Annotated in this window: 52 protein-coding genes, 1 pseudogene and 1 riboswitch; of the genes and pseudogenes, 40 read left to right on the forward strand and 13 right to left on the reverse strand. The window is 59.7% G+C overall.

Translation table 11 applies throughout. The features are described 5' to 3' along the window. Positions 1–666: 666 nt before the first annotated feature. On the reverse strand, positions 667–1,956 hold the full coding sequence (gltA, locus tag AC4IHP_RS23725) for a citrate synthase (protein ID WP_003222994.1): 1,290 nt from the start codon (positions 1,954–1,956) through the stop codon (positions 667–669). 363 nt (positions 1,957–2,319) lie between these two features. On the opposite strand from gltA, the gene sdhC reads away from it, so the two are divergent. The 10 genes from sdhC (at position 2,320) to brnQ (ending at position 15,355) form a co-directional block, all read left to right on the forward strand. Next, the gene (gene sdhC, locus AC4IHP_RS23730; protein WP_016773673.1) at positions 2,320–2,694 is read left to right on the forward strand and encodes a succinate dehydrogenase, cytochrome b556 subunit; all 375 of its coding nucleotides are present in this window, start codon (positions 2,320–2,322) and stop codon (positions 2,692–2,694) included. Then, complete coding sequence (gene sdhD, locus AC4IHP_RS23735) at positions 2,688–3,056, forward strand: succinate dehydrogenase, hydrophobic membrane anchor protein (protein WP_008049683.1); 369 nt, start codon at positions 2,688–2,690, stop codon at positions 3,054–3,056. The genes sdhC and sdhD overlap by 7 nt, the downstream gene beginning before the upstream one ends. A 3-nt stretch (positions 3,057–3,059) precedes the next feature. Next, positions 3,060–4,832 carry a succinate dehydrogenase flavoprotein subunit gene (gene sdhA, locus AC4IHP_RS23740; RefSeq protein WP_024012149.1) on the forward strand — a complete coding sequence of 591 codons (1,773 nt, stop codon included), beginning with the start codon at positions 3,060–3,062 and terminating at the stop codon, positions 4,830–4,832. Positions 4,833–4,843: 11 nt separating this feature from the next. Further along, positions 4,844–5,548 (forward strand): succinate dehydrogenase iron-sulfur subunit, encoded by a 705-nt coding sequence (locus AC4IHP_RS23745; RefSeq protein ID WP_016773675.1) that lies wholly within the window; start codon positions 4,844–4,846, stop codon positions 5,546–5,548. Positions 5,549–5,799: 251 nt separating this feature from the next. Beyond that, positions 5,800–8,631 carry a 2-oxoglutarate dehydrogenase E1 component gene (locus AC4IHP_RS23750; RefSeq protein WP_039763653.1) on the forward strand — a complete coding sequence of 944 codons (2,832 nt, stop codon included), beginning with the start codon at positions 5,800–5,802 and terminating at the stop codon, positions 8,629–8,631. A 44-nt stretch (positions 8,632–8,675) separates the two neighbouring features. After that, complete coding sequence (gene odhB, locus AC4IHP_RS23755) at positions 8,676–9,902, forward strand: 2-oxoglutarate dehydrogenase complex dihydrolipoyllysine-residue succinyltransferase (protein ID WP_490832899.1); 1,227 nt, start codon at positions 8,676–8,678, stop codon at positions 9,900–9,902. A gap of 108 nt (positions 9,903–10,010) precedes the next feature. Beyond that, positions 10,011–11,447, forward strand: a complete 1,437-nt coding sequence (lpdA, locus tag AC4IHP_RS23760) for a dihydrolipoyl dehydrogenase (protein WP_042607587.1) — start codon at positions 10,011–10,013, stop codon at positions 11,445–11,447. 182 nt (positions 11,448–11,629) lie between these two features. Continuing rightward, positions 11,630–12,796, forward strand: coding sequence for an ADP-forming succinate--CoA ligase subunit beta (gene sucC, locus AC4IHP_RS23765; RefSeq protein WP_186551046.1), 1,167 nt, complete (start codon positions 11,630–11,632; stop codon positions 12,794–12,796). Further along, on the forward strand, positions 12,796–13,680 hold the full coding sequence (gene sucD, locus AC4IHP_RS23770) for a succinate--CoA ligase subunit alpha (RefSeq protein ID WP_133340648.1): 885 nt from the start codon (positions 12,796–12,798) through the stop codon (positions 13,678–13,680). Before sucC ends, sucD begins: the two co-directional genes overlap by 1 nt. 361 nt (positions 13,681–14,041) lie before the next feature. Further along, on the forward strand, positions 14,042–15,355 hold the full coding sequence (gene brnQ, locus AC4IHP_RS23775; RefSeq protein ID WP_016773681.1) for a branched-chain amino acid transport system II carrier protein: 1,314 nt from the start codon (positions 14,042–14,044) through the stop codon (positions 15,353–15,355). Between the two features lie 96 nt (positions 15,356–15,451). On the opposite strand, the gene AC4IHP_RS23780 is transcribed toward brnQ, so the two are convergent. Further along, positions 15,452–16,681, reverse strand: a complete 1,230-nt coding sequence (locus AC4IHP_RS23780) for a hypothetical protein (protein ID WP_490832900.1) — start codon at positions 16,679–16,681, stop codon at positions 15,452–15,454. A 232-nt stretch (positions 16,682–16,913) separates the two neighbouring features. Here AC4IHP_RS23780 and AC4IHP_RS23785 point away from each other — a divergent pair, with 232 nt between their 5' ends. Then, entirely contained in the window at positions 16,914–17,651 is a 738-nt protein-coding gene (locus AC4IHP_RS23785; protein ID WP_253500477.1) for a DUF599 domain-containing protein, read from the forward strand. Continuing rightward, a complete protein-coding gene (locus tag AC4IHP_RS23790; protein WP_460117560.1) occupies positions 17,651–18,052 on the forward strand; it encodes an MAPEG family protein in 402 nt (133 codons plus the stop codon). The genes AC4IHP_RS23785 and AC4IHP_RS23790 overlap by 1 nt, the downstream gene beginning before the upstream one ends. 62 nt (positions 18,053–18,114) lie before the next feature. Here AC4IHP_RS23790 and AC4IHP_RS23795 read toward each other — a convergent pair whose 3' ends face one another. Then, complete coding sequence (locus AC4IHP_RS23795) at positions 18,115–18,351, reverse strand: hypothetical protein (protein ID WP_007959016.1); 237 nt, start codon at positions 18,349–18,351, stop codon at positions 18,115–18,117. A gap of 158 nt (positions 18,352–18,509) precedes the next feature. Here AC4IHP_RS23795 and AC4IHP_RS23800 point away from each other — a divergent pair, with 158 nt between their 5' ends. The 4 genes from AC4IHP_RS23800 (at position 18,510) to AC4IHP_RS23815 (ending at position 22,220) form a co-directional block, all read left to right on the forward strand. Then, a complete protein-coding gene (locus AC4IHP_RS23800) occupies positions 18,510–18,986 on the forward strand; it encodes a PaaI family thioesterase (RefSeq protein WP_056783901.1) in 477 nt (158 codons plus the stop codon). After that, complete coding sequence (locus AC4IHP_RS23805) at positions 18,983–19,435, forward strand: PaaI family thioesterase (RefSeq protein ID WP_065615118.1); 453 nt, start codon at positions 18,983–18,985, stop codon at positions 19,433–19,435. The genes AC4IHP_RS23800 and AC4IHP_RS23805 overlap by 4 nt, the downstream gene beginning before the upstream one ends. Positions 19,436–19,517: 82 nt before the next feature. After that, positions 19,518–21,422: a molecular chaperone HtpG gene (gene htpG / locus AC4IHP_RS23810; RefSeq protein ID WP_042607640.1), complete on the forward strand. Its 1,905-nt coding sequence runs from the start codon at positions 19,518–19,520 to the stop codon at positions 21,420–21,422. A gap of 69 nt (positions 21,423–21,491) precedes the next feature. Beyond that, positions 21,492–22,220 carry a dienelactone hydrolase family protein gene (locus tag AC4IHP_RS23815; protein WP_490832901.1) on the forward strand — a complete coding sequence of 243 codons (729 nt, stop codon included), beginning with the start codon at positions 21,492–21,494 and terminating at the stop codon, positions 22,218–22,220. A 137-nt stretch (positions 22,221–22,357) separates the two neighbouring features. Here AC4IHP_RS23815 and AC4IHP_RS23820 read toward each other — a convergent pair whose 3' ends face one another. Both AC4IHP_RS23820 and AC4IHP_RS23825 read right to left on the reverse strand, forming a co-directional pair. Then, positions 22,358–23,221: a pirin family protein gene (locus tag AC4IHP_RS23820; RefSeq protein WP_490832902.1), complete on the reverse strand. Its 864-nt coding sequence runs from the start codon at positions 23,219–23,221 to the stop codon at positions 22,358–22,360. Positions 23,222–23,282: 61 nt separating this feature from the next. Then, positions 23,283–23,699: an OsmC family protein gene (locus tag AC4IHP_RS23825; RefSeq protein ID WP_490832903.1), complete on the reverse strand. Its 417-nt coding sequence runs from the start codon at positions 23,697–23,699 to the stop codon at positions 23,283–23,285. A 129-nt stretch (positions 23,700–23,828) separates the two neighbouring features. On the opposite strand from AC4IHP_RS23825, the gene AC4IHP_RS23830 reads away from it, so the two are divergent. The 3 genes and pseudogenes from AC4IHP_RS23830 (at position 23,829) to AC4IHP_RS23840 (ending at position 26,639) form a co-directional block, all read left to right on the forward strand. Next, complete coding sequence (locus tag AC4IHP_RS23830) at positions 23,829–24,875, forward strand: amidohydrolase family protein (protein ID WP_490832904.1); 1,047 nt, start codon at positions 23,829–23,831, stop codon at positions 24,873–24,875. 138 nt (positions 24,876–25,013) lie between these two features. Next, positions 25,014–25,784, forward strand: a pseudogene (locus AC4IHP_RS23835) (MCP four helix bundle domain-containing protein); the annotation flags it as partial. Further along, positions 25,776–26,639, forward strand: coding sequence for a methyl-accepting chemotaxis protein (locus AC4IHP_RS23840; protein WP_490832914.1), 864 nt, complete (start codon positions 25,776–25,778; stop codon positions 26,637–26,639). The pseudogene AC4IHP_RS23835 and the gene AC4IHP_RS23840, both read left to right, overlap by 9 nt. Positions 26,640–26,826: 187 nt before the next feature. Here the strand turns inward: AC4IHP_RS23840 and AC4IHP_RS23845 are convergent, their stop codons facing one another. Genes AC4IHP_RS23845 through purM form a run of 3 tightly spaced genes read right to left on the reverse strand, consistent with a single transcriptional unit; the run spans position 26,827 to position 29,257 of the window. After that, positions 26,827–27,540: a DUF3108 domain-containing protein gene (locus AC4IHP_RS23845; protein WP_016773693.1), complete on the reverse strand. Its 714-nt coding sequence runs from the start codon at positions 27,538–27,540 to the stop codon at positions 26,827–26,829. An 8-nt stretch (positions 27,541–27,548) separates the two neighbouring features. Further along, a complete protein-coding gene (purN, locus tag AC4IHP_RS23850) occupies positions 27,549–28,199 on the reverse strand; it encodes a phosphoribosylglycinamide formyltransferase (RefSeq protein ID WP_064365430.1) in 651 nt (216 codons plus the stop codon). Further along, complete coding sequence (gene purM / locus AC4IHP_RS23855) at positions 28,199–29,257, reverse strand: phosphoribosylformylglycinamidine cyclo-ligase (RefSeq protein WP_039763675.1); 1,059 nt, start codon at positions 29,255–29,257, stop codon at positions 28,199–28,201. The genes purN and purM overlap by 1 nt, the downstream gene beginning before the upstream one ends. Before the next feature lie 373 nt (positions 29,258–29,630). Between purM and AC4IHP_RS23860 the strand changes: the two genes are divergently transcribed. From AC4IHP_RS23860 to AC4IHP_RS23880, 5 genes are all read left to right on the forward strand, one after another. Continuing rightward, positions 29,631–30,689 (forward strand): DUF2066 domain-containing protein, encoded by a 1,059-nt coding sequence (locus AC4IHP_RS23860; protein ID WP_490832905.1) that lies wholly within the window; start codon positions 29,631–29,633, stop codon positions 30,687–30,689. A gap of 34 nt (positions 30,690–30,723) precedes the next feature. Beyond that, positions 30,724–31,797, forward strand: a complete 1,074-nt coding sequence (locus AC4IHP_RS23865) for an AI-2E family transporter (RefSeq protein WP_460117578.1) — start codon at positions 30,724–30,726, stop codon at positions 31,795–31,797. Between the two features lie 204 nt (positions 31,798–32,001). After that, positions 32,002–32,706: a DnaA regulatory inactivator Hda gene (gene hda, locus AC4IHP_RS23870; protein ID WP_007919828.1), complete on the forward strand. Its 705-nt coding sequence runs from the start codon at positions 32,002–32,004 to the stop codon at positions 32,704–32,706. 191 nt (positions 32,707–32,897) lie between these two features. Next, positions 32,898–33,515, forward strand: a complete 618-nt coding sequence (locus AC4IHP_RS23875; protein WP_016773699.1) for a C40 family peptidase — start codon at positions 32,898–32,900, stop codon at positions 33,513–33,515. A gap of 215 nt (positions 33,516–33,730) precedes the next feature. After that, positions 33,731–34,267, forward strand: coding sequence for a C40 family peptidase (locus AC4IHP_RS23880; protein WP_041479547.1), 537 nt, complete (start codon positions 33,731–33,733; stop codon positions 34,265–34,267). Between the two features lie 133 nt (positions 34,268–34,400). Here the strand turns inward: AC4IHP_RS23880 and AC4IHP_RS23885 are convergent, their stop codons facing one another. Together AC4IHP_RS23885 and AC4IHP_RS23890 are read right to left on the reverse strand one after the other, a co-directional pair. Next, entirely contained in the window at positions 34,401–35,714 is a 1,314-nt protein-coding gene (locus tag AC4IHP_RS23885) for a PQQ-dependent sugar dehydrogenase (RefSeq protein WP_490832906.1), read from the reverse strand. Between the two features lie 66 nt (positions 35,715–35,780). Beyond that, the gene (locus AC4IHP_RS23890; protein WP_490832907.1) at positions 35,781–36,365 is read right to left on the reverse strand and encodes a hypothetical protein; all 585 of its coding nucleotides are present in this window, start codon (positions 36,363–36,365) and stop codon (positions 35,781–35,783) included. A gap of 163 nt (positions 36,366–36,528) precedes the next feature. Further along, a riboswitch (cobalamin riboswitch) is annotated at positions 36,529–36,758 on the forward strand. A gap of 82 nt (positions 36,759–36,840) precedes the next feature. Between AC4IHP_RS23890 and cobO the strand changes: the two genes are divergently transcribed. From cobO to AC4IHP_RS23960, 14 genes are all read left to right on the forward strand, one after another. Further along, positions 36,841–37,452 (forward strand): cob(I)yrinic acid a,c-diamide adenosyltransferase, encoded by a 612-nt coding sequence (gene cobO, locus AC4IHP_RS23895; protein WP_016773703.1) that lies wholly within the window; start codon positions 36,841–36,843, stop codon positions 37,450–37,452. Next, positions 37,449–38,831, forward strand: coding sequence for a cobyrinic acid a,c-diamide synthase CobB (locus tag AC4IHP_RS23900; RefSeq protein WP_490832908.1), 1,383 nt, complete (start codon positions 37,449–37,451; stop codon positions 38,829–38,831). Before cobO ends, AC4IHP_RS23900 begins: the two co-directional genes overlap by 4 nt. Then, positions 38,828–39,478: a 5,6-dimethylbenzimidazole synthase gene (gene bluB, locus AC4IHP_RS23905; protein ID WP_460117587.1), complete on the forward strand. Its 651-nt coding sequence runs from the start codon at positions 38,828–38,830 to the stop codon at positions 39,476–39,478. Before AC4IHP_RS23900 ends, bluB begins: the two co-directional genes overlap by 4 nt. Then, the gene (gene cbiB / locus AC4IHP_RS23910) at positions 39,475–40,383 is read left to right on the forward strand and encodes an adenosylcobinamide-phosphate synthase CbiB (protein WP_490832909.1); all 909 of its coding nucleotides are present in this window, start codon (positions 39,475–39,477) and stop codon (positions 40,381–40,383) included. The genes bluB and cbiB overlap by 4 nt, the downstream gene beginning before the upstream one ends. Next, positions 40,376–41,368, forward strand: a complete 993-nt coding sequence (gene cobD / locus AC4IHP_RS23915) for a threonine-phosphate decarboxylase CobD (protein ID WP_041479542.1) — start codon at positions 40,376–40,378, stop codon at positions 41,366–41,368. Before cbiB ends, cobD begins: the two co-directional genes overlap by 8 nt. Then, on the forward strand, positions 41,365–42,816 hold the full coding sequence (locus AC4IHP_RS23920) for a cobyric acid synthase (RefSeq protein ID WP_490832910.1): 1,452 nt from the start codon (positions 41,365–41,367) through the stop codon (positions 42,814–42,816). The genes cobD and AC4IHP_RS23920 overlap by 4 nt, the downstream gene beginning before the upstream one ends. Positions 42,817–42,936: 120 nt before the next feature. Then, entirely contained in the window at positions 42,937–43,458 is a 522-nt protein-coding gene (gene cobU, locus AC4IHP_RS23925; protein WP_460117593.1) for a bifunctional adenosylcobinamide kinase/adenosylcobinamide-phosphate guanylyltransferase, read from the forward strand. Next, positions 43,455–44,510, forward strand: coding sequence for a nicotinate-nucleotide--dimethylbenzimidazole phosphoribosyltransferase (cobT, locus tag AC4IHP_RS23930; RefSeq protein WP_490832911.1), 1,056 nt, complete (start codon positions 43,455–43,457; stop codon positions 44,508–44,510). Before cobU ends, cobT begins: the two co-directional genes overlap by 4 nt. Continuing rightward, positions 44,507–45,082 carry an alpha-ribazole phosphatase family protein gene (cobC, locus tag AC4IHP_RS23935; RefSeq protein WP_490832912.1) on the forward strand — a complete coding sequence of 192 codons (576 nt, stop codon included), beginning with the start codon at positions 44,507–44,509 and terminating at the stop codon, positions 45,080–45,082. Before cobT ends, cobC begins: the two co-directional genes overlap by 4 nt. Position 45,083: 1 nt before the next feature. Further along, positions 45,084–45,806, forward strand: coding sequence for an adenosylcobinamide-GDP ribazoletransferase (locus AC4IHP_RS23940; protein WP_490832913.1), 723 nt, complete (start codon positions 45,084–45,086; stop codon positions 45,804–45,806). A 175-nt stretch (positions 45,807–45,981) separates the two neighbouring features. Then, positions 45,982–46,386, forward strand: a complete 405-nt coding sequence (locus AC4IHP_RS23945; protein ID WP_016773714.1) for a MarR family winged helix-turn-helix transcriptional regulator — start codon at positions 45,982–45,984, stop codon at positions 46,384–46,386. A gap of 52 nt (positions 46,387–46,438) precedes the next feature. Continuing rightward, positions 46,439–47,647 (forward strand): MFS transporter, encoded by a 1,209-nt coding sequence (locus AC4IHP_RS23950; RefSeq protein WP_460117601.1) that lies wholly within the window; start codon positions 46,439–46,441, stop codon positions 47,645–47,647. Beyond that, a complete protein-coding gene (locus AC4IHP_RS23955) occupies positions 47,644–47,766 on the forward strand; it encodes a hypothetical protein (RefSeq protein ID WP_268747873.1) in 123 nt (40 codons plus the stop codon). The genes AC4IHP_RS23950 and AC4IHP_RS23955 overlap by 4 nt, the downstream gene beginning before the upstream one ends. Before the next feature lie 54 nt (positions 47,767–47,820). Beyond that, a complete protein-coding gene (locus AC4IHP_RS23960) occupies positions 47,821–48,381 on the forward strand; it encodes a glutathione peroxidase (protein ID WP_071171497.1) in 561 nt (186 codons plus the stop codon). A 203-nt stretch (positions 48,382–48,584) separates the two neighbouring features. Here AC4IHP_RS23960 and AC4IHP_RS23965 read toward each other — a convergent pair whose 3' ends face one another. The 3 genes from AC4IHP_RS23965 to AC4IHP_RS23975 all read right to left on the reverse strand — a co-directional run bounded on the left by AC4IHP_RS23965 (position 48,585) and on the right by AC4IHP_RS23975 (position 50,981). Next, positions 48,585–49,856, reverse strand: coding sequence for an OmpP1/FadL family transporter (locus tag AC4IHP_RS23965; protein WP_460117604.1), 1,272 nt, complete (start codon positions 49,854–49,856; stop codon positions 48,585–48,587). Positions 49,857–50,002: 146 nt separating this feature from the next. Beyond that, positions 50,003–50,485: a hypothetical protein gene (locus tag AC4IHP_RS23970; protein ID WP_041479533.1), complete on the reverse strand. Its 483-nt coding sequence runs from the start codon at positions 50,483–50,485 to the stop codon at positions 50,003–50,005. 271 nt (positions 50,486–50,756) lie between these two features. Next, positions 50,757–50,981, reverse strand: a complete 225-nt coding sequence (locus AC4IHP_RS23975; protein ID WP_016773719.1) for a hypothetical protein — start codon at positions 50,979–50,981, stop codon at positions 50,757–50,759. 909 nt (positions 50,982–51,890) lie between these two features. On the opposite strand from AC4IHP_RS23975, the gene AC4IHP_RS23980 reads away from it, so the two are divergent. Next, complete coding sequence (locus tag AC4IHP_RS23980; protein ID WP_217850707.1) at positions 51,891–52,214, forward strand: SEL1-like repeat protein; 324 nt, start codon at positions 51,891–51,893, stop codon at positions 52,212–52,214. A 175-nt stretch (positions 52,215–52,389) separates the two neighbouring features. Next, the gene (locus AC4IHP_RS23985; RefSeq protein ID WP_460125270.1) at positions 52,390–53,754 is read left to right on the forward strand and encodes a DNA recombination protein RmuC; all 1,365 of its coding nucleotides are present in this window, start codon (positions 52,390–52,392) and stop codon (positions 53,752–53,754) included. Positions 53,755–53,926: the final 172 nt, after the last annotated feature.

Consider the following 53,926-nt stretch of genomic DNA (forward strand, 5'->3'; position numbering starts at 1 on the left):
AGCGGCTACGGTTTGCTTCGCTGCACCTCCTTCCGCTGTGTCTGGCTGCGCCAGACGGTCGCTGCGCTCCCACGCCCAGATCAATCCCTCCACTCAGCCTTCCGACGTCGCCGGTGGATCAAGATCAAGAGCACTCGAGCTAACGCTCATTGTGTAGGAGCTGCCGAAGGCTGCGATCTTTTGACTTTGCTTTTGCTTTTGCTTTTCTGTGGGAGCGAGCCTGCTCGCGAAGGCGATCTGCGAGGCAACCAATTCCTATCGAGTTCCGCGATCCAACTGTAGGAGCTGCCGAAGGCTGCGATCTTTTGATCTGGCTTTTGCTTTTGTTTTGGCTTTTGATCCGGCTCCTGATCTTTTGCCCCTTCGGCAGGCTTCGTTACGCGCCCGGATCGGTCCCGTAACGAAGGTACCCCGAGCCCCAGCGAGCGGGCCGTACGCCGGGGCAAAGCCTTTTGCTTACTTTTCGCTGGGCCGGCATTCCGGCGTTTGAAAAAGTGAGTCGCTGTAAGAGCGAAACCGCCAGCGGCAGCACCCGAAGTAACGGATAAGCCCCCCAAATCCAAGGACCAGTCGGCCCGAAGGCCGCTGAGACCACAAACAAAAACGGCCTCTATATAAGAGGCCGTTCCTGACACACCACTAAACCATCACAGAAAAGAAAAAACCTTATTTGCGATCTTCCAGCTTGGTGATGTCACGCGACTCGTAACCGGTGTACAGCTGGCGCGGACGGCCAATCTTGTAAGGGCTCGAGAGCATTTCCTTCCAGTGCGAAATCCAGCCCACAGTACGCGCCAGGGCGAAAATCACCGTGAACATGCTGGTTGGAATGCCGATCGCCTTGAGGATGATCCCCGAGTAGAAGTCGACGTTCGGGTACAGCGAGCGCTCGATGAAGTACGGGTCGGTCAGGGCGATCTCTTCCAGGCGCATGGCCAGTTCGAGTTGCGGATCGTTGTTGATCCCCAGTTCCTTCAACACTTCGTCGCAGGTCTGCTTCATCACAGTCGCGCGAGGGTCGCGGTTCTTGTAGACGCGGTGACCGAAGCCCATCAACTTGAACGGATCGTTCTTGTCCTTGGCCTTGGCGATGAACTTGTCGATGTTCGACACATCGCCAATCTCGTCGAGCATGGTCAGCACGGCTTCGTTCGCACCGCCGTGGGCAGGGCCCCACAGTGCGGCGATACCGGCGGCGATACAGGCGAACGGGTTGGCACCCGAAGAACCGGCCAGACGCACGGTGGAGGTCGAAGCGTTCTGCTCGTGGTCGGCGTGGAGGATGAAGATCCGGTCCATGGCCTTGGCGAGTACCGGGCTGATCGGTTTGATCTCGCACGGGGTGTTGAACATCATGTGCAGGAAGTTTTCCGCGTACGTCAGGTCGTTGCGCGGGTACATCATGGGTTGGCCCATGGAGTACTTGTAGACCATCGCTGCCAGGGTCGGCATCTTCGCAACCAGGCGGATCGCGGAGATTTCGCGATGCTGCGGGTTATTGATGTCCAGGGAGTCGTGGTAGAAGGCCGAGAGGGCGCCGACTACACCGCACATGACGGCCATCGGGTGGGCGTCGCGACGGAAGCCGTTGAAGAAGGTTTTCAGCTGCTCGTGAACCATGGTGTGGTTTTTCACGGTGCTGACGAACTGGGCCTTCTGTTCTGCGGTCGGCAGTTCGCCGTTGAGCAGCAGGTAGCAGGTTTCCAGGTAGTCCGACTTTTCAGCCAGCTGTTCGATCGGGTAGCCGCGGTGCAACAGAATGCCGTTGTCGCCGTCGATATAGGTGATTTTCGATTCGCACGAAGCGGTCGACATGAAACCCGGGTCGAAAGTGAAGCGGCCCGTGGCCGTCAGGCCCCGAACATCGATTACATCGGGACCAACGGTGCCGGTTAAAATGGGCAGCTCGACGGGGGCTGCGCCCTCGATGATCAACTGCGCTTTTTTGTCAGCCATGTGGCCTCCTATTTATGCTTGAACCATCAGACAGACCCCCCACGCAGGGCCCGCACCACTATAGTGAGATAAATTCGAATGTCAATTTGCCTAAAGTCTTGCTCCAGAAGGCTTTAAGCCGACTTTTTCCTCGAAATTGCCTGCCATTTACGCCTTTTATGCAACTTGTGCAATCCGCTATTGGGGGTAGGTGAACGCGTTGTCATTAGTAGCCTAACTGTCTATACTCGGCCACCGACCGCCAAGGGCTTTTGGGCTTGCTTTCATTGGGGGTCGCATCCCTGGGTGGTGGTTACCTGACCAGTGCACTCCCCAACAACTTTGCCCTGATTGTTAGGGGCTCTTCAGTGTGAAAAAAAAGCCGTGAAAAGCCAACGACCTGTAAACCTAGACCTAAGGACCATCAAACTCCCAGTCACTGCTTACACGTCCATTCTTCACCGTATCTCCGGTGTCATCCTCTTCGTGTGCCTTGCCATCATGCTTTACGCATTGGACAAGTCGCTGAGCTCTGAGGAAGGCTTCGGTCAGGTGAAAGCGTGTCTGACCAGTCCGCTAGCCAAGCTAGTGATTTGGGGCATCCTGTCCGCTCTGCTGTATCACCTGGTAGCCGGTGTGCGCCACTTGATCATGGACATGGGCATCGGTGAGACGCTGGAAGGCGGCAAACTGGGCTCGAAAATCGTTATCGCCGTTTCCGTGGTGGTAATCGTTCTGGCAGGAGTCTGGATATGGTAACTAACGTCACTAACCTGTCGCGTTCGGGCCTCTATGACTGGATGGCACAGCGTGTGTCTGCGGTCGTTCTCGCGGCTTATTTCATCTTTCTGATCGGATACATCGTCGCCAACCCTGGCCTCGAGTATGCCCAGTGGCATGAACTGTTCGCTCACAACGGAATGCGTATCTTCAGCCTGCTGGCCCTTGTTGCTCTGGGCGCTCACGCCTGGGTCGGCATGTGGACCATCGCGACCGACTACCTGACGCCAATGGCGTTCGGCAAGTCCGCAACGGCGATACGTTTCCTTTTCCAGGCAGTATGCGGCGTTGCGATGTTCGCTTACTTCGTCTGGGGTGTGCAGATTCTCTGGGGTATCTGATTCATGGCTAACATTCCAACGATTTCTTTCGACGCCATCATTATTGGTGGTGGCGGTGCCGGCATGCGCGCTGCACTGCAGCTGGCACAGGGCGGCCACAAGACTGCGGTGATCACCAAGGTTTTCCCGACCCGTTCGCACACTGTATCCGCACAGGGCGGCATCACTTGCGCCATCGCTTCCGCCGACCCGAACGATGACTGGCGCTGGCACATGTACGATACCGTCAAGGGTTCCGACTATATCGGTGACCAGGACGCTATCGAATACATGTGTCAGGAAGGCCCGGCTGCCGTGTTCGAGCTGGACCACATGGGTCTGCCGTTCTCGCGTACCGAGCAAGGTCGCATCTACCAGCGTCCGTTCGGTGGCCAGTCCAAGGACTACGGCAAGGGCGGTCAGGCTGCACGTACCTGCGCTGCATCCGACCGTACCGGTCACGCGCTGCTGCACACGCTTTATCAGGGCAACCTGAAAGCCGGCACCACGTTCCTCAACGAGTACTACGCTGTTGATCTGGTGAAAAACCAGGAAGGCGAATTCGTGGGTGTGATCGCGATCTGCATCGAAACCGGTGAAACCTCCTACATCCGTGCCAAGGCCACCGTTCTGGCCACCGGCGGTGCAGGCCGTATCTACGCGTCCACCACCAACGCCCTGATCAACACCGGTGACGGCGTCGGCATGGCTCTGCGTGCTGGCGTGCCGGTACAAGACATCGAAATGTGGCAGTTCCACCCGACCGGCATCGCCGGCGCCGGCGTACTGGTTACCGAAGGTTGCCGTGGTGAAGGTGGTTACCTGATCAACAAGCACGGTGAGCGTTTCATGGAGCGTTATGCTCCGAACGCGAAAGACCTGGCTGGTCGTGACGTGGTTGCCCGTTCGATGGTCAAGGAAATCATCGCTGGCAACGGTTGCGGTCCGAATGGCGACCACGTGATGCTCAAACTCGACCACCTGGGCGAGGAAGTGCTGCACAGCCGTCTGCCAGGCATCTGCGAACTGTCGAAGACTTTCGCTCACGTTGACCCGGTGGTTGCTCCGGTTCCGGTTGTTCCGACCTGCCACTACATGATGGGCGGCGTTGCCACCAACATTCATGGCCAGGCGATCACCCAGAACGCTGAAGGTCAGGACCAGATCATCCCTGGCCTGTTCGCGGTAGGCGAAGTGGCTTGCGTATCGGTCCACGGTGCCAACCGTCTGGGCGGCAACTCGCTGCTCGACCTGGTGGTATTCGGTCGCGCTGCCGGCCTGCACCTGGAAAAGGCGTTGACCGATGGCATCGAATACGACGACGCTACCGAGTCCGACATCGAAGCTGCACTGTCGCGTCTGAACGCGCTGAACAACCGTACCGACGGTGAAGACGTTGCCACCCTGCGTCGCGAGCTGCAAAGCTGCATGCAGAACTACTTCGGTGTATTCCGTACCGGCGAATACATGCAGAAGGGCATCGCTCAGCTGGCCGATCTGCGCAAGCGTATCGCCAACGTGAAGATCAACGATAAGTCGCAGGCGTTCAACACTGCACGTATCGAAGCGCTGGAACTGCAGAACCTGCTGGAAGTGGCTGAAGCTACCGCCATCGCGGCCGAAGTACGTAAAGAGTCCCGCGGCGCTCACGCCCGTGAAGACTTCGAAGACCGTGATGACGAAAACTGGCTGTGCCACACCCTGTACTTCCCGGGTGACAAGCGCGTCACCAAGCGTGCCGTGAACTTCTCGCCGAAGACTGTTCCGACTTTCGAACCAAAAGTCCGGACTTATTAAGGGTGACCGCCATGTTGCAAGTCAGTGTTTATCGCTACAACCCTGATCAGGACGCTGCGCCGTTCATGCAGGATTTCCAGGTCGATACCGGTGGTAAAGACCTGATGGTGCTGGACGTGCTGGCCCTCATCAAAGAGCAGGACGAGGGTTTCTCCTATCGTCGCTCCTGCCGTGAAGGCGTCTGCGGCTCCGACGGCATGAACATCAACGGCAAGAACGGTCTGGCCTGCATCACGCCGCTGTCTGCCGTTGTAAAAGGCAACAAGCTGATCGTTCGTCCGCTGCCAGGTTTGCCGGTTATCCGTGACCTGGTCGTCGATATGAGCATCTTCTACAAGCAATACGAGAAGGTGAAGCCTTACCTGCAGAACGACACGCCGGCTCCGGCCATCGAGCGTCTGCAGTCGCCAGAAGAGCGCGAAAAGCTCGACGGTCTGTACGAGTGCATCCTTTGCGCCTGCTGCTCGACCTCTTGCCCGTCCTTCTGGTGGAACCCGGACAAGTTCCTGGGTCCTGCTGCACTGCTGCAAGCCTACCGCTTCCTGGCAGACAGCCGTGACACCAAGACCAGCGAACGTCTGGCTTCACTTGACGACCCGTTCAGCGTTTTCCGCTGCCGGGGCATCATGAACTGCGTCAACGTATGTCCGAAAGGCCTGAACCCGACTAAGGCCATCGGTCACATCCGTAACATGCTGCTTTCGAGCGGCGTGTGATTCAGCTGCTGTAACCGTTGCACCGTAGAGGCTGTGGCGCGGGCTTCAACCCGCGTCATGGCTATAACCAGAGCAGTAGCCATAAGCTGCAGCTCTTCTTTTGAAGAAATGAGACAAGCAGGGGCATCCGGGCTGGTACCCGGACTATCAGTGTGATCCTAGGTGGCTTGTTTTAGTCGCTGCATTCGGACTTCTGCAAGTTTGCTCGGTGTCGACACCGATGGTGTTCCCCTAACCGAGGGTGACCAAGCATGCAAGAAAGCGTGATGCAGCGCATGTGGAACAGCGCCTACCTTTCAGGTGGAAACGCTGCCTATGTGGAAGAGCTTTATGAGCTCTACCTGCACGACCCTAACGCTGTGCCAGAAGAGTGGCGCACCTACTTTCAGAAGTTGCCAGCCGACGGCAACTCTGCCACTGATGTTTCGCACTCGACGATTCGCGATCATTTCGTGCTGCTGGCAAAGAACCAGCGCCGCGCTCAACCGGTTTCCGCCGGCAGCGTGAGCAGTGAGCACGAGAAGAAGCAAGTTGAAGTGCTGCGATTGATCCAGGCCTACCGTATGCGTGGCCACCAGGCAGCCCAGCTTGACCCGCTGGGGCTGTGGCAGCGTCCTGCACCTGCAGACCTGTCGATCAATCATTACGGCTTGACCAATGCCGATCTTGATACGACCTTCCGTGCCGGCGACCTGTTCATCGGCAAAGAGGAAGCGAGCCTACGCGAAATTCACGAAGCGTTGCAGCAGACATATTGCCGCACCATCGGCGCTGAATTCACGCACATCACCGATTCCGAGCAGCGCCAGTGGTTCCAGCAGCGTCTGGAAAGCGTGCGTGGTCGTCCGACGTACTCCGCCGACATCAAGAGCCACCTGCTTGAGCGCGTGACTGCCGGTGAAGGCCTGGAAAAATACCTGGGCACCAAATACCCAGGCACCAAGCGTTTCGGTCTGGAAGGCGGCGAAAGCCTGATTCCGATGCTCGACGAACTGATCCAGCGTTCCGGCTCGTACGGCACCAAGGAAGTCGTCATCGGCATGGCCCACCGTGGCCGTCTGAACGTACTGGTCAACACCTTCGGCAAGAACCCGCGCGAGCTGTTCGACGAATTCGAAGGCAAGAAGAAGGTCGAGCTCGGTTCCGGTGACGTCAAATATCACCAGGGCTTCTCGTCCAACGTGATGACCACCGGCGGTGAAGTTCACCTGGCCATGGCGTTCAACCCGTCCCACCTGGAAATCGTTTCCCCGGTGGTCGAAGGTTCGGTGCGCGCCCGTCAGGACCGTCGCAACGACCTGACCGGCGAGAAAGTTCTGCCGATCTCCATCCACGGCGACGCGGCATTTGCCGGTCAGGGCGTGGTCATGGAAACCTTCCAGATGTCGCAGACCCGCGGTTTCAAGACCGGCGGTACCGTGCACATCGTGATCAACAACCAGGTTGGTTTCACCATCAGCAACCCGCTGGACTCGCGTTCCACCGAGTACGCCACCGACGTTGCCAAGATGATCCAGGCGCCGATCCTCCATGTGAATGGTGATGATCCGGAAGCCGTGCTGTTCGTGACCCAGCTGGCCATTGACTACCGCATGCAGTTCAAGCGTGACGTGGTGATCGATCTGGTCTGCTACCGTCGTCGCGGCCACAACGAGGCCGACGAGCCAAGCGGCACCCAGCCTCTGATGTATCAGCAGATCACCAAGCAGCGCACCACCCGTGAGCTGTACGCTGAACGTCTGACCCAGGCCGGTGTGCTCGATGCTGAACGTGTTCAGGCCAAGGTCGACGAATACCGCAACGCGCTGGACAACGGTCTGCACGTGGTGAAATCGCTTGTCAAAGAGCCGAACAAAGAGCTGTTCGTCGACTGGCGTCCGTATCTGGGCCATGCCTGGACTGCGCGTCACGACACGCGTTTCGATCTCAAGACCCTGCAAGAGCTGTCCGCCAAGCTGCTGGAAATTCCGGAAGGCTTCGTGGTTCAGCGTCAGGTCGCGAAGATCTACGAAGACCGTCAGAAGATGCAAGCCGGCGGCCTGCCGATCAACTGGGGTTACGCTGAAACCATGGCGTACGCGACCCTGGCGTTCGAAGGTCACCCGATCCGCATGACCGGTCAGGACATCGGCCGCGGTACGTTCTCGCACCGTCACGCTGTGCTGCACAACCAGAAAGACGCGGGCACCTACATTCCGCTGCAGAACCTGTACGACGGTCAGCCACGCTTCGACCTGTACGACTCGTTCCTCTCGGAAGAAGCGGTACTGGCATTCGAATACGGTTACTCGACCACCACGCCAAACGCGCTGGTGATCTGGGAAGCCCAGTTCGGCGACTTCGCCAACGGTGCACAGGTCGTGATCGACCAGTTCATCACCAGCGGCGAGCACAAGTGGGGCCGTCTGTGCGGTCTGACCATGCTGCTGCCGCACGGTTACGAAGGTCAGGGCCCTGAGCACAGCTCGGCACGTCTTGAGCGTTACCTGCAGCTGTGCGCCGAGCACAACATTCAGGTGTGCATGCCGACCACGCCGGCACAGATCTACCACTTGCTGCGTCGTCAGGTGATTCGTCCGCTGCGCAAGCCGCTGGTCGTACTGACGCCGAAGTCGCTGCTGCGCCACAAGCTGGCCATCTCGACACTGGAAGATCTGGCCGAAGGCTCGTTCCAGACCGTGATCCCGGAAATCGACGCTCTGGACCCGACAAAGGTCGAGCGCGTGGTTCTGTGCAGCGGCAAGGTCTACTACGACCTGCTGGAAAAACGCCGTGCCGAAGGCCGCGAAGATATCGCCATCGTGCGTATCGAGCAGCTGTATCCGTTCCCTGAGGACGACTTGAAAGAAGTCCTGGCTCCGTACACCAACGTCAAACACGCCGTTTGGTGTCAGGAAGAGCCGATGAACCAGGGTGCCTGGTACTGCAGCCAGCATCACTTGCGTCGCAGCATCGCCAACCTCGACAAGACTCTCGTACTTGAGTACGCGGGCCGTGAGGCTTCGGCTGCGCCAGCTTGTGGTTACGCATCGATGCACGCCGAGCAGCAGGAAAAACTGCTGCAAGATGCTTTCACTGTTTAACGCCTTCGCGCTGACTGAAACCGAATTTTAAGGACCCACAGATAATGGCTATCGAAATCAAAGCCCCGTCATTCCCGGAATCGGTTGCCGATGGCACCGTCGCCACCTGGCACAAGAAACCAGGCGAGGCCGTCAAGCGTGACGACCTGATCGTCGACATCGAAACCGACAAAGTCGTGCTTGAAGTGTTGGCTGAAGCGGACGGCGTGCTGGGCGCAATCGTTGCCGAAGAGGGCGCTACCGTTCTGTCGAACCAGGTCCTGGGCTCGATCGAAGAGGGCGGCGCTGCTGCCGCTGCTCCAGCCGCCGCTGCTGCTCCGGCTGCTGCTGCCGCTGACGCTCCGGCTGCAGCCGACGGCGAAGATGATCCGATCGCAGCTCCGGCTGCGCGCAAACTGGCTGAAGAAAACGGCATCAACATCGCTTCCGTTGCCGGCACCGGCAAGGGTGGTCGTGTGACCAAGGAAGACGTGGTTGCAGCTGTTGCTGCGAAGAAAGCCGCTCCGGCTGCCGCGCCTGCCAAGGCTGCTGCTCCTTCGGCCGCCGCTCCGGTGTTCGCCGCTGGCGACCGCATCGAGAAGCGCGTACCGATGACCCGCGTTCGCGCCACCGTGGCCAAGCGTCTGGTTGAAGCTCAGTCGAACATGGCGATGCTGACCACCTTCAACGAAGTCGACATGACTGAAGTCATGGCCCTGCGTTCGAAGTACAAGGACCTCTTCGAGAAGTCGCACAACGGCGTACGTCTGGGCTTCATGTCGTTCTTCGTCAAGGCCGCTACCGAAGCGCTGAAACGCTTCCCGGCTGTCAACGCGTCGATCGACGGCGGCGACATCGTTTACCACGGTTACGCGGACATCGGCGTTGCCGTTTCCAGCGACCGTGGCCTGGTGGTACCGGTTCTGCGTAACGCCGAGCTGATGAGCCTGGCTGAAATCGAAGGCGGCATCGCGACTTTCGGCAAGAAAGCCCGTGACGGCAAATTGTCGATGGACGAGATGACCGGTGGTACCTTCACCATCACCAACGGTGGTACCTTCGGTTCGATGATGTCGACACCGATCGTCAACCCGCCGCAGGCTGCGATTCTGGGCATGCACAACATCATCCAGCGTCCGATGGCCATCAACGGTCAGGTCGTGATCCGTCCGATGATGTACCTGGCACTGTCCTACGATCACCGTCTGATCGATGGCAAAGAAGCTGTGACCTTCCTGGTGACCATCAAGAACCTGCTGGAAGATCCGGCTCGTCTGTTGCTGGATATCTAAAAAGCAGCTGCAAGCTTTCAGCTACAAGCCTCAAGCTCAAGGCGAGCGGGTGGGCTTGCAGCTCGAAGCTTGCGGCTTGTAGCTTTATTGCTAAAGAGGATTTTTTGAATGTCGCAGAAATTTGACGTAGTAGTGATCGGTGCCGGCCCTGGTGGCTATGTAGCTGCCATCAAGGCTGCCCAGTTGGGCCTGACCACTGCCTGCATCGAGAAGTACACCGACGCAGAGGGCAAGCAAGCCCTGGGCGGTACCTGCCTGAACGTAGGTTGCATTCCTTCCAAGGCGCTGCTCGACAGCTCGTGGAAATACAAGGAAGCCAAAGAGAGCTTCAACGTTCACGGTATCTCGACCGGCGAAGTCAAAATGGACGTCGCTGCGATGGTTGGCCGCAAGGCTGGCATCGTCAAGAACCTGACCGGCGGCGTTGCCACCCTGTTCAAGGCCAACGGCGTAACTTCGATTCAGGGCCACGGCAAGCTGCTGGCCGGCAAGAAAGTCGAAGTCACCAAGCCGGACGGCTCGGTTGAAGTGATCGAAGCGGAAAACGTCATCCTCGCGCCAGGTTCGCGTCCGATCGACATTCCACCAGCTCCGGTCGACCAGAAAGTCATCGTCGATTCGACTGGCGCGCTGGAATTCCAGTCCGTTCCTAAACGTCTGGGCGTGATCGGCGCTGGCGTGATCGGTCTGGAACTGGGTTCGGTATGGTCGCGTCTGGGTTCGGAAGTGGTTGTTCTGGAAGCTCTGGACACTTTCCTGATGGCAGCCGACACCGCCGTTTCCAAGGAAGCGCTGAAAACCCTGACCAAACAGGGCCTGGACATCAAGCTGGGCGCTCGCGTTACCGGTTCGAAAGTCAACGGCGAAGAAGTCGTCGTCAACTACACCGATGCCAACGGCGAACAGACCATCACTTTCGACAAGCTGATCGTAGCCGTTGGTCGCCGTCCGGTGACCACTGATCTGCTGTCTGCCGACTGCGGCGTGGAAATCGACGAGCGCGGTTTCATCGCGGTCGATGACCATTGCGTCACCGCCGTACCGGGCGTCTTCGCCATTGGCGACGTGGTTCGCGGCATGATGCTGGCCCACAAGGCTTCGGAAGAAGGCATCATGGTTGTCGAGCGCATCAAGGGCCACAAGGCTCAGATGAACTATGATTTGATCCCTTCGGTTATTTATACTCACCCGGAAATCGCGTGGGTTGGCAAAACCGAGCAGGCGCTGAAGGCCGAAGGCGTTGAAGTCAATGTCGGCACCTTCCCGTTCGCCGCTTCCGGCCGTGCCATGGCTGCCAACGATACCGGTGGTTTCGTCAAGGTCATCGCCGATGCCAAGACCGACCGCGTATTGGGCGTGCACGTGATTGGCCCGAGCGCTGCGGAACTGGTTCAGCAGGGCGCGATCGGTATGGAATTCGGCACCAGCGCTGAAGACCTGGGCATGATGGTTTTCTCCCATCCGACCCTGTCCGAAGCCTTGCACGAAGCCGCTCTGGCAGTGAATGGCGGCGCCATTCACATTGCCAACCGCAAGAAGCGTTAAGACATAATAAGAAACCACGGCGGTAACGGCCCGTCGTGAGCCTTGCGAGCAAGACTCACCGCGGAATGTCCGCCGGACGCAGTCTTGCGTAGCTCAGCTACGCAAGCAGCAGTCACAGGTGGCGCGGCACTCAAACGAGCGCAGCGCCGAATGCGCAGTACCTAACGAAGACGGTAAAAAGCATGAATCTTCACGAGTATCAGGGTAAGCAGCTGTTCGCTGAATACGGCCTGCCAGTTTCCACTGGTTACGCAGTAGACACCCCGGAAGCAGCAGCAGAAGCTTGCGACAAGATCGGCGGCAACGAGTGGGTCGTCAAAGCCCAGGTTCACGCCGGTGGTCGCGGTAAAGCGGGCGGCGTAAAGCTGGTTCGCAGCAAAGAAGACGCCAAAGCCTTCGCACAGCAGTGGCTGGGCAAGCGTCTGGTGACTTACCAGACTGACGCCAACGGCCAGCCAGTCACCAAGATCCTGGTTGAATCGTGCACTGATATCGCTAAAGAGCTGTACCTGGGCGCTGTCGTTGACCGTTCGAGCCGTCGCATCGTGTTCATGGCTTCCACCGAAGGTGGCGTGGACATCGAGAAAATCGCTCACGACACTCCAGAAAAAATTCTCAAGGCCACTATCGATCCACTGGTTGGCGCTCAGCCATCCCAGGGTCGCGAGCTGGCATTCCAGCTGGGTCTGGAAGGCAAGCAGGTCACTCAGTTCGCCAAGATCTTCGTAGGTCTGGCCAAGCTGTTCAAAGACCACGACCTGGCTCTGCTGGAAGTGAACCCGCTGGTGATCAAGGCTGACGGCGATCTGCACTGCCTCGACGCCAAGATCAACATCGACGCCAACGCCATGTACCGTCAGCCTAAGCTGAAGGCTTTCCACGATCCGTCGCAGGACGATCCGCGCGAAGCGCACGCTGCCAAGTTCGAACTGAACTACGTAGCCCTGGAAGGCAACATCGGCTGCATGGTCAACGGTGCCGGTCTGGCCATGGGTACCATGGACATCGTCAACCTGCACGGCGGCAAACCAGCCAACTTCCTCGACGTAGGTGGTGGCGCAACCAAGGAACGCGTAACTGAAGCGTTCAAGATCATTCTGTCCGACACCAACGTCGCTGCAGTACTGGTCAACATCTTCGGCGGCATCGTTCGCTGCGACATGATTGCCGAAGGCATCATCGGCGCCGTGAAAGAAGTCGGCGTGAAAATCCCGGTTGTTGTTCGCCTTGAAGGCAACAACGCTGAGCTGGGCGCTAAAGTACTGGCAGAAAGCGGTTTGAACATCATCGCTGCTACCAGCCTGACCGACGCTGCTCAACAAGTTGTCAAAGCTGCGGAGGGCAAATAATGAGCGTCCTGATCAATAAAGACACCAAAGTTATCTGCCAGGGTATTACCGGTTCGCAAGGTAGTTTCCACACCCAGCAAGCCATCGAATACGGCACCAAGATGGTTGGTGGCGTTACTCCTGGCAAAGGCGGCACCGAGCACCTGGGTCTGCCAGTGTTCAACACCGTAAAAGACGCGGTAGAAGCCACTGGCGCTACCGCCAGCGTGATCTACGTTCCGGCTCCGTTCTGCAAGGACTCGATCCTGGAAGCGGCATTCGGCGGCATCAAGCTGATCGTGTGCATCACCGAAGGCATTCCTACCCTGGACATGCTGGACGCCAAAGTTAAGTGCGACGAGCTGGGCGTAGTCCTGATCGGCCCTAACTGCCCAGGCGTGATCACCCCAGGCGAATGCAAGATCGGCATTATGCCAGGTCACATTCACTTGCCAGGCAAGGTCGGTATCGTTTCGCGTTCCGGCACCCTGACCTACGAAGCTGTGAAGCAGACCACTGACGCCGGTTTCGGTCAGTCGACTTGCGTCGGCATCGGTGGTGACCCGATCCCGGGTTCGAACTTCATCGACATCCTGAAGCTGTTCCAGGAAGACCCGAAGACCGAGGCGATCGTGATGATCGGCGAGATCGGCGGTTCGGCTGAAGAAGAAGCGGCTGCCTACATCAAGGCTAACGTGACCAAGCCGGTTGTTTCCTACATCGCTGGTGTGACTGCTCCTCCGGGCAAGCGCATGGGCCATGCTGGCGCAATCATCTCTGGCGGCAAAGGCACTGCAGACGAGAAATTCGCTGCGCTGCAAGACGCAGGCGTGAAAACCGTGCGTTCGCTGGCAGACATCGGCAAGGCCCTGGCCGAGCTGACTGGCTGGGAAGTGAAGAAGTAAGCTGCGGCTGACTTTTTTGCTCCAGCAACAAAGGCCACCTTCGGGTGGCCTTTGTCGTTTCACAGCAGCGGCAAGCTCCAAGCGGCTAGCTGCAAGATAGAAGCTTGCGGCTTGAAACTTGTAGCTTGCAGCTGCTTTTCTTATGTAAACGCGACACGGAAACGTCGCGTATCGGATAGTTCGCCCTCCAACAGTGCGTTTGTCAGGCAAATTCGTTAGGCTGGCAGCCATTTTTGCGTCCGCCGCCCACAAGGCAGCCACGCGCTTTAAGGGTCAGTCCCATACGGATCGACAGCATTTCCCTAATCCAACAGGGCAATCCCCCTCTAAATTCCGATTTCAGTAGTGTGGTATTACCTTAATGAAAGTTTTGAAAGGTCAGGACATCCTGGCACTTGGTTTTATGACGTTTGCCCTGTTTGTCGGGGCCGGTAACATCATTTTCCCGCCGATCGTCGGCTTGCAGGCCGGACCTCACGTCTGGATGGCCGCGCTGGGCTTTCTGATCACCGCCGTAGGTTTGCCGGTAGTCACCGTGGTGGCGCTGGCCAAGGTCGGCGGCGCGATGGATGCGTTGAGCAGCCCGATCGGCAAGATCGCTGGCGGTATCCTCGCGGCGGCGTGCTATCTGGCTGTGGGGCCGCTGTTCGCCACTCCGCGTACCGCGACCGTATCCTTTGAAGTGGGTCTGGCGCCATTGACCGGCGAAAGCCCGCTGGCGCTGTTCCTTTACAGCTCGGTGTACTTCCTGCTGGTGTTCTTCATTTCGCTCTATCCTGGGCGTTTGCTGGATACCGTGGGCCGCTTCCTCGCGCCGCTGAAAATCATCGCGCTGGCCGTGCTGGGTATCGCCGCGTTCGCGTTGCCGGCGGGTGACATCGGTCACGGCACTCCGGAGTATGTGGCGGCACCGTTCTCACAGGGTTTTATTAATGGTTACCTGACCATGGATACCCTCGGCGCACTGGTGTTCGGCATCGTCATCGTCAACGCGATCCGCTCGCGTGGCGTCGAGTCGCCGGCGCTGATCACCCGTTACGCGATCATCGCCGGGCTGATTGCCGGCGTGGGGCTGGCACTGGTCTACGTCAGCCTGTTCCGTCTCGGTTCCGGCAGCCATGAAGTCGCGGTCGGCGCCACCAACGGCGCGGCGGTATTGCATGCCTACGTGCAACACACTTTTGGTTCGCTGGGCAGCGGTTTCCTTGCGGTGCTGATCTCGCTGGCGTGTCTGGTCACGGCGGTCGGCCTGACCTGTGCCTGCGCTGAATACTTCAGCCGTGTGCTGCCACTGTCCTACAAGACTCTGGTGATTATCCTCGCAGCGTTCTCGCTGCTGGTCTCCAACCTTGGTCTGACCAAGCTCATTGCCTTCTCGATTCCGGTACTCACTGCGATCTACCCGCCTTGCATCGTTCTGGTCGCGCTGAGCTTCTGCAAGGATTTCTGGCATGAGCACGGGCGCATTCTTGGCCCGGTGATGCTGGTTTCCTTCGTTTTCGGCACCATTGACGCCCTGAAAGGCGCTGGTCTGGCTGACTGGATGCCAACTCAGCTGACCCATCTGCCGCTGAGCGAGCAAGGGCTGGCATGGCTGGTGCCATGCGTGATGACCCTGGTGGTCGCGGTGGTCTGCGATCGCCTGCTGGGCAAGCGCAGCGAAGTGACTGCCTGACGTGATGTGACCCGCCACAAGCGGGTCAGGCACGGTTAAACAGAAATGCCCCGTATCAATCGATACGGGGCATTTTTTTATCAGAGCTGATAATCCTCAGCCCAGATAACGTACGACCAGAGCTCCCACATTGACGTTGTCGCTGTCACGGCTCAGGAGTATTCGCTTGTCGGGCTGCACTGCCACCGAGATCCATTGCATACCGGGCCCCATAGAGTGAGTAACGTATCCCTTGCCATCCCCAAAGGTTGTGTCCAGTTCACCCGTTGCCAGATAGCGGCAGGCAAGCATTTGCTCCCTGGTTAGTTGCCCTGTACTCCCCACCACAACCAAACCATCCTCAGGCTCCCCACTTAGATCGAACAAAGTGCAACCGTCGGTTAATCCAAGATCAGTGACAACAGGCTTACCCTGATTAAATGCGAGATTTGGTCTACCGTTCGGGTTGTACGCGGCCATCATTGCCTTGCGTCCTTTACCCCAAACGTCGTCAGGAGATGTGTCGACTTGGCCAGCAACAAAGAAGCTGCCGTCAGCACGTACCATAAGGCTTCGTACGCTGGCCGGGTAATTCGATGGAACGTAGACGGTCCCGGTGCCATCATCGCCGAAGTCTTTATGGGGCGTTCCATCGACGTTCAGGCGCACAATCGTTCCTTCTCCAGCGCTCGAACCTGCAACTGTGATTACTCCATCCTCTGCCACTGAAATCGAAGCAATGCCCATTGCAAGATCCAGCCAGCCTTGGTTGTTGAAAGCGGTATCGAAATCTCCTTTCTGATCAAGTCTGAACAGGCGGTTGCTTTGACCGACGAGTATTTTTTCATCGGCAGTCAGTACTAACCTGGTTCTGGATTGCGACTTGATGGAAGCTTCCGGTTTTAGCAATTGCGATTCGTACTGTGGCAGGAAAGGGACGTAAACCGTCCCATCGGAACCGAAATCGCGATCTCTTTCACCATCAGCGAAGAATCTGGCAAGCGCAAATCGGGTCCCTTGGTCCTCATCATATTGATATCCAAAAAGCAGCGCCTTACCGTCTTTATAAAGACAGGCGCCAGTTCCGCTGGCTTGTCCCGAACCTGCAAACGTACCTACGATCCAACCGTTTTCGTTGAAGCCAGTATCGTTAGTACCGTCCGCCAGTAATTGCGCCAAATGAAAACTGACCTTGCCCTCTACAACAGTTTGTCCCACGAGAAGGATCTTTCCATCCGGGCGCAAGCCTGCGATGTTCAAAGCCTGGCTTCCCGCAGCAAATGACTCGGCGTACCCCCGGTTGCCAAACGTTGTGTCAATGGGCAGTGCAGCGTTCAAAGGTGTCATGCTCAAATCCTTGTCTGATAGGGGAGCGGTCAGTGTTCCCGTTTGAGAAAACGACCTTATGCCTCGCCATACCCTCGGCGCTACTGTCAGAGTTGACAGGTATAAGCCTTCGAAAACTGATAGCTGCGGTCTATTTTGAATAAATTTGACTCTTCAAAGAGCGTGTCTTTTTACGAGCCAACACGTCGAAACGAAGGGTTCCCTCTATCATGCTTCTTGCTCAGGACAACGAATGTCGTTCATCCAAGCCAATCTGATTCACCTGCTCGCTGCTGTCTGGTTTGTCATCTGCTGGGGCGGTTACACCCGTTATGCCACCTGGAAGGCCCGCGATACGGCGTGTCTGGCCAGCGTGCTGCACCTGTACCGCGAAGACTGGATGCGCCGCATGCTGCTGCGTGACAACCGCATTGCCGATGCCAGCGTGATCGGCAATCTGGAACGCAACGCGTCGTTCTTCGCTTCCAGCACGCTGATCATCCTCGCCGGTATCCTCACCGTGCTCGGCGCGTCGGAACGGGCGGTATCGCTGCTGGCGGATATTCCGATGGTGCAGCAGGCATCCCAAGGCATGTCAGAGATCAAGTTGCTGTGCCTGGCACTGGTGTTCGTCTATGCGTTCTTCACTTTCAGCTGGTGCATGCGCCAATACAACTTCGCGGCGATTCTGGTCGGTTCAGCGCCGATGATCGGCGAGCGGCAGGTGACCGAGCAGGAACGCAAGGCCTTCGCTTCGCGGGCGGCGCGGGTGATTTCGATGGCGGCCAACCAGTTCAACTTCGGCCTGCGCTCTTATTACTTTGGCATGAGCATGCTGGCGTGGTTCGTCAGCCCGTGGCTGTTCATGATCATGAGCGCCGGAGTTGTGGTGGTTTTGTACCGCCGCGAGTTTCATTCCGACGTTCTCGATGTCATGGTCTATACCCCTACAGAGGCGCCCGTCCCTGAGGCAAACAAAGAGGCTGTTTGATGAGTATTCCGTTCTGGTGTGTGTTTATCAGTGCTTTATTGATCTACGTGGCGCGCATGCCGGTGGCCAAGGCCATGAAAGAGCAGGGCGGTTATGACAATCACTTGCCGCGGCAGCAACAGGCGCAGTTGACCGGCTTCGGCGCCAGAGCGCTGGCGGCCCATCAGAACAGCATCGAAGCGTTCATCCTGTTCGCCGTCGGTGTGCTGATGGCGCACACCACGCAAACCGCAGGTTGGCTGATCGATGCGCTGGCGATCATCTTCGTGATCTCGCGGATCTTCTATCTGTGGTTCTATCTGGCCGACCTGGCGAAGTTGCGCAGCCTGATGTGGCTAGTTGGCTTTGTGTGTTCGTTGTTGCTGATGATTAGTCCGACTTTTAGAACCGTGTTGCTCTAAACGGTAAATCGCAGGCAAAAGAAAACCCGCACTTGGCGGGTTTTCTTTTCACACCAGAAAGCTTATTGCTTTTTGGCGGCTTCTTCTTGAGCAGCGGCGTTCGATTCAGCCTGAGCTTTGGCAGCTTCGGCGTTTTCTTTTGCTGCGTCGTTCACTTTATCCTGAGCTTTGTTCATGTCTTGCTGAGCTTGCTCAGCATGTTGGTTGGCATCTTGAGCTTTGTCCTCGGATTTTTTATCGCAGGCAGCGAGACCGAGGGAAGCGGTCAACATCAAGGCAATAGCTAAAGTCTTACGCATGGGGTGTTTCTCCTTATGGAAAATAACTACTGGCCTTAAGAACTCGGCGCTACAGGTTAAGTTCCTCAATTGTTTCAGATATATAAGTTTGTTTTATCACGGAACTTTTGCCGCTTTCCTCACTACTGGCACAAGGCCCAAACGCGAGTAATTATCACATGGCCGAAAACCCCGTTTTTGAGCGCGCGACGCGCTTTTTATCGGCATTGCGCCACTGTCAGGTCTTGGGTCTGCAAGTGCACAGTGCCTCCAGCGAAGGGCTGACGGTGATCCTGCCTTACAGCGAAAAAATCGTCGGCAATCCCGAAACCGGAGTCATCCATGGCGGCGCCATCACTTCGTTGATGGACACCGCTTGCGGCATGTCGACCCTGTGCGTGCTGCCAGAGTTCGAAGTCTGCCCGACCCTTGATCTGCGCATCGACTACATGCACGCCGCCGAACCGCACAAAGCGGTGTACGGCTTCGCTCAGTGCTACCGCGTCACCACCGACGTGATCTTTGCCCGGGGTTTTGCCTACCAGGACGATCCCGAGCAACCGATTGCCCACGTCGTCGGCACATTCATGCGCATGGGCATCGGTTTGAAGGGCAGCAAAGGCTTCGCAGGCGCTATCAAAGGGGCCAGCCAATGAGCGACGATCTCAGGGAGCAGCTGCAACAGGCCCACGCGCAAGGCGATTACGCGCCGCTGCTGGCATTGATTCCTTACGCCGGGTTGATCGGTATCGAGTGCTCGCGAGTCGGCGATGAGTTGCTGTTCAAGCTGCCGGCGAACAAGGACAACATTGGTAACCCTTTATTGCCGGCGATCCATGGCGGGGTGATTGCCGGCTTCATGGAGCTGGCCGCAGCCCTTCATTTGCTGATTTTTACCGGCACGCCGGGTGTGCCGAAGATCATCGATTTTTCCCTCGATTACCTGCGCGCCGGGCAGTTTCGCGACACCTGGGCCAGGTGTCAGGTCTGCCGTCAGGGCCGGCGCGTGGCCAACGTCGCGGTCACGGCGTGGCAGAGTACCGAGGGCGAACCGATCGCCACCGCCCGCGCGCACTTCAAAATCGATGAGCCCTTGAAATCCTGAACAGCGCCCCAAACTCACAAGACAACCCGCCGCAGACCATTTCGGGTCGCGGCCACTGCCATCTGATTGGAGTTTGATGACCATGAGTGTGGAAACTCAAAAGGAAACCCTGGGCTTCCAGACCGAGGTAAAGCAGCTGCTGCACCTCATGATCCATTCGCTGTACTCGAATAAGGAAATTTTCCTTCGCGAATTGATCTCGAACGCCTCTGACGCTGTCGACAAGCTGCGCTTCGAAGCCCTGGCCAAGCCTGAGTTGCTCGAAGGTGGCGCTGACCTGAAAATCCGTGTGAGCTTCGACAAGGACGCCAAGACCGTCACCCTCGAAGACAACGGTATCGGCATGAACCGTGACGATGTGATCACCCACCTGGGGACCATCGCCAAGTCCGGCACCGCCGATTTCATGAAAAACCTGTCCGGTGATCAGAAGAAAGATTCGCACCTGATCGGCCAGTTCGGTGTTGGCTTCTACTCGGCCTTCATCGTTGCCGACAAGGTTGATGTCTACAGCCGTCGCGCCGGCACCGACGCCAGCGAAGGCGTGCACTGGTCGTCGAAAGGCGAGGGCGAGTTCGAAGTCGCCACCATCGACAAGCCAGAGCGCGGTACCCGCATCGTCCTGCACCTGAAGTCCGGTGAAGACGAATTCGCTGATGGCTGGCGTCTGCGCAACATTATCAAGAAGTACTCCGACCACATCGCGTTGCCGATCGAGCTGCCGAAGGAAGTCACTCCGGCCGAAGGCGAAGAGGCTCCAGCCGTTGAATGGGAAACCGTCAACCGTGCCAGCGCCCTGTGGACCCGTCCGCGCACTGAAGTCAAAGACGAGGAATACCAGGAGTTCTACAAACACATCGCTCACGACTTCGAAAATCCGCTGTCGTGGAGCCACAACAAGGTTGAAGGCAAGCTCGAGTACAGCTCGCTGCTGTACGTGCCGGCCCGCGCGCCGTTCGACCTGTACCAGCGTGAAGCGCCGAAAGGCCTGAAGTTGTACGTGCAGCGTGTGTTTGTCATGGATCAGGCCGAGTCGTTCCTGCCGCTGTACCTGCGCTTCATCAAAGGCGTGGTCGATTCCAACGACCTGTCGCTGAACGTGTCGCGTGAGATCCTGCAGAAAGACCCGATCATCGACTCGATGAAAACCGCACTGACCAAGCGCGTTCTGGACATGCTGGAAAAACTGGCGAAGAACGAGCCTGAGCAATACAAGGGCTTCTGGAAGAACTTCGGTCAGGTGATGAAAGAAGGCCCGGCAGAAGACTTCGCCAACAAAGAGAAAATTGCCGGTCTGCTGCGTTTCGCATCGACCCAGGGCGACGACGGCGAGCAGGTTGTCGGTCTGGCTGACTACCTGGCCCGCGCCAAGGAAGGTCAGGACAAGATCTACTACCTCACCGGCGAAACGTACGCGCAGGTCAAGAACAGCCCGCACCTGGAAGTCTTCCGCAAGAAAGGCATCGAAGTGCTGCTGCTGACCGATCGTATCGACGAGTGGCTGATGAGCTACCTCAGCGAATTCGACGGCAAGACTTTTGTCGACGTGGCGCGCGGTGACCTCGATCTGGGCAACCTGGACTCGGAAGAGGACAAGAAAGCTGCGGAAGAAGTCGCCAAGTCCAAAGAAGGCCTGGTCGAGCGTCTGAAAACTGCGCTGGGCGATTCTGTCGCTGAAGTTCGCGTGTCGCATCGTCTGACCGATTCGCCGGCAATTCTGGCCATCGGCGAACAGGACCTGGGCCTGCAAATGCGCCAGATCCTCGAGGCCAGCGGGCAGAAAGTCCCGGATTCGAAACCGATCTTCGAATTCAACCCGAGCCACCCGCTGATCGAAAAACTCGATGGCGAGCAGAGCGAAGAGCGTTTTGGCGACCTGTCGCACATCCTCTTCGATCAGGCCGCTCTGGCGGCGGGCGACAGCTTGAAGGATCCGGCCGCTTATGTGCGCCGTCTGAACAAGCTGCTGGTTGAACTGTCGGTTTGATCACGTCGTAGGAAAAACCCGCTTCGGCGGGTTTTTTCGTTCTGGTGTTTACCCAATCAGGAGTCAGAAATGAGCCAAGTCACTGTACGTTCCGTGGTCTATCAGATTGACGGCCAGGCCTATGAAGGTCGCCTTGCCTTCGACGCCGAGCACAAAGCTGCGCGCCCGGGGTTGCTGATGGCGCCAAACTGGATGGGCGTCAGCGCCGGCGCTGAAGACATCGCCAAAGCGGTGGCGGCCGAGGGCTACGTGGTGCTGATCGCGGATGTCTACGGCCAGACCGTACGTCCGCAGAACGCAGACGAGGCGCTGGCGGCAATGATGCCGCTCAAGGACGACCGCGCGCTGCTGCGCAAACGTCTGCAAGTGGCTTTCGAGCAATTGCAGAGCCAGGGCGAAGCGGCGGTGGATACGTCGAAACTGGCGGTGTTCGGTTTCTGCTTCGGTGGTTGCTGTGCGCTGGATCTCGCCCGCACGGGCGCGCCGGTAAAAGCGGCGGTGTCGTTCCACGGCACGCTGGATTCGCCGAATCCGGCGGATGCGCAGAACATCAAGGGCTCGGTGATGGTGCTGCACGGCGCGTCCGATCCGTTGGTGCCGAAGGAGCAACTGCCGGCGTTCGAAGATGAAATGAACGCGGCGAAGGTCGACTGGCAACTGCTCAGCTACGGCGGCGCGGTGCATTCGTTTACCGATCCGCACGCCAACGTACCTGGCAAGATGATGTACGACGAAAAGACCGCCAAGCGCGCGTTCAAGTCGATGCATGATTTGCTGGATGAAGTGTTCAACGGCTGAGTCAGTTTTCAGGAGCTGACTTGATCGGTGTCTGATCTGGCCTCTTCGCGAGCAGGCTCGCTCCCACAGGGAATGCATCACTAACCACTGTGGGAGCGAGCCTGCTCGCGAAGACTGACTGAGGCCCTCTACAAATCTCAGGGTAGTTCTATCCGCTCGACTTCCCCCGGCACTGTCGGCCAATCCCTGGCCGCCCACTTGCGCCGTGCCTCATCAATCGCCGCCGGATCACTCGCAACGAAATTCCAATTGATCCGCCGAGGCCCGTCCAGCGGTGCGCCGCCGAATACCACCGCGTGCACATCACTTTCGGCAAACAGACTCATCTCTTCGCCGGCAGGCAATACCACCAGCGCATGCGGCTCGATCGCCTCGCCATTCAACTGCGCATCGCCGTTCAGCACATACACCGCGCGTTCTTCATGCTCGGCGGGAATCAGCAGTGTGGTCGCGGTCTGCATCTTCACTTCGGCGTACAACGTAGGAGAAAGCACCGGCACCGGCGATTCCAGGCAAAAGCCTGACCCGGCAATCATGCGAATCTGCACGCCGAGGCTATCGCTGACCGGCAACGTCGCTGCCGGGTGATGGCTGTAATGCCCTGGGCCCTGTTCGTGTTCTTTGGGAGAGGCCAGCCAGACTTGCAAGCCATGCAGGGTGAAGGTCTCGGCGAGCAGGGGCGCAGGCGTACGCTCGACGTGGGCGATGGCGCTGCCAGCGGTCATCCAGCTGACATCGCCGGCAGCGACGACCTGGTCGGAGCCCAGGCTGTCCTTGTGCTGCAATTGCCCTTCGAACAGATAGGTAAGCGTCGACAGACCGATATGCGGATGCTGTCGGATATCCATGCCTTTACCCGTCGGATAAATCGTCTCGAGCATGTGGTCGAAAAACACGAAAGGCCCGACGTTGCGGCATTTGGCTGACGGCAGCGGGCGCAGGATCGGCTGGCCTTCGACGTCTTCGGCGCGCGGGCGGATGATCAGGAGTGGCGTGTCCATGGTGCATTCCAGGCTGAGCGGGTGATGCCAGAAGCATAACCCGCCGCTGGCATCAGGAGGATTATTGGCTGTCGAAGCCTTGTGGCGCGTGGGTTTCGATGCTGACGTCGCTGGTGGTCATCAATTTGTGAATCGGGCAGCGATCGGCGACTCGCAGCAGCTCCTCACGCTGGGCGTCGGTCAGCACGCCTTTGAGCGTCAGGGTGACATGCAGGGCGTATTTGCCTTGCTGCTCTTCGCTGTTGTCGCGCTTCACTTCGACGCCCACGCCGGTCAGCGGGATGTCTTTCTTCTTCGCGTACATCTTCAGGGTCAGCGCTTTGCAGGCGCCGAGGGCGGCGTCGAAGTAGTCGTGTGGCTCTGGCGCGGTGCCTTCACCACCGGCGGTTTTCGGTACGTCGGCAAACAATTCATGGTCGTCGATCTGGACGGTGTGACGAAAACCTTCAGCAGAGACGGTATTGACGGTAACAGTCATGGAAACCTCACAGGCGGCAGGAGAAATCGTTCGATCAAAGCAGACCTTGCAGTTATAGAGCATTCCCGGCAGTGGGCGTTCCGCTTTTCGGCAGGGATGAACCCTTGTGGTTCGGGCGCGGTCTAGGCTATGCCCATCTGCCGGAGATTACTTGTGTCCTTGTCTCGTCTGAGTCTTGCCTGCCTGCTGCTGTTCGCCGGCAGCGCCGGCGCCCGCGAATACACCTACAGCGACGCGCACCTGCATTACGTGGATTTTTTCCAGGAAAGTGCCGGCATGCAGAAATTACTGATGGCCATGAAGGACAATTCCATTGAGCACGTGATGATTTCCGGCATTCCCGTGGCGAAGAAATGGCACGAAGACGAACCCAAGCGTCCGCGCTACTACGCCGGCGATGACGCCGATGCCTATTGGTACAGCGCCACTGACGTGATCGTTGCAGATGCGGTGCAAAAACTCGCGCCGGAGCAACGCCAGTACTTTCATCCATTCCTGTCCGGCTTCAACCCCAACGACAAGAACTCCGCCGCGCACATCCAGCGCATGCTCGACCTGTATCCGGGGTTGTGGCAGGGCATCGGCGAGGTGTTTACCCGACACGACGATCTGACCGCGCTGACCGCCGGCGACACGCCTCGGGCCAATAATGAGGCAATGACCAAGATCTATCACCTCGCCGCCGAAAATGATCTGCCGGTGATGCTGCACTCCAACATCACCTCCAAGCGTGAGAAAAATCCGCTGTATCTGAAGGAAGTCGAAGAGCCGCTGCGCAATCACCCGCACACACGCTTCATCTGGGCGCACGCTGGCACCAGTGCCGAGATCCATCGGCATCAGACCCAGTTGCCATTTCTCCTGCCGACCCTGACGCGCATGCTTGAGGCTTATCCGAATCTGTTTATCGACCTGTCGTGGAGCATGCTCACGCCGTACCTGCTGGACGAGCAGGGCAAGCCGCGCGCGCAATGGCTGGCGCTGGTGGAGAAATATCCCGAGCGCTTCATGCTTGGCTCTGACGTCGTAGGACGGTTCAACAAGCTCGGTGAGGAAATGCACAGCTACAAACCATTTCTCGATGCGCTGCCGGAGGCGGTTGCACGAAAGGTCGCAAGGGACAACTTCCTGGCGATATTGCCGCGCAATACGAACAAACCCGCCGACCCGCGCTGAAACGTCAAAGCCGTGGGTTCGAACTAGCCGCTCGTCTGCCTATCGCCTTTTCGTCTTACGCAAATTCGGAGCAATGCCGATACCTTCTAAAGCAACCCGCTGCAGGCTGATGCAGCGCTTTTGGAAGGAGCCAGAGTGATGAATATCCGTAGTCTCAATATTGCCCCCCGCGCCGGTTTCGGTTTCGGCCTGCTGGCCTTGATGGTGTTTGCCCTTGGGGCGTTCGCCTTGCTGCAAATGTCGAACATGCGCGCACAGTCCGATGAAGTCGACAACAACTGGCTGCCGAGTGTGATGGCGGTCGGGGAGATGAGTCAGGACATGCTGCGTCTGCGCGCACTGACCATGCGCTTGTTGCTCAATCGTGACCCCAAGGCACTGGAGCAGAATGTCGCCAAGCTCAACGAACTGCGCAGTGGCTTGAGCGAGGCGCAGCAGCGCTATGACGTGTTGATCGCCTTGCCGGAGGAGCGTGCGCTCTTTGATCGATTCAAGGTTGCCGAGCACAAATACCTGGAGTTGCAGGCGCAAGTCCTACAGCTGTCAGCGCAAAATCGGGTGGCAGACGCTTCGGCGATTCTCAATGACCAGATGAGTCCACTGGCCGATGAAATTGCTGTGACGCTGCGCGATCTGGTCGAGATGAATAAACACAATGCCAATCTGGCCACCGAGGCCGCACGCTTGGTATTCAGTCAGTCGCGGTTGTGGGTCGGAGTAATGATCGCCATGGCTGCGCTGATTACTGTCGGCCTGGCGTTGCTGCTGACGCGCAGCATTGTCGTGCCTTTGTCGCAATCGCTCAGCGTGGCTGAAGTGGTGGCTGCAGGGGATTTGACCAGTGACATTCACATCGCTGGCAAAGACGAGCCGGCGCGCCTGCTGCAAGCGCTGAAAAGCATGCAGCACAATCTGCGCGACACGATCCGGCGCATTTCCGAGTCGTCCACCCAGTTGGCCTCGGCCGCCGAAGAACTCAGCAGCGTCACCGAAGATGCCACTCGTGGCTTGCATCAGCAAAGCCAGGAAATCGAACAGGCCGCCACCGCAGTCAACCAGATGACAGCAGCGGTGGAGGAAGTGGCAAACAACGCCGTGGCCACGTCCGAAGCCTCCCGTGAGTCCGACCGCATCGCCCGGCAAGGGCGCGAGCAAGTGCAGCAGACGGTGACGTCGATCGAGTTTCTCGCTGGCGATGTCACCAATAATGCCGCGCAGGTTGAGGCGCTGGCACAAAAGGTTCATGGCATCAGCAAAGTGCTGGACGTGATTCGCTCGATCGCCGAACAAACCAATCTGCTTGCCCTCAACGCCGCGATTGAAGCGGCACGCGCCGGTGGCGCCGGACGTGGTTTTGCCGTGGTTGCCGATGAGGTACGGGCGCTGGCGCATCGCACCCAGCAGTCGACCCAGGAAATCGAGCAGATGATCGGCGGAATCCAGCAGGGCACCGATTCGGCGGTCAGTTCAATGCAGCAGAGCAACTCACGGGCGCGCTCGACCCTCGAGCTGGCGAAGAGCGCAGGCTCGGCCCTGGAGGAAATCGCCTCGGCATTTACCTTGATCAACGAGCGCAACCTGGTGATCGCCAGTGCCTCGGAAGAGCAGGCGGCGGTGGCGCGCGAGGTGGATCGCAATCTGATGAACATTCGAGATCTGGCGATGCAGACGTCGGCGGGGGCCAATCAGACCAGTGCGGCGAGTCAGGAGTTGTCGCGCCTGGCAGTGGATCTGAACGGGATGGTGGCGCGGTTTTCTGTCTGAATCAGCAGGTGACGAAATTCCTGTAGGAGCTGCGGCACGCTGCGATCTTTTGATGTTGACTCAAGATCAAGGTCAAAAGATCGCAGCCTCGTTTCACTCGTCAGCTCCTACAGGAAATGATGTGTTTGCGAAAACTGCGGGCAATAAAAAGCCCCGCATTTGCGGGGCTCTCGTTCCAGCAGCGCGATCAGCTGCCTTTGACAGTCTTGCCGTTGACCGTGCCGTCCTGGAGCATGATGTTGTACTCCTTGCCGTCGGTCTCGACCTGTTGCAGACGCACCAGCAGGTAATCCCAATCCTTGGCGAACCACAGCACGGTGATGCGCTTGCTTTGCGTCGGGTCGCGCACGCGCTCGACCTTTATCGCGTCGATCTGGCCGGCTTTGGTGTCGACCTTTTCCGAACCCAGCACGCGGAAGTCGTAGGTGTCGACTTCGCCATCATCGACGACCTGATAGCTCATGCTTTTCTTGCCGGCGGCGACGTCATGTTGCAGCGCCAGTTGATAGGTCGACTTGTCGACCATGCCACGGTTCAGCGGGATCTTCACCGCGTCGCCACGGTCGGTACCGGTGACCAGCTTGTTGGCCCAGTCGAAGTCCAGATCAGCTTTTTTCGCTTTGCCCAGACCACCGCGTTCGAAGTGGTAGGACTGCGGCAGCAAGGTGTCCTTGTCCAGCTTCAGGGTGCTTTCTTCGGTCAGGCTGGCGATCATCATCGACGCCTTGAAGCTGAGTTTCCAGACGCCGTTGGCTTCCTTGGTCAGGCTGCGTTCGGCGGTGCCGCTCATGGGCAACTGCTTCCAGTCGGCGGTGTAGCTGGCGGAGAACGGTTGAAGGTCCGCTGCCTGCGCGAAGGGCAGGGCGAGCAGAGCGCAAGCGAAGAGCAGGGCGCGACGCATAATATCTCCTAGTTTCGAATCAAGTGGCCGCTGGCGGCGAGTAGCTGGCCGTCGAGTAAAGCACCCTGGTCACCGAGTGTCAGCCTGCCTTCGGCAAACCAGCGTACTGCCATCGGGTAGATCAGGTGTTCCTGAACGTGGACTCGTTGCGCCAGACTCTGCGGCGTGTCGTGCAACTCTACCGGTAATACTGCTTGTACGACCAGTGGTCCGCCATCGAGTTCCTCGGTGACGAAGTGCACGGAGCAGCCATGTTCCGTGTCGCCGGCCTCCAGCGCCCGCTGATGAGTGTGTAACCCTTTGTATTTGGGCAGCAGAGACGGGTGGATGTTGAGCAGGCGACCCTGGTAGTGGCGCACGAAATCAGCGCTGAGAATGCGCATGAAGCCGGCCAGTACCACGAGTTTGGGGCTGAATTGGTCGATCAGTTCGATCAGCGCGGCATCGAAGGCCTCGCGGCCCTCGAATGCCTTGTGATCCAGCGAGCGGGTGGCGATACCCGCGTCGCGGGCGCGTTGCAGGCCGTAGGCGTCGGCGCGGTTGGAAATCACCGCAGCGATGCGGACCGGGCTGTCGCCGGTCCGCGTGCTGTCGATCAGCGCCTGCAAGTTACTGCCGGTGCCGGACAACAGCACCACGACATCACAGGGCTTTGGCATCAGTGAGCCTTGAGGTTCTTCAGCTCGACCTGCGCAGCGCCTTCGGCGGCCACGGCAATCTGACCGATGACCCAAGGCTGCTCGCCAGCGTCACGCAGGGTGTTCAGGGCAACTTCAACGTGCTCCTGAGCTACACAGATGACCATGCCGACGCCGCAGTTCAACACGCGGTGCATCTCGGTTTCGTCAACGTTGCCTTTCTCTTGCAGCCAGTCGAACACGGCCGGACGAGTCCAGCTGGCCACATCAACTACAGCCTGAGCGCCTTTTGGCAGTACGCGCGGAATGTTGTCGAGCAGGCCGCCACCGGTGATGTGGGCCATGGCCTTGACGGCGCCGGTGTCTTTGATCAGCTTGAGCAACGGCTTGACGTAGATGCGGGTCGGGGCCATCAGCAGGTCGGTCAGCGGTTTGCCGTCGAGCTGAGTGTTCTCGATGTCGGCACCGGAGACTTCGATGATCTTGCGGATCAGCGAGTAGCCGTTGGAGTGCGGGCCGGACGATGGCAGGGCGATCAGGGCGTCACCGGTGGCGACTTTCGAGCCGTCGATGATTTCCGACTTTTCCACGACGCCGACGCAGAAGCCGGCCAGGTCGTAGTCTTCGCCTTCGTACATGCCTGGCATTTCAGCGGTTTCGCCGCCAACCAGCGAGCAACCCGACAGTTCGCAGCCAGCGCCGATGCCGGTGACAACCTGGGCAGCGGTGTCGACATTCAGTTTGCCGGTGGCGTAGTAGTCGAGGAAGAACAGCGGCTCAGCGCCGCACACCACCAGATCGTTGACGCACATGGCGACCAGGTCGATGCCGATGCTGTCGTGCTTGTTCAGGTTCAGCGCCAGACGCAGCTTGGTGCCGACGCCGTCGGTGCCGGAGACCAGCACTGGCTGCTTGTAGCCGGCCGGGATTTCGCAGAGGGCGCCGAAACCGCCCAGGCCGCCCATGACTTCCGGGCGCGCAGTGCGCTTGGCGACGCTCTTGATGCGTTCGACCAATGCTTCACCGGCGTCGATGTCTACACCGGCGTCCTTGTAGCTCAGGGAGGGTTGCTTGCTCATGATCCAGGCCTTTAGGGGAGGGGATTCAGGGGGTAACGACCGAGTTCAGCGGGAACGTCGAGCTCGATGGGCGATCGCCTCACGCGAGTTTCGAGGGGCCCGGCTGTTGCCGGTCTGCGAAGGCGCGCGATTTTATCAGGCTTGAGGGGCAGCGGCCATCCTCGCACCGACGGGCAGGGCCATATCGGCGGAAATTTTTTGCAATCGCAGGTTATGACTGCCTGTATAAGGTGTGGCGATTAACCGTCTATCGTTAGGACAGTGCAAAAACTTACCGCCACTGTGTGAATGTTTTGCCAGGGGTGGGGGTCACAGCCTTGCTCAAACGGTTCACGCGGCGTGTTCCAGCCGCTCCTGTCGACGGGAATTTTCCATGCGTTTTTGTAAATTGTTATTTGTAGGCTGCCTGACACTGGTCAGCCTGGCGAGCCATGCCGAAAACCTCAAAGGCCTGTATCAGGTGCGTCAGCCGGTCAACGGCCAGGCGCCGGAGGAGCGCGAGCGCGCCACGCAAGCGGCGCTCGATACCCTGGTGCTGCGCCTGACCGGCGACCCGAAAGCCGCGCAGAACCCGGGGCTGGCACCGATTCGCAAGGATCCGCAGCAGATCATCAGCCAGTTCGGTTTCGACGCGGGGCCGCCGGAAGTGCTGAAAGTCGATTTCGACCCGGCAACCACCGAGCAGGCCTTGCGCCGGGCCGGCTTGCCGGTGTGGGGCGCCAGTCGGCCGTCGATCCTAAGCTGGTGGCTGAACGATTCAACCGAAGGTGCAAGTCTGGTCGGCGACGGTCAGGCCGCAGCCGCGTCGCTGCGCACAGCCGCGCAACATCGCGGTTTGCCGCTGCGTTTGCCACTGGCTGATCTCAGTGAGCAACTGGTTGCCACCGCGCCGGCGCTGGAAAACGCTGATCCCGCGCCCCTGCGCAATGCTTCGGAACGCTACAACGCTGACGCCTTGCTGGCGGTGCACGCGCGCGAAGAAGGCGGGCAGTGGCAGGCGAAATGGCGCTTGTGGCTCGGTGATCAGAAAGAGGCCGGCAGCGTGCAGGGCGCCGATCAGGCCGCCGTTGCCGATGCGGTGATGCTGGCAGTGGCTGAGCGTCTGGCGCCGCGATTTGTCGCCAAGCCCGGCGCATCGGGTCAGCAGACTCTGGAAGTGCAGGGCATGAATCTGGAGCATTATGCGGCGCTGCTGCGGTTACTCGAACCGTTCGGCGTGCGTCTGCAAAGCGTGCAGGGTGATCGCATCGTCTACCGGGTCAATGGCAGCGCCGATCAGTTGCGCGCGCAATTGTCGCTGGCGAAGTTGCAGGAGCTGCCTGCCGAAGCACCGGCTCCAGTGGCGCCGGCGCAGCCTGCCGTCGAGGGCGCGCCTGCGATTGCAGCGCCAACCCCGGCAACGGTGGCGCCGTCGTTGCGGTTTCGTTGGTAAGTCTTTCCTTATATAGAAGCATCAGGAGTGGTAAATGGCCGATACGCGGCGTTGGTTCTGGCTCGGTGGGGTAGTCCTGCTTTGCGCGTTTGTATGGTTGCTGCACCCGATCCTCACGCCGTTTCTGGTCGCGTTGTTGCTGGCTTATCTGTTCGATCCGCTGGTGGATCGTCTGGAGCGGCTCGGCTTGTCGCGAACCTGGGGCGTGATCGCCGTGTTTGCTCTGTTCACCTTGATCGTCACCGCGTTGATGCTGGTGCTGGTGCCGATGCTCGCCAAGCAGTTGCTGCGCCTGTACGAGCTGGCGCCGCAGATGCTTGACTGGTTGCAGCACACCGCTGTGCCGTGGGCGCAAGCGAAGCTCGGCTTGTCGGACGGCTTCTGGAAGTTCGACAAGGTCAAGGCTGCGATCAGCGAGCACATGGGCCAGACCACTGACATTGTCGGCGTGGTGCTGAGTCAGGCCACCGCCTCGAGTCTGGCGCTGATCGGCTGGCTGGCAAATCTGGTGTTGATCCCGGTGGTGAGCTTCTATCTGCTGCGCGACTGGGACGTAATGATGGGCAAGATCCGCAGCCTGCTACCCCGTGATCGCGAAGAGCGCGTGGTTTCGCTGGCGGGTGAATGCCACGAAGTGCTCGGTGCGTTCGTGCGCGGGCAGTTGCTGGTGATGGTTGCGTTGGGGGTGATCTACGCGGCCGGCCTGATGATCGTCGGTCTGGAGTTGGGGCTGTTGATCGGCCTGATTGCCGGGCTCGCGGCGATCGTGCCGTACATGGGTTTTGTCATCGGCATTGGCGCGGCGCTGATCGCCGGGTTGTTCCAGTTTGGTGGCGATCTGTACCCGATGGTCGGGATTGTCGCGGTGTTCATGGTCGGACAGGCGCTGGAAGGCATGGTGCTGACACCGTTGCTGGTGGGCGATCGGATTGGTCTGCACCCGGTGGCGGTGATCTTCGCGATCCTCGCTGGCGGCGAGCTGTTCGGTTTCACGGGCGTGCTGCTGGCGCTGCCGGTGGCGGCGGTGATCATGGTGCTGGTGCGTCATGTCCACGATCTGTACAAGGATTCCGAGATCTACAGCGGCGTCGACGAACCCGAGCTGTAATGGCGCGGCCAGCCCGGCGCTTGGCCGGGCTGGCCCGTGTCGTGCAGGCGAGGGCGCCAGAGAATCTGTCAGAAAACCGCTGCGTTAACGCAAACCTTTGATTTTGCTTGGAGTCTGTCGCATTGTGCGCTCAGCCTCACGGGTATAAACTTCGCAAACTTTACACAGAGGCCACTAACGGTTCCTTTGAACTGTTCAGTCAGCATGAAACCGATTCAGCTGCCCCTAGGTGTGCGTCTGCGTGACGACGCCACCTTCATCAACTACTACCCAGGCGCCAATGCCGCTGCACTCGGCTATGTCGAGCGTCTGTGCGAAGCCGACGCCGGGTGGACGGAGAGCCTGATCTATCTGTGGGGCAAGCACGGCGTCGGGCGCACACATCTGTTGCAGGCGGCGTGCCTGCGCTTCGAGCAGATGGGTGAGCCGGCGGTGTATCTGCCGTTGGCCGAGTTGATGGATCGCGGCGTGGAAATCCTCGACAACCTTGAACAGTACGAGCTGGTGTGCCTGGATGACTTGCAGGTGATTGCCGGCAAGGCTGACTGGGAAGAGGCGATGTTCCATCTGTTCAACCGTCTGCGTGACAGCGGTCGGCGCCTGCTCATCGCTGCGTCCACTTCGCCACGCGAACTGCCTGTGAAACTCGCCGACCTCAAGTCACGCCTGACCCTGGCCCTGATCTTCCAGATGCGCCCACTTTCCGATGAAGACAAATTGCGTGCGCTGCAATTGCGCGCGTCACGTCGCGGGTTGCATCTGACGGATGAAGTCGGGCACTTCATTCTGACGCGTGGCACGCGCAGCATGAGCGCGCTGTTCGATCTCCTCGAGCAGCTTGATCAGGCTTCATTGCAGGCGCAACGCAAGCTGACCATTCCCTTTCTCAAGGAAACACTCGGCTGGTAGTAGTGGGCTTTTGCCAGCTTTCAGGCGCCAGAAAACCCGCGTATCTGCGGCGATCCACCGGCTAGGCGAGTTACGCGCTTAGATGTAAACGCGAAACCGGGAAGTCACATAAAGTTCGATTGAATTTGCAAATGAGGACGATAGCGGGCATAGTCTCGGCTTCTTTACAACTATCAGCCACGGTCGTGCCCATGCTAAAGCGCTTCGCACCCCTCGTGCCTCTCGCACTCGTTACCCTGTTATTCGGTTGTGCTGCTCATTCTCCGGTTCAAGAGCCGCCGCAACAGGTCAAGAATTCTGCTACTGCCCAGTCTTCCGTTATTTACCAGGAAGAGCTGGATACCGAAAAAGAACTCAACCAGTTCAACGGCAGCAAGCCTTATCAGCTGCCTGTCCTGGCTGACAGCATCCTCGAACGCGGCATGTCCCTGATCGGTACCCGTTACCGTTTCGGCGGTACCTCTGAAGCCGGCTTCGATTGCAGCGGTTTCATTGGTTACCTGTTCCGCGAAGAGGCGGGCATGAATCTGCCGCGCTCCACTCGCGAAATGATCAACGTCGATGCGCCGCTGGTTTCGCGCAGTAACCTTGAGCCGGGTGATCTGCTGTTCTTCGCCACCAATGGTCGTCGCGGTCGTGTCAGTCACGCCGGGATCTATCTGGGTGACAACCAGTTCATTCACTCCAGCAGTCGTCGCAGCGGCGGTGTTCGCATCGACAGCCTGGGTGACAGCTACTGGAGCAAGACCTTCATCGAAGCCAAGCGTGCACTCGCCATGGCGCCGACTGTGGTCACCGCTCGCAAGTAATCCCGATGTCGCTGCGTTCGCGGCGACAGCACGGTGCGGCAAAGGAGTAGACGTAAACTTTACAAGGTGAAGTTAAAGTCTTACTTGAAGTTTGCCGCGTAGCCGCTAGAATCCTGAATCTATATTGATGGCAAACCGCCTGCGTGATGACGCAGGCGGTTTTGTTTCTGTCCATTCGACAGAGAAAGCCGCAGCCAGATCAGGATGTTCTGCTTATGACGATGTCGGCCCGCCTCACCTTGATCCTTTGCGCCGCGCTGCTCAGCGCCTGCGCCAGCCGCACACCGCCGCCAGCCCCCGTGGTTCGCGCGCCAATCGTGTTCGCCCCTTCCCAGGCTTTTTCTCCTGTTGCTGAAGACGTGCTGTTCCGCGCCCTCGGCCTGGTCGGCACGCCGTATCGCTGGGGCGGCAATACGCCAGATTCGGGCTTTGATTGCAGTGGTCTGATCGGTTTCGTCTACCGCGACGCGGCGGGAATTTCGCTGCCACGCTCCACCCGGGAAATGATCGTCATGCAGGCGCCGAATGTCGGCAAGGAAGGCTTGCAGACGGGCGACCTGATCTTCTTCGCCACCAACGGCGGCTCGCAGGTCAGTCATGCGGGGATTTACGTCGGCGAGGGGCGCTTCGTGCATGCGCCGGCCACGGGCGGCACGGTCAAGCTCGACAGTCTGTCTAAGGCTTATTGGCAGAAGGCGTATCTGAGCGCCAAGCGGGTGTTGCAGCCGGGGCAGTTGGCGCATAACCCGTAGTAAAAATCGCAGACATTCCAATGTGGGAGCGAGCCTGCTCGCGAAAGCGGTGTATCAGCCAATTCAATGGAGGCTGACACTACGCATTCGCGAGCAGGCTCGCTCCCACAGTTGTTTCAGGTCACATTCAACATCACTTCGTGGCCGAAACGCGCCACACCTTGTTCCCGACATCATCCGCCACCAGCAAGCCACCTTGCTGATCGATCACCACGCCCACCGGGCGGCCCAGCGCGTTTTCGTCCTTGTCGAGGAAGCCGGTCAGCACATCCACCGGTTGCCCGGTCGGCTTGCCGCCAGTGAACGGCACGAAGATCACTTTGTAGCCACTGTGCGGTTTGCGATTCCACGAGCCGTGCTGGCCAATGAACGCGCCTTCCTTGAATTGCGCCGGCAGGCTGTTGCCCTCGGCGAAAGTCAGACCCAGCGAAGCCGTGTGCGGGCCGACGGCGTAATCCGGCGCGATGGCCTTGGCCACCAGATCCGGATTCTGCGGTTTGACTCGCTCATCGACGTGTTGCCCGTAATAGCTGAATGGCCAGCCATAGAAGCCGCCGTCCTTAACCGAGGTGATGTAGTCCGGCACCAGATCGCTGCCGATTTCGTCACGCTCGTTGACCGCTGTCCACAATGCGCCGCTGGTGGGTTCCCAGGCGAGGCCGTTGGGGTTGCGGATACCCGAGGCGAAGATCCGGTGATTGCCGGTTGCGCGATCGACTTCCCAGATCGCGGCGCGGCCTTCTTCCTGATCCAGACCGTTTTCGCCGACGTTACTGTTCGAGCCGACGGTGACGTACAACTTGCTGCCGTCCTTGCTGGCGATGACGTTCTTGGTCCAGTGGTGATTCAACGTGCCGCCGGGCAAGTCGACAACTTTGATCGGTTGGGTCTTGATCTCGGTGGCGCCCGGCTCGTAATTGAAACGCAGCAGGCGGTCGGTGTCGGCTACGTACAAATCGTTGCCAACCAGCGTCATGCCAAACGGCGAGTTGAGATTCTGCAGGAACACCGTGCGGGTTTCTGCGACGCCATCGTGGTCGGCGTCGCGCAGCAGGGTGATGCGGTTCGGGCTGGGCACGCCGGCGCCGGCCTTGCCCATGACTTTCTTCATCACCCAGCCGCGAATGCCTTTGCTGTCGTCAGGCTTGGGCGGCGCGTTGGTTTCCGCCACCAGCACATCGCCGTTTGGCAGCACATAGAGCCAGCGCGGGTGATCAAGGCTTTCGGCAAACGCGGCGACCTGGGTACCGGCCACTGCGGTCGGTTTCGTGCCGTCCGGCCAGCCCACCGCCGGGGCGATGTTGACTGTCGGGATCAGCGTCTTGTTCGGTTCGGGCAATTTCGGCGACGGGCCGGTGCCGTCGGAGACTTGCAGGCTGGAGGTTTCACCGCAGGCGGCGAGCCCGCCTGCGACGGCGATGATAAGAGCGAGTTGGGCCTTGCGCATTGCTGATCTTCCCTATGAATGCATTCCTAAACATAGAGGAGGGCGCAGGCCCGATGGTTCAACTGCTCAACCGCGGGCTTCCTTGAACAGCACGGCGATGCCCGGATGATAGTTGCCCGCGTCGCTGTGCAATTTGCGATAGGCGTAGGGGAAATACCAGGCCAATGCGCAGGTGTGTTCCTTTTGCAGGTCGTCGACCATGTCCTGCAGTTCTTCGGGGCTGGCGCTGTGCTGGGCTTTTTGCGGAGCGACGAAGAGGCAGCCGAGCTTCAGGTCGCTGGCGTAGCTGATGCGTTTGGCATCCACGGTGATGTCGAGCAGGGCCAGGGTCAGGTTGAGGCTGTTGACCCGTGGCCAGCGTTGCGTGGCCTGAATGAACGCGCGGTCTTCGGCGCCGGCAATCAGCAGGTCCGCGCGGGCATTGCGCTCGCCTTCTTCGTTCTGTTTGCGCGTGGCCGTGTCGGTCAGTGTGACCATTTCCGCCATCCACGCCGCTGCCGAGAGCAGGCCGAGATTGGCTTTCTCGTCGTGCCAGTACGGCGTGTCGTTGTCGCCGCGTACTGTGTTGTAGCGATCGATACAGTCAAACCAGCGTTCCAGCACCGGGCGCAGAAATTCCAGGCGCGGGTTGCTGATGATCATGCCTTGCATCGTCGTCATCCTTATTGTTGTAGTGGGCTTTTTGGAAAAAAGCATGGCTCTTTGATATCACTTGTCACAGTCTGGCACAAGATTGCCGCTGCACAATTGATCAGCGGCAGTTATTCGCGCCCGAAGCGCCTCTTCAATTGACGCTCCACCCCCAACCCTCTAACCTTCGCCGCTTGTTTCAGGTGCTCTGTGGCCCCGCGTCGACAGAGTGAAACAGGGAAGCCGGTGAGGGTGGACTTCAAGCGAAGCCACGACGATCCCGGCGCTGCCCCCGCAACGGTAAATGAGTGAAAACTGCGCCTTGAGCCACTGCCTCGAAAGAAGCGGGAAGGCGCGCAGTCAGGCGAACCGCCGCTCATGAGCCCGGAGACCGGCCTGATCCATCTCAGCGGCATCACGGTGGGCGATGCCAGGCTTTTTGCCGTCTATTCTTGTGCCTGCCCGCCGTTATCCAGCCTCAACGGAGAGCTCCCCCATGACTGATTCCCCCGAGCGTGACGAACGCCATCTGGCGCGCATGCAGCGCAAGAAAGCCGTGATCGACGAACGCATCGCCAATTCGCCCGACGAGTGCGGCCTGGTGCTGGTGTTGACCGGCAATGGCAAAGGCAAAAGCAGCTCGGCGTTCGGCATGCTCGCCCGTGCCATGGGCCACGGCATGCAGTGCGGCGTGGTGCAGTTCATCAAGGGCCGCAACAGCACTGGCGAAGAATTGTTCTTCCGCCGCTTCCCCGAGCAGGTGCGTTTCCACGTCATGGGCGAAGGCTTCACCTGGGAAACCCAGGATCGTCAGCGCGACATCGCCGCAGCGACTGCCGCTTGGGAAGTCTCGCGCGAATTGTTGCGCGACCCTTCGATCGGTCTGGTGGTGCTCGATGAATTGAACATCGCCCTCAAGCACGGCTACCTCGATCTCGATCAGGTGCTCAGCGATTTGCAGGCGCGTCCGCCGATGCAACACGTGGTCGTTACCGGTCGCGGCGCCAAGCCGGAAATGATCGAGATGGGCGACACAGTTACCGAAATGGGCATGCTCAAACACGCCTTCCAGGCCGGAATCAAAGCGCAGAAAGGCGTCGAACTTTGAAGCAATCACGTCACTGCCCGGCGGTGCTGATCGCCGCGCCGGCCTCCGGTCAGGGCAAGACCACCGTCACCGCAGCGCTCGCCCGATTGCATCGCAATCAGGGGCGCAAAGTCCGCGTATTCAAGTGCGGGCCGGATTTTCTCGACCCGATGATCCTCGAGCGCGCCAGCGGTGCACCGGTGTATCAACTGGACATGTGGATGGTCGGCGAGCAGGAAAGTCGCCGGCTGTTGTGGGAAGCCGCCGCCGAGGCCGACCTGATTCTGATCGAGGGCGTGATGGGCCTGTTCGACGGCACGCCATCCAGCGCTGATCTGGCGCGCCACTTCGGCGTACCGGTGCTTGGGGTGATCGACGGTACCGCCATGGCGCAGACCTTTGGCGCTTTGGCCCTGGGCCTGGCGAAGTATCAGCCGGACTTGCCGTTCGCTGGCGTGCTGGCCAACCGCGTTGGCACCTTGCGCCACGCGCAATTGCTCGAAGGCAGCCTCACCGAAGGTCTGCGCTGGTACGGCGCACTGTCCCGCGAGACCGGCATCGAATTGCCGAGCCGCCACCTGGGCCTGGTTCAGGCCAGCGAATTGAATGATCTGGATCTGCGTCTCGACGCGGCCGCCGATGCGCTCGCCAGCAGTTGCCAAGTTGCACTGCCACCGGCCGTTGAATTCGCCGCGCCTGACGTCATTGACGCCGAGCCCTTATTGAAAGGTGTGCGCATCGCCGTCGCCCGCGATGAAGCGTTTGCCTTCACCTATGGCGCCAGTCTCGATCTGCTGCGGGCGATGGGCGCCGAGCTGCAGTTCTTCTCGCCGATCCGCGACACGCAATTGCCCGAGGCGGACAGCCTGTATTTGCCGGGCGGCTATCCAGAGCTGCATCACGTCGCGCTGGCGCAGAACACCTCGATGCTTGCAGCAATCCGCGCGCACCACGCGGCGGGCAAGCCGTTGCTCGCTGAATGTGGCGGGATGCTTTATCTGCTTGATTCGCTGACTGATGTCGAAGGTACTCGTGCTGAGCTGGTCGGTTTGCTCAAGGGCGATGCAGTGATGCAGAAGCGTCTGGCGGCGCTGGCTTTGCAAGCGGTTGAGCTGCCGGAAGGGGAGTTGCGTGGGCATACCTACCATCATTCGCTGACCACCACCGAGCTGACGCCGATTGCCCGTGGGCTGAGTCCCAATGGCGGGCGCGGCGCTGAGGCGGTTTATCGCGAGGGGCGGATGACGGCTTCCTATGTGCACTTTTATTTTCCGTCCAATCCGACCGCGATTGCTGCATTGTTTGCGCCAGACCGTGAGGCCGCCTTCGCGAGCAGGCTCGCTCCCACAATGGATCACCTGAACCCTGTGGGAGCGAGCCTGCTCGCGAAAGGGCCATGACCGACAACACATTCTCCGAAGCCGAACGCGCAGCGGTCTACAAAGCCATCGCCGAACGTCGCGACATGCGCCATTTCACTGGCGGAAGCGTCGAGCCGCAGTTGCTGCGTCGTCTGCTCGAAGCCGCTCATCAAGCGCCAAGCGTCGGCCTGATGCAGCCGTGGCGCTTCATTCGTATCAGCGATCGTGCTTTGCGCGGGCAGATCCGCGATCTCGTCGAAGACGAACGTATCCGCACCGCCGAAGCCCTTGGCGAGCGCAGCGATGAGTTCATGCAGCTCAAGGTCGAAGGCATCAACGATTGCGCCGAAGTGTTGGTGGCGGCGCTGATGGATGATCGCGAGAAACACATTTTCGGTCGGCGCACGTTGCCGGAAATGGACATGGCTTCGCTGTCCTGCGCGATCCAGAATCTGTGGCTGGCCTCCCGCGCTGAAGGTCTGGGCATGGGCTGGGTCTCGCTGTTCGAGCCGCAGGCCCTGGCGGATTTGCTCAAATTGCCGGCCGGTGCCAAGCCGCTGGCGGTGTTGTGTCTCGGCCCGGTCAAGGAGTTCTATCCGGCGCCGATGCTGGTGCTTGAAGGCTGGGCGCAGGCGCGACCGCTGAACGAGTTGCTGTACGAAAATTATTGGGGAGTGAGTCAATGAGTGTGGCGTTGCTGAGTGTCGCTGCGGTAGCGCTGGATGCGCTGCTCGGTGAACCGAAACGCTGGCATCCGCTGGTGGCGTTCGGCAATTTTGCCGGGCGCATCGAGCAACGCTTCAACGCCGGCGGTCGTGGTTGGCGCAGCCATGGTGTGACCGCATGGGTGCTCGCAGTGCTGCCGCTGACCCTGCTCGCCACGGCACTTTCCTGGGCACCCTATGTCGGCTGGATCGTCGAGATCCTCGCGCTGTATTGCGCCCTCGGCATGCGCAGCCTCGGCGAACATATTGCGCCGGTCGCGGCTGCGTTGCGCGCCGATGATCTGGACGAGGCGCGCAAGCGCGTCGGCTATCTGGTCAGCCGCCAGACCGATGAACTCGACAGCACTGCGGTGGCCCGCGCCGCGACTGAGTCGGTGCTGGAGAACGGCAGCGATGCGGTATTCGCTGCGCTGTTCTGGTTTGTCGTCGCCGGCGCGCCGGGCGTGGTCCTGTATCGCCTGAGCAATACCCTGGATGCGATGTGGGGTTATCGCAACGAACGCTTCGAACGTTTCGGCTGGGCGGCGGCGAAAATCGACGACGTGTTGAACTACATTCCTGCGCGTCTTGTGGCATTGACCTACGCACTGCTCGGCAAAACCCGACTCGCACTGAAGTGCTGGCGCACCCAGGCGCCGAAATGGGACAGCCCCAACGCCGGCCCGGTGATGGCGGCCGGTGCCGGTGCGCTGGGCGTCGAGTTGGGTGGCGCGGCGATCTATCACGGCGAACGGCATGAGCGCCCGCAACTGGGCGAAGGTGCGCCGGCCGATGCCGATTCCATCGAGCGTGGCTGGCAATTGGTCCAGCGCGGCGTATGGTTGTGGCTGCTGATGCTTTGCCTGGGGGCGGAATTTTATGCTTGAGCACGGTGGCCGACTGCGCAAGGCTGCACTCGATTACGGGATCGCCGAGGCCGACTGGCTCGACCTGTCCAGCGGCCTCGCGCCGTGGCCGTTCCCGATCCCGGAGATTCCGCTGCGCGCCTGGGCGCGCTTGCCGGAAACCGATGACGGACTGGAACAGGCGGCCTGCGATTACTACGGCGCCGCGCAGGTGTTGCCGGTGGCCGGTTCGCAAATGGCCATCCAGTTGCTGCCGCGTTTGCGCCGGGCCGGCAAGGTTGGCGTGTTGTCGCCGTGCTATGCCGAGCATGCCGAAGCCTGGCGGCGCAGCGGTTACATCGTCCGTGAAGTGCTCGAGCAGGAAGTCGAATTCTTTCTCGACAGCCTCGATGTACTGGTGGTGGTCAATCCGAATAATCCGACCGGTCTGAGCCTGACCCCGGCGCGCCTGCTCGACTGGCATGCGCGGCTGGCGCAACGCGGCGGCTGGCTGGTGGTCGATGAAGCGTTCATGGACAACACGCCGCAACTGAGCCTGGCGCCCTATGCGCATCAGGTCGGGCTGGTGGTGTTGCGTTCGTTCGGCAAGTTTTTCGGCCTGGCCGGGGTGCGCCTCGGTTTCGTTCTGGCCGAACGCAAGTTGCTCAAACTGCTCGCCGAACAGGTCGGGCCGTGGGCAGTGAGCGGGCCGACGCGGGTGCTTGGTACGGCGTGCCTGCAAGACACCGAGGGGCATACCCGTCAGCGGATCCGCAGCGATGAAGCGAGCGAACGGCTGGTGGCGCTGCTGACCCGTTGCGGTTTTGCACCGCAGGGCGGCTGCGCACTGTTTCAGTGGCTGATCACCGAGCACGCCGAGGCGCTGCACGAATTCCTCGCCCGGCGCGGCATCCTCCTGCGCCTGTTCAGCCACAACAGCAGCGTGCGTTTCGGCCTGCCAGCGGATGCCGCGCAAGCGCTGCGTCTCGAACAGGCTTTGCAAGCGTTCGCCAAGGACCACCCATGACCACTCTGATGGTGCAAGGCACCACCTCCGATGCCGGCAAAAGCACACTGGTGACGGCCCTGTGCCGCTGGGCCACCCGCGAGGGCGTGGCGGTGGTGCCGTTCAAACCGCAGAACATGGCGCTCAACAGCGCAGTGACCGCTGATGGCGGCGAGATCGGCCGCGCGCAGGCAGTGCAGGCGCAAGCGGCCGGTCTCGAGCCGCACACCGACATGAATCCGGTATTGCTCAAGCCCAACAGCGACACCGGCGCGCAAGTGATCATTCATGGCCGCGCGGTGACGACGATGAACGCCGTGGCTTATCACGATTACAAGGCCATCGCGATGCAAGCGGTGCTCGCTTCCCATGCGCGGCTCAGCGCGGCGTATCCGCTGGTGATGGTCGAAGGCGCCGGTTCGCCAGCGGAGATCAACCTGCGTGCCGGCGACATCGCCAACATGGGCTTTGCCGAGGCAGTGGATTGCCCGGTTTTGCTGATCGCCGACATCAATCGCGGCGGCGTATTTGCGCATTTGGTCGGCACGCTGGAATTGCTCTCGCCGAGCGAACAGGCGCGAGTCAAAGGCTTCATCATCAACCGCTTTCGCGGCGATATCGCCTTGCTGCAACCGGGCCTCGACTGGCTGGAGCAGCGCACCGGCAAACCGGTGGTCGGCGTGTTGCCCTACGTGATGGACCTGCACCTTGAGGCCGAGGACGGCATCGACCAACGCCAGACCGACAAGGCCGAGCAAGTGTTGAAAGTGGTGGTGCCGGTGCTGCCGCGCATCAGCAATCACACCGACTTCGACCCGCTGCGTCTGCATCCGCAGGTCGATCTGCAATTTGTCGGCCCTGGGCAGGCAATTCCCGCCGCCGATCTGATCATCCTGCCGGGCTCGAAAAGCGTGCGCAGTGATCTGGCTTATCTACGCGCCAACGGTTGGGACGCGGCGATCAATCGGCATCTACGCTACGGCGGCAAGGTGCTGGGGATTTGCGGCGGCCTGCAGATGCTCGGTGAACAGGTGCACGACCCGCTCGGGCTCGAGGGCGCTGCCGGCTCCAGCGCCGGTCTGGGGCTGCTGGCGTTCGAAACGCAGCTCGAAGCCGACAAGCAACTGCGCAATGTGCGCGGTCGACTGGCGCTGGAAGACGCCGACGTCAGCGGTTACGAAATCCATGCTGGCGTAACCAGCGGACCGGCACTGGAAAACCCGGCGGTGCATCTGGACGACGGTCGTTGCGATGGTGCGCAAAGTGCCGATGGCCAAGTGTTCGGCACCTATCTGCACGGCTTGTTCGAATCCCCCGAGGCGAGCGCGGCGTTGTTGCGCTGGGCGGGCTTGAGTGATGTGCAAGAGGTCGATTACCACGGCTTGCGCGAGCGTGATATCGAGCGGCTGGCGGATCTGGTGGAGAAGCATCTGGATACCGGGCTGCTGCGCCAGCTCTGCGGGATTTGAGTTGTCCGGGCTGGCCTCTTCGCAAGCAGGCTCGCTCCCACAGGGAACTGCGATCAACGGTGGGAGCGAGCCTGCTCGCGAAGGGGCCGGTTGCCTTACCACACATTTTTGGATGAACCCATGCTCCAATTGATCCTCGGCGGCGCCCGCTCCGGCAAGAGTCGTCTGGCGGAAAAACTCGCCAGTGACAGCCGTCTGGCGGTGACCTACATCGCCACCAGCCAGCCGCTGGACGGCGAAATGAACCAGCGCGTTGCCCATCACCGCGCACGCCGCCCGGTCGAATGGGCGTTGATCGAAGAGCCGCTGGAACTGGCCCGCGTGCTGCGCGAATCCGCCGGCGCCGAGCGCTGCCTGCTGGTCGATTGCCTGACCTTGTGGCTGACCAACCTGCTGATGCTCGACGACGCTGAACGTCTCGCCGCCGAGCGTGAAGCCTTACTCGACTGCCTGGCGTCGTTGCCGGGTGAAATCATTTTTGTCAGCAACGAGACCGGAATGGGTGTCGTGCCGCTGGGCGAATTGACTCGCCGCTATGTCGATGAAGCCGGTTGGCTGCATCAAGCTCTGGCCGAGCGCTGTCAGCGAGTTGTCCTGACCGTCGCCGGCCTGCCCCTGACTTTGAAAGGACCTGCGTTATGAGCCCGACCTGGTGGCTGAACCCGTGCAAAACCGTGAACTCGGACATCATCGCGCAAGCGACCGAGCGCCAGCAGCAACTGACCAAACCGGCCGGTTCGCTGGGGCGCCTTGAATCGGTGGCCGTGCAACTGGCCGGTCTGCAAGGTCAGCTCAAGCCAACGCTGGATCAAGTCTGGATCGCGATTTTCGCTGGCGATCATGGCGTGGTGGCGGAGGGTGTTTCGGCTTATCCGCAGGAAGTCACCGGGCAGATGCTGCTGAATTTCGTCAGCGGCGGCGCGGCGATCAGCGTGCTGGCGCGTCAGCTCGGTGCGCAACTGGAAGTGGTCGATCTGGGCACGGTGAATCCGGCGCTGAACCTGCCCGGCGTGCGCCATCTGAACATTGGTGCGGGAACGGCGAATTTCGTCCAGGGCGCAGCGATGACTCAGGCGCAGGGCGAATTGGCTTTGCAGGCCGGTCGCGAAAGCGTGTCGCGCGCGAAAGCCGCCGGTACCCAGTTGTTCATCGGCGGCGAGATGGGCATCGGCAACACCACGGCGGCCAGTGCGCTGGCCTGTGCCTTGCTCGATTGCCCGGTGGCGCACCTGACCGGTCCCGGTACCGGGCTGAATGCCGCTGGCGTCAGCCACAAGGCGCAAGTCATCGAGCGCGCGCTGGCGCTGCATGTCACGCAGCGTGGCGATGCCTTGCAGACGCTGTTGAATCTCGGCGGTTTCGAGATTGCCGCGTTGGTCGGCGCTTATCTGGCCTGCGCGCAGGAAGGCATCGCGGTGCTGGTCGACGGATTTATCTGTACCGTCGCCGCGCTGGTCGCAGTGCGCTTGAATCCGGCCTGTCATGAATGGCTGTTGTTCGGCCATCGCGGTGCCGAGCCAGGCCATCGTCATGTGCTGGAAACCTTGAGCGCCGAACCGTTGCTGGAACTCGGCCTGCGTCTGGGCGAGGGCAGTGGCGCGGCGTTGGCGGTGCCGTTGTTGCGTCTGGCCTGTGACCTGCACGGGCAAATGGCGACGTTCGCCGAAGCGGCCGTCGCGGATCGCCCGGCGTGAGCCTGCGTCTGGATCTGCTGCGCCACGGCGAAACGGAGCTCGGCGGTGGCTTGCGCGGTAGCCTCGACGATGCGCTGACTGAAAACGGCTGGACGCAGATGCGTGCAGCGGTGGTCGAAGGCGGGCCGTGGAATCGCATTGTGAGCTCGCCATTGCAGCGTTGCGCGCGCTTTGCCGCCGAACTTGGCGAGCAATTGAACCTGTCCGTGCATCTGGACAAGGATCTGCAAGAGCTGCATTTCGGCGCGTGGGAAGGGCAGAGCGCGGCGGCGTTGATGGAAACGGATGCCGAAGCGCTGGGGCTGTTCTGGGCTGATCCCTATGGCTTCACGCCACCGCAAGGCGAGCCGGTCAGCGCGTTTTCCGCACGGGTGTTGGCGGCAGTTGCGCGGTTGCAGGCGGCTTACGCCGGTGAACGGATTCTGCTGGTCAGCCACGGCGGCGTGATGCGCTTGTTGCTGGCGCAGGCACGAGAGCTGCCGCGCGAACAGTTGCTCAATGTCGAAGTCGGCCACGGCGCGCTGTTTGCGCTGACGGTCGAGGGCGACGGCGCACTCAAGGAAGGCCACTGAGATGTTGCCGCTGTGGATCGCCTTGCAGTTTCTCAGCAGCCTGCCGATTCGCCTGTCAGGCATGCCCGAGCCGCAACAGCTTGGCCGTTCGCTGCTGTTTTATCCGCTGGTGGGATTGCTGTTCGGGCTGATCCTCTATGCGTTGAATCTGTTGTTGGCCGGCGCGCCGATGTTGCTGCATGCGGCACTGTTGCTGACCGTGTGGGTATTGCTCAGCGGCGCGCTGCATCTCGATGGCTTGGCGGACAGCGCCGATGCCTGGCTCGGCGGCTTCGGTGATCGCGAGCGCACGCTGACGATCATGAAAGATCCGCGCAGCGGGCCGATTGCGGTGGTCACGCTGGTGCTGGTGTTGTTGCTCAAATTTGCCGCGTTGCTGGCACTAATCGAACAAGGGCATACCCTGGCGCTGATCATCGTGCCGGTGCTCGGGCGGGCGGCGCTGTTGGGGTTGTTTCTGACTACGCCGTATGTGCGTGCGGGTGGCTTGGGTCAGGCACTGGCCGATCATCTGCCGCGTAAAGCGGGGTGGTGGGTGCTGGGGTTGAGTGCGCTGGGCTGCGTGTTTATCGCCGGTTTCGGCGCGGTGCTGATTTCGCTGGTTGGGTTTGTCTGGCTGCGGCGTTTGATGATGCGGCGGTTGGGTGGGACTACCGGGGACACGGCGGGGGCGCTGCTGGAATTGCTGGAGATGGGGGTGTTGGTGGGGCTCGCTTTGGTCTGAAGGATTTGCGTAGATGATGCCGGCCCCTTCGCGAGCAGGCTCGCTCCTACCTTCGAAATGCAATCCCCTGTGGGAGCGAGCCTGCTCGCGAAGGCGGCCTCACCGGCAGCAATGATGTTCAGAATAAACTCATGTGTAACTTGATTTAACACACTCGCGGGTATATACACGCATCATGCTTCCTTCTCAGTGTTTGTGCACCAACCTGCGTCGCGCCGCGCGTGGCGTCAGCAGGCATTACGACGGCGCTCTCGATGGCTTCGGGATCAACGTTGCCCAGTATTCTCTGCTGTGCAATCTGCAGCGGCTGGAGCAGCCGAGCATTTCCGAACTGGCCGAAGCCATGGGTCTGGATCGCAGCACTTTGGGACGCAATTTGCGGGTGCTCGAGGGCGAAGGTCTGGTGGCGCTGGCCGAAGGCGAGGACATGCGCAACCGCATCGTCCGGCTCACCGAAACCGGTGTGCAGCGCCTGGCAGCGGCATTGCCGGCGTGGGAAGCGGCGCAACAGCGGCTGATCGACCGTCTCGGTGCCGAGAAGCGCGAAACCTTGCTCAAATTGCTCGACGAACTGGCCTGACGCCGGTTTCTTCGAGTTCAAGCGGGTATATACCCGCGACTGGAGAATAACAATGACAACGATGTGGCGTACTTGCGGTTGGGTGTTGCTGGGGAGCGCGCTGATCCTGGCGTTGTCATTGGGCGTGCGCCACGGTTTTGGTCTGTTCCTGTCGCCGATGAGCGCGCAATTCGGCTGGGGGCGCGAGGTCTTTGCCTTCGCCATCGCCCTGCAGAACCTGATCTGGGGCTTGGCGCAGCCGTTCACCGGCGCGCTGGCTGATCGTTTCGGCGCGGCGAAAGTGGTGCTGGTCGGCGGCGTGCTTTACGCGCTGGGCCTGGTGTTCATGGGCCTGTCCGACTCGGCGGTGACTTTGTCGCTGAGCGCCGGCCTGTTGATCGGCATTGGTTTGTCCGGCACTTCGTTCTCGGTAATTCTCGGCGTGGTCGGCCGCGCCGTGCCGGCCGACAAACGCAGCATGGGCATGGGCATTGCCAGCGCTGCCGGTTCGTTCGGCCAGTTCGCCATGTTGCCGGGCACCCTCGGCTTGATCGGCTGGCTGGGCTGGTCCGCTGCATTGCTGGTGCTGGGCCTGCTGGTGGCTATGATCGTGCCGCTGGTGAGCATGCTCAAAGACAAGCCGCTGCCGGTTCTCGGCCACGAACAAACCCTCTCCGAAGCACTGCGCGAAGCCTGCTCGCATTCCGGTTTCTGGCTGCTGGCGTTCGGCTTTTTCGTCTGTGGGTTTCAGGTGGTATTCATTGGTGTGCATCTGCCGGCGTATCTGGTCGATCAGCATCTGCCGGCGACCGTCGGCACCACGGTGCTGGCCTTGATCGGCCTGTTCAACATTTTCGGCACTTACACCGCTGGCTGGCTCGGTGGCCGCATGTCCAAACCGCGTCTGCTGACGGCGTTGTACCTGCTGCGCGCGGTGGTCATTGTGCTGTTCCTGTGGTTACCGGTGACGACCACGTCGGCTTATCTGTTCGGCATGGCCATGGGTTTTCTGTGGCTGTCGACGGTGCCGTTGACCAACGGTACGGTGGCGACCTTGTTCGGCGTGCGCAATTTGTCCATGCTCGGCGGCATCGTCTTTCTGTTCCATCAGCTCGGCTCGTTCCTTGGCGGCTGGCTGGGAGGGGTGGTGTATGACCGCACCGGGAGTTATGACTTGATCTGGCAAGTGGCGGTTCTCTTGAGCCTGCTGGCAGCGGCGTTGAACTGGCCGGTACGCGAGCGTCCGGTGGCGCGCCTGCAAGCCGCTGCGAGCGCCGCATGAGCAGGATCTGCGCGCGATTCGCCGTCACCGCAGTGGCTGCTGCGCTCTTGGCGCTGGTGTGGTGGGGCTGGCAGCGCGGCGGGCTGGCGCTGATGCAATTGGGCATGAGCATTTGCTAGATCGCAGCGTGGCGAGTAACGTCAAAGCCTGATGACTGCCCAAGGAAGTTCGACATGTTGATGCGCTGGTGTGCTGTTCCCGCGTTGCTGATGGCGTTGACTGGCCTGGCCCAGGCCGCCGATTGTCCTGAGCTGCTGCAAGGCTCGCTGCCCAAGCTGCGCGCCAAGGAATCCATCGATCTTTGCAAGCAGTACGCCGACAAACCGCTGGTGGTGGTCAATACCGCCAGCTTCTGCGGTTTCGCTCCACAGTTCGAAGGGCTCGAGGCGCTGAACAAACGCTACAAGGCGCAAGGGCTGGAGATGCTTGGCGTGCCGTCGAATGACTTCAAGCAGGAATCCAAGGACAGCGCGGAAACCGCCAAGGTCTGCTACGCCAACTATGGCGTGACCTTCAACATGACCGAGCCGCAGAAAGTTCGCGGCGACGACGCCACGCATCTGTTTCAGGTTCTGGCCGCGCAGAGCAATGCGCCGAAGTGGAATTTCTACAAGTACGTGGTGGATCGGCAGGGCAAGGTCGTGGCGAGTTTTTCCAGTTTGACCAAACCGGATGATCCCGAGTTTATCGCTGCGATCGAGAAGGCAATCGCCTCCAAACCGCTGAAGCCCTGAAGCCTTGTGATGATCCTGTAGGAGCTGACGAGTGCAACGAGGCTGCGATCTTTTGAACCTCTAATTCAAGATCAAAAGATCGCAGCCTCGTTGCACTCGTCAGCTCCTACGGGTTGTACAAATTTTCAGGCAAGAAAAAGCCCCGCCTCTGCGAAGAGAGCGGGGCTTTTTCGTGGGCGAGGGGTTAGCCTCGCCACGGTGCATCAGAAGCGGTAAGTCGCGCCGACACCGAAGCCGTTTGCCGAGTTTTCATACTTGGCATCGTAAGTCTGGCCACGAGCATTTTCGTTGCGAATCTTGACCGACTCTTCTTTCAGGTACGAGTACGCGACGTCGATGGTCAGGTCGTCGGTCGGGCTCCAGCCGGCACCGATACTGAAGATGGTGCGGTCGCCAGTCGGGATACGAGGCGAGCGGTCTTCGTTGTTGGTCGGCGACTGGTCGAAGGTCAGACCGGTACGCAGTACCCATTCCTTGTTCAACTGGTACGAGGTACCCACTGCGTAGGCCCAGGAGTCATGCCAGTTCTGGTCTTCGTTGATCGAACCGAACTGACCGGCCAGCAGAGGTTGCACGCCGGAGTTCTTCACGGTGATCTTGTCCAGTTGGCTCCAGCGAGTCCAGGTGGTACCGGCGTAGACGTTCCAGCGATCGTTGATCGCCTGGGTGACCGACAGGTCCACGGATTCCGGTGTGGTGATCTTCAGCGAAGCGTCGTACTTCTGGTTGGCGCCGACACCCACGAGCGCCAGTGCGCCGTAGTTGACCTTGGTGTCGCCTTCGAGCTTGTAATCGACCTTGGAGTGATAGGTCAGGCCCAGGCGGGTGGTGTCGGTGGCCTGGACCAGCAAGCCGACGTTGTAGCCCAGCGCGGTGTCGTCACCCTTGATCTTGACCTTGCCGTCCGGCAGTGCCTGGGTGATCGAGAGGTTGGATTCCAGCGAGCCGTCGATGCGGTTGATGGTCGGGCCGAAACCGATCGATACCTTGTCGTTGAAGGCGTAGCTGACGGTTGGCTGGAAGGTGATGACTTGTACTTCAGACTTGCTGCCGAAGTACCGGCCGGCGAAGCCATTTTCGTAGTCCGTGATCAGACCGAACGGTACGTACACACCAAGACCGAATGCCCAGTGGTCATCGATCGGTTTTACATAGAAGCCCATAGGTACAGCGGTGAAGGGCACCATGTCGCCTTTGTTGCTGCCGCCATTCGGGCTGGAGCTGGCGTTGCTGATATCGGTGTGTGCATCGACAACGGCGACGCCGCCGGTGACCTGTTCGCGCTTGATGCGCGCCATGCCGGCCGGGTTGCCATAAACAGTGCTTGCGTCGTCGGCAGAAGAAGATCGCCCGGCAAAACCAGTCCCCATCCCACTGATGCTTTGTTCGTTGAGGGCAAAACCTGCCGCGAAGATTTGTGTGGAGGCAAGGGTAACGGCGAGGCTAAGGGTGGTTTTGAGCATGACTTTTTTCATTATTAGAACTCCTGGTGATCACCGGGGCGAAAATTACCAACATTTTCGTCCCAGCGCTATAGCCTGCAAGCCTTGATTTAGAGCGGTTTTGTAGGACAATCCGACCAAAATGGCGACTTGTTGTGAGAACTTGTGAAACCGCTTGGTCAGCAAGCGACCTGATTCAGCGGTGAAACACAGGTTTGCCAAGCGCAGGTAAAGTCGCGCAAACGGCCTTGCGGTTGAAAGGTCTGGCGCCAGATGCGCGCCATGCCGAGCAGGTCGGTCGGAGCGGGGAGGGTGGGGTTCTGTTCTTCTACGAGCAGCCAGGCGATGGCCGTGGCGTAACGCAGGTTGACGGTCAGCTCCAGGTGCGGGCCGCTGAGAAACGCGTGCTGGCTGGCCAGGCCGCGCACGAGACTGGCGCGCTCCGGATCGAGCGCCAGATAATCGTCCCAGAGTGCCTGATGGCGATGTTCGGCGATCCGGTAGAGGCCGTGGCCACGGCGGTCATGCAGGGCAGACCCGAGGGCTGACTGGCTTGCAGCAATGCCCAGCAGCAGGGATTCGGCGGTTGCGCAGTGGCGTCCCAGATAGATCAATGTGGGACGGATCACATAGCGGCACAGTTCGCTGGCAGCGATACCCATAACACCCTCGGTTCTTGTTGTTGAGGGCGAGTCCTGAAGGGGCCTTGGCAGCAGTGGATCGACTCAGGCTCGCCGCAAGCGGGTCAAGCCGCTTGAGTTGAAGTGTAGTGTCATATTCAGCGTGTAAAGGTCTGTTTTTAAAATATTTCCGCCACGGCTGTGCGGGCGTTAGACCGGAACATGCTTAGAAGCGCAGCGCTAAAAGTGAAATATCAGGCAATAAAAAGCCCCGCTTTTCAGCAGGGCTTTGCTTTTGCAGCCTGTCCGGCTTTCAGGCAACCAGTGCCTGACGGGTACGCTCGATCACGGCCTGCAGCGGTTCGGCGCTGGAGTATTGATCGGGGTACAAACGCTCGCTGTGACGAGCGATGCCGTGTTCATTGACCACGGTGAAGCTGAAGCAGCCTTTGCGAGCGGCCATGATCAGGCAGTTCATTGGAGCAAAAGCGTTGGTTAGGGTGCGAATGGCATCCTGAGTCTGGATTTGAGTAGACATAGTTATTAGGTGTTCCTACAAATGACACGGATAAGAACCGTGCAACGTTAAAACGTTCCAGTAACGTTGATCACCATTGATCGAACGAAGAACCCGACTGGAACAAAGCAGCCAGTTTGAAGCGCTGATAAGTGAGCGCGCTTGGGCTGGCAGGTAGGTACTTAGGAGGACAGGCATCACAGCGAGGGCAAAGGTTCTGGGCCCGGGGTGAAGATCCTGATCAATTTGCAGGTTGGTTCGGTCAGAGTAAGTGTTCTTCGCAACGCCCTTTGCTTTCGTTCAAAGGCAGCGTCGTCACAAGATTTACCTGGAAACCATCGAGGGGTCGTTCCCGCTTTTTTCGGTAGTGTCTTCCTGTTGGAAGTTGACCGTGGGGAGATGTTCGACCGGAATTGACTTTCAGCTTGGTACTAACGCCGCGGATAGTAACGGATCCTTTCGAGCGAAGCAAATCCCGAAGTAAAAAAGGTTAGGAGGGCATCGTCGCGGTCAACCATTCGTCGGCGGCGACGTTTTTTCATGGGTGCTCTTGACCTTTCCCGCTGCGCAAAATGACCCGAAAAAGCGCACGCATATAACCGGCTCAAAGGTACTTGTGCACATTAGTTGCACAGGGCGTAACGCAACTGTCACATCGATCCTGACTCCAGTGGCTGCCTGTATCAAAAGTTTAAGTCAATGAAAAATATCGCCTTTTTTTGTTGGTGAAAAAATCGTCAGTTTGACTGCGAGCCCCGTTCCATAAGGCTTTGCGAGGATCGGAGAGCGGTTGTCCACTGACTTATCCACAGCTTCTGTGGATTGTCCCTAGCGCTTGCTCTAGGACGGGCGTGCCGGGTTTTTTTCGACTTTACCTGTAAGAAAAAGAGAGTAAAGTGGCGCGCCTTCCGATCTGTCCCGCAGTGCTTTATGAAGTTTCGCTCAGTATCAGACTCTGTTACCTCCAATCCGACCTCTGCTACCGCTCCCAAGCGTTTTTCCGTACGTGTGGCTGAGTGGCTGCTCGATGCGCCGCGCCTGAGCGACAGTCCCAGCGCCAAACACCTCGCTGGCCGTCTGCTCAAGCAACCGGCCCGTGAAGGTGTGGTCGCTGCACAAAGCCGTCTCGGCCAATTGATCTGTCGGGAGTGCGGCAACGCCCGTGACCGGCGTATCGGTCAGGAGCTGCTGCGTCAGGCCGCCCGCGCCGGTGACCGTCGTGCGCAGCAGGAACTCGGTCTGATCGAAGACTGAGCTGTCCAAGCCCTGACGCCTTGGTTAACCTTCAGGCTTTATCCGATTGGCAGGAGTCGCTATGGCTATGGACTTGACCAGCATATTGCTCGGTCTTGCGGCAGCAGGAGTGCCGCTGCTGGCACTGGCCTGGCAACTGCAACGCCGGGCCAGCAACGCCCGGGCTGACCTGGCCTTGCTCGAAGAGCGCCTGGCCATGGCGCAACTGGCTCAGGACGGCCTCAACGCGCAGCTTGAAGCCAGCCGCGATGAGATCGCCGACCTCGGCCAGGCCAACGCCGCCAAGCAGGCAGACCTCGCCGCCCTGCGCCGTGAAGTCGAATTGCTGCAGATCGAGCGCGATGACGCCCGCGACGCCTCCCACGCCTGGAACCTCGAACGCGCCAACAAAGACGCTGAGTTGCGCCGCCTCGACGCCCACGCGGCCTCGCTGAGTGCCGAACTTCGCGAGCAACAGGAAAGCCATCAACAACGTCTCAACGACCTGCAAGGCTCGCGCGATGAACTGCGCGCGCAATTCGCCGAGCTGGCCGGCAAGATCTTCGATGAGCGTGAGCAGCGCTTTGCCGAAACCAGCCAGCAGCGGCTCGGGCAGTTGCTTGATCCGTTGAAAGAGCGCATCCAGTCGTTTGAAAAACGCGTGGAAGAAAGCTATCAGGCCGAAGCCCGCGAGCGCTTCTCGCTGGCCAAGGAACTGGAGCGTTTGCAGGCGTTGAATCTGCGTTTGAGCGACGAAGCGACTAACTTGACCCGCGCGCTCAAGGGCCAGAAAACCCAAGGCAATTGGGGCGAACTTATCCTTGAGCGCGTTCTTGAGCACGCAGGTCTGGAGAAGGGCCGCGAGTATCAGACACAGGTCAATCTCAAAGGCCCGGACGGCGAACGTTTCCAGCCCGATGTAATCATTTACCTGCCCGGCGACAAGCAGGTGGTGGTCGATTCCAAAGTCAGCCTCACCGCGTATCAACAGTATGTTGCGGCAGATGACGACACGTTGGGGCAGATCGCTATCAAGCAGCATGTGTTGTCGCTGCGCAATCACGTCAAAGGTCTGGCCGGCAAGGATTACAAGCGCCTGGAAGGCTTGCACAGCCTCGATTTCGTTTTGCTGTTCGTACCGATCGAAGCGGCATTTTCCGCAGCGTTGCAGGCTGAGCCTGCGCTGTTTCAGGAAGCGTTTGACCGTAATATCGTGATTGTCAGCCCGACTACGCTGCTGGCCACGTTGCGGGTGATCGACAGTCTGTGGAAGCAGGAGCGGCAGAGCCAGAACGCCCGGGAAATCGCCGAGCGCGCGGGTTGGCTGTATGACAAGTTCGTGTTGTTTATTCAGGATCTGGATGAAGTCGGCAATCGCCTGCAGCAGTTGGACAAGGCTTACAGCTCGGCGCGTAACAAGCTGACAGAGGGGCGCGGTAATCTGGTCAGTCGTAGTGAGCAATTGAAGTTGCTCGGTGCGCGGGCGAGCAAGAGTTTGCCGGCGGATTTGCTGGAGCGGGCGATGACGGATGTTGATGGGTTGGTTGAGTTGCCTGAGTAGACATCGTTTTTTTGGCTGATTGGGAGTACATATCCGTTGCTGCGGTGATGGCTTATTACGGTTTCGCCCTTACGGCGACTCACTTTTTTTACAAACCCCTCCGTGTCAGGCTACCTGTCGCCCTTGTTGATTGACTCAACTACTCAAGAGGGCGAAGGTGCTTAACAATGTC

The organism is Pseudomonas sp. UF-293 (assembly GCF_058245595.1).

Excerpts from the sequence above, each read along its gene's own strand:
- AC4IHP_RS23830 (WP_490832904.1), top strand. The coding sequence starts at position 23,829 with ATGCCCATCTGCCGGAGATTACTTGTGTCCTTGTCTCGTCTGAGTCTT.
- sdhD (WP_008049683.1), top strand. The coding sequence starts at position 2,688 with ATGGTAACTAACGTCACTAACCTGTCGCGTTCGGGCCTCTATGACTGG.
- AC4IHP_RS23785 (WP_253500477.1), top strand. The coding sequence starts at position 16,914 with ATGTCGTTCATCCAAGCCAATCTGATTCACCTGCTCGCTGCTGTCTGG.
- AC4IHP_RS23965 (WP_460117604.1), bottom strand. The coding sequence starts at position 49,856 with ATGAAAAAAGTCATGCTCAAAACCACCCTTAGCCTCGCCGTTACCCTT.
- AC4IHP_RS23920 (WP_490832910.1), top strand. The coding sequence starts at position 41,365 with ATGACCACTCTGATGGTGCAAGGCACCACCTCCGATGCCGGCAAAAGC.
- AC4IHP_RS23820 (WP_490832902.1), bottom strand. The coding sequence starts at position 23,221 with ATGGACACGCCACTCCTGATCATCCGCCCGCGCGCCGAAGACGTCGAA.
- cobO (WP_016773703.1), top strand. The coding sequence starts at position 36,841 with ATGACTGATTCCCCCGAGCGTGACGAACGCCATCTGGCGCGCATGCAG.
- AC4IHP_RS23750 (WP_039763653.1), top strand. The coding sequence starts at position 5,800 with ATGCAAGAAAGCGTGATGCAGCGCATGTGGAACAGCGCCTACCTTTCA.
- AC4IHP_RS23805 (WP_065615118.1), top strand. The coding sequence starts at position 18,983 with ATGAGCGACGATCTCAGGGAGCAGCTGCAACAGGCCCACGCGCAAGGC.
- AC4IHP_RS23825 (WP_490832903.1), bottom strand. The coding sequence starts at position 23,699 with ATGACTGTTACCGTCAATACCGTCTCTGCTGAAGGTTTTCGTCACACC.
- odhB (WP_490832899.1), top strand. The coding sequence starts at position 8,676 with ATGGCTATCGAAATCAAAGCCCCGTCATTCCCGGAATCGGTTGCCGAT.
- AC4IHP_RS23975 (WP_016773719.1), bottom strand. The coding sequence starts at position 50,981 with ATGTCTACTCAAATCCAGACTCAGGATGCCATTCGCACCCTAACCAAC.
- AC4IHP_RS23745 (WP_016773675.1), top strand. The coding sequence starts at position 4,844 with ATGTTGCAAGTCAGTGTTTATCGCTACAACCCTGATCAGGACGCTGCG.
- AC4IHP_RS23865 (WP_460117578.1), top strand. The coding sequence starts at position 30,724 with ATGGCCGATACGCGGCGTTGGTTCTGGCTCGGTGGGGTAGTCCTGCTT.
- bluB (WP_460117587.1), top strand. The coding sequence starts at position 38,828 with ATGACCGACAACACATTCTCCGAAGCCGAACGCGCAGCGGTCTACAAA.
- AC4IHP_RS23980 (WP_217850707.1), top strand. The coding sequence starts at position 51,891 with ATGAAGTTTCGCTCAGTATCAGACTCTGTTACCTCCAATCCGACCTCT.
- sucD (WP_133340648.1), top strand. The coding sequence starts at position 12,796 with ATGAGCGTCCTGATCAATAAAGACACCAAAGTTATCTGCCAGGGTATT.
- cbiB (WP_490832909.1), top strand. The coding sequence starts at position 39,475 with ATGAGTGTGGCGTTGCTGAGTGTCGCTGCGGTAGCGCTGGATGCGCTG.
- AC4IHP_RS23885 (WP_490832906.1), bottom strand. The coding sequence starts at position 35,714 with ATGCGCAAGGCCCAACTCGCTCTTATCATCGCCGTCGCAGGCGGGCTC.
- AC4IHP_RS23790 (WP_460117560.1), top strand. The coding sequence starts at position 17,651 with ATGAGTATTCCGTTCTGGTGTGTGTTTATCAGTGCTTTATTGATCTAC.
- AC4IHP_RS23840 (WP_490832914.1), top strand. The coding sequence starts at position 25,776 with ATGCAGCACAATCTGCGCGACACGATCCGGCGCATTTCCGAGTCGTCC.
- sdhA (WP_024012149.1), top strand. The coding sequence starts at position 3,060 with ATGGCTAACATTCCAACGATTTCTTTCGACGCCATCATTATTGGTGGT.
- cobD (WP_041479542.1), top strand. The coding sequence starts at position 40,376 with ATGCTTGAGCACGGTGGCCGACTGCGCAAGGCTGCACTCGATTACGGG.
- AC4IHP_RS23950 (WP_460117601.1), top strand. The coding sequence starts at position 46,439 with ATGACAACGATGTGGCGTACTTGCGGTTGGGTGTTGCTGGGGAGCGCG.
- AC4IHP_RS23960 (WP_071171497.1), top strand. The coding sequence starts at position 47,821 with ATGTTGATGCGCTGGTGTGCTGTTCCCGCGTTGCTGATGGCGTTGACT.
- AC4IHP_RS23945 (WP_016773714.1), top strand. The coding sequence starts at position 45,982 with ATGCTTCCTTCTCAGTGTTTGTGCACCAACCTGCGTCGCGCCGCGCGT.
- AC4IHP_RS23860 (WP_490832905.1), top strand. The coding sequence starts at position 29,631 with ATGCGTTTTTGTAAATTGTTATTTGTAGGCTGCCTGACACTGGTCAGC.
- cobU (WP_460117593.1), top strand. The coding sequence starts at position 42,937 with ATGCTCCAATTGATCCTCGGCGGCGCCCGCTCCGGCAAGAGTCGTCTG.
- purM (WP_039763675.1), bottom strand. The coding sequence starts at position 29,257 with ATGAGCAAGCAACCCTCCCTGAGCTACAAGGACGCCGGTGTAGACATC.
- AC4IHP_RS23880 (WP_041479547.1), top strand. The coding sequence starts at position 33,731 with ATGACGATGTCGGCCCGCCTCACCTTGATCCTTTGCGCCGCGCTGCTC.
- sucC (WP_186551046.1), top strand. The coding sequence starts at position 11,630 with ATGAATCTTCACGAGTATCAGGGTAAGCAGCTGTTCGCTGAATACGGC.
- AC4IHP_RS23955 (WP_268747873.1), top strand. The coding sequence starts at position 47,644 with ATGAGCAGGATCTGCGCGCGATTCGCCGTCACCGCAGTGGCTGCTGCG.
- AC4IHP_RS23780 (WP_490832900.1), bottom strand. The coding sequence starts at position 16,681 with ATGACACCTTTGAACGCTGCACTGCCCATTGACACAACGTTTGGCAAC.
- hda (WP_007919828.1), top strand. The coding sequence starts at position 32,002 with ATGAAACCGATTCAGCTGCCCCTAGGTGTGCGTCTGCGTGACGACGCC.
- AC4IHP_RS23800 (WP_056783901.1), top strand. The coding sequence starts at position 18,510 with ATGGCCGAAAACCCCGTTTTTGAGCGCGCGACGCGCTTTTTATCGGCA.
- AC4IHP_RS23940 (WP_490832913.1), top strand. The coding sequence starts at position 45,084 with ATGTTGCCGCTGTGGATCGCCTTGCAGTTTCTCAGCAGCCTGCCGATT.
- AC4IHP_RS23845 (WP_016773693.1), bottom strand. The coding sequence starts at position 27,540 with ATGCGTCGCGCCCTGCTCTTCGCTTGCGCTCTGCTCGCCCTGCCCTTC.
- AC4IHP_RS23815 (WP_490832901.1), top strand. The coding sequence starts at position 21,492 with ATGAGCCAAGTCACTGTACGTTCCGTGGTCTATCAGATTGACGGCCAG.
- AC4IHP_RS23795 (WP_007959016.1), bottom strand. The coding sequence starts at position 18,351 with ATGCGTAAGACTTTAGCTATTGCCTTGATGTTGACCGCTTCCCTCGGT.
- AC4IHP_RS23970 (WP_041479533.1), bottom strand. The coding sequence starts at position 50,485 with ATGGGTATCGCTGCCAGCGAACTGTGCCGCTATGTGATCCGTCCCACA.
- purN (WP_064365430.1), bottom strand. The coding sequence starts at position 28,199 with ATGCCAAAGCCCTGTGATGTCGTGGTGCTGTTGTCCGGCACCGGCAGT.
- AC4IHP_RS23890 (WP_490832907.1), bottom strand. The coding sequence starts at position 36,365 with ATGCAAGGCATGATCATCAGCAACCCGCGCCTGGAATTTCTGCGCCCG.
- brnQ (WP_016773681.1), top strand. The coding sequence starts at position 14,042 with ATGAAAGTTTTGAAAGGTCAGGACATCCTGGCACTTGGTTTTATGACG.
- cobT (WP_490832911.1), top strand. The coding sequence starts at position 43,455 with ATGAGCCCGACCTGGTGGCTGAACCCGTGCAAAACCGTGAACTCGGAC.
- htpG (WP_042607640.1), top strand. The coding sequence starts at position 19,518 with ATGAGTGTGGAAACTCAAAAGGAAACCCTGGGCTTCCAGACCGAGGTA.
- AC4IHP_RS23875 (WP_016773699.1), top strand. The coding sequence starts at position 32,898 with ATGCTAAAGCGCTTCGCACCCCTCGTGCCTCTCGCACTCGTTACCCTG.
- lpdA (WP_042607587.1), top strand. The coding sequence starts at position 10,011 with ATGTCGCAGAAATTTGACGTAGTAGTGATCGGTGCCGGCCCTGGTGGC.
- gltA (WP_003222994.1), bottom strand. The coding sequence starts at position 1,956 with ATGGCTGACAAAAAAGCGCAGTTGATCATCGAGGGCGCAGCCCCCGTC.